54 protein-coding genes, 2 tRNA genes, 1 rRNA gene and 4 pseudogenes (1 of these 61 running past the window's edge) are annotated in these 57,671 nt (G+C 43.0%); 35 read left to right on the top strand and 26 right to left on the bottom strand.

Annotated features, from left to right (window positions below):
• Window positions 1-810 carry the end of an NAD-dependent malic enzyme gene (locus tag FTV30_RS07660; RefSeq protein ID WP_180001350.1) on the top strand. Its footprint begins 891 nt before the window's first position, so the window shows 810 of its 1,701 coding nt (coding positions 892-1,701); its start codon lies off the left edge, out of view; the stop codon is at window positions 808-810.
• A gap of 269 nt (window positions 811-1,079) precedes the next feature.
• Here the strand turns inward: FTV30_RS07660 and FTV30_RS07655 are convergent, their stop codons facing one another.
• Both FTV30_RS07655 and FTV30_RS16295 read right to left on the bottom strand, forming a co-directional pair.
• A complete protein-coding gene (locus FTV30_RS07655) occupies window positions 1,080-1,316 on the bottom strand; it encodes a VF530 family DNA-binding protein (RefSeq protein WP_005173763.1) in 237 nt (78 codons plus the stop codon).
• A gap of 166 nt (window positions 1,317-1,482) precedes the next feature.
• Window positions 1,483-1,620: pseudogene (locus FTV30_RS16295) on the bottom strand (type II toxin-antitoxin system HipA family toxin); the annotation flags it as partial.
• A gap of 336 nt (window positions 1,621-1,956) precedes the next feature.
• On the opposite strand from FTV30_RS16295, the pseudogene FTV30_RS16440 reads away from it, so the two are divergent.
• A pseudogene (locus FTV30_RS16440) lies at window positions 1,957-3,079 on the top strand (hypothetical protein).
• Window positions 3,080-3,127: 48 nt separating this feature from the next.
• On the opposite strand, the gene FTV30_RS07645 reads toward FTV30_RS16440, so the two are convergent.
• Window positions 3,128-3,436 carry a helix-turn-helix transcriptional regulator gene (locus FTV30_RS07645; RefSeq protein WP_005173768.1) on the bottom strand — a complete coding sequence of 103 codons (309 nt, stop codon included), beginning with the start codon at window positions 3,434-3,436 and terminating at the stop codon, window positions 3,128-3,130.
• A 354-nt stretch (window positions 3,437-3,790) separates the two neighbouring features.
• Between FTV30_RS07645 and acnA the strand changes: the two genes are divergently transcribed.
• Window positions 3,791-6,547 (top strand): aconitate hydratase AcnA, encoded by a 2,757-nt coding sequence (gene acnA, locus FTV30_RS07640; RefSeq protein ID WP_180001349.1) that lies wholly within the window; start codon window positions 3,791-3,793, stop codon window positions 6,545-6,547.
• 267 nt (window positions 6,548-6,814) lie between these two features.
• Here the strand turns inward: acnA and FTV30_RS07635 are convergent.
• From FTV30_RS07635 to FTV30_RS07610, 5 genes and pseudogenes are all read right to left on the bottom strand, one after another.
• Window positions 6,815-7,077: pseudogene (locus tag FTV30_RS07635) on the bottom strand (helix-turn-helix domain-containing protein).
• Window positions 7,037-7,399, bottom strand: coding sequence for an MbcA/ParS/Xre antitoxin family protein (locus FTV30_RS07630; RefSeq protein ID WP_180001348.1), 363 nt, complete (start codon window positions 7,397-7,399; stop codon window positions 7,037-7,039). Before FTV30_RS07630 ends, FTV30_RS07635 begins: the two are co-directional and overlap by 41 nt.
• Window positions 7,400-7,527: 128 nt before the next feature.
• A pseudogene (locus FTV30_RS07625) lies at window positions 7,528-8,568 on the bottom strand (site-specific integrase); the annotation flags it as partial.
• Window positions 8,569-8,723: 155 nt separating this feature from the next.
• Window positions 8,724-8,799, bottom strand: a tRNA-Gly gene (locus tag FTV30_RS07615).
• Window positions 8,800-8,847: 48 nt separating this feature from the next.
• Window positions 8,848-8,920: transfer RNA gene (locus FTV30_RS07610), tRNA-Gly, on the bottom strand.
• A 233-nt stretch (window positions 8,921-9,153) separates the two neighbouring features.
• Here FTV30_RS07610 and FTV30_RS07605 point away from each other — a divergent pair.
• The 5 genes from FTV30_RS07605 to FTV30_RS07585 all read left to right on the top strand — a co-directional run bounded on the left by FTV30_RS07605 (window position 9,154) and on the right by FTV30_RS07585 (window position 11,989).
• Entirely contained in the window at window positions 9,154-9,462 is a 309-nt protein-coding gene (locus FTV30_RS07605; RefSeq protein ID WP_005094610.1) for a BolA family transcriptional regulator, read from the top strand.
• A gap of 9 nt (window positions 9,463-9,471) precedes the next feature.
• Complete coding sequence (locus tag FTV30_RS07600) at window positions 9,472-9,864, top strand: SirB2 family protein (protein ID WP_100329694.1); 393 nt, start codon at window positions 9,472-9,474, stop codon at window positions 9,862-9,864.
• Window positions 9,865-9,958: 94 nt separating this feature from the next.
• On the top strand, window positions 9,959-10,795 hold the full coding sequence (locus tag FTV30_RS07595; RefSeq protein ID WP_100329695.1) for a ParA family protein: 837 nt from the start codon (window positions 9,959-9,961) through the stop codon (window positions 10,793-10,795).
• 13 nt (window positions 10,796-10,808) lie between these two features.
• Window positions 10,809-11,201, top strand: a complete 393-nt coding sequence (locus tag FTV30_RS07590; protein ID WP_005094604.1) for a hypothetical protein — start codon at window positions 10,809-10,811, stop codon at window positions 11,199-11,201.
• Window positions 11,202-11,395: 194 nt separating this feature from the next.
• Window positions 11,396-11,989: a threonine transporter RhtB gene (locus tag FTV30_RS07585; protein ID WP_180001347.1), complete on the top strand. Its 594-nt coding sequence runs from the start codon at window positions 11,396-11,398 to the stop codon at window positions 11,987-11,989.
• Window positions 11,990-12,010: 21 nt separating this feature from the next.
• Here the strand turns inward: FTV30_RS07585 and FTV30_RS07580 are convergent, their stop codons facing one another.
• Window positions 12,011-12,649 (bottom strand): DedA family protein, encoded by a 639-nt coding sequence (locus FTV30_RS07580; protein WP_074383709.1) that lies wholly within the window; start codon window positions 12,647-12,649, stop codon window positions 12,011-12,013.
• 271 nt (window positions 12,650-12,920) lie between these two features.
• Here FTV30_RS07580 and FTV30_RS07575 point away from each other — a divergent pair, with 271 nt between their 5' ends.
• Together FTV30_RS07575 and guaA are read left to right on the top strand one after the other, a co-directional pair.
• Window positions 12,921-13,283 carry a NirD/YgiW/YdeI family stress tolerance protein gene (locus FTV30_RS07575; RefSeq protein ID WP_005173783.1) on the top strand — a complete coding sequence of 121 codons (363 nt, stop codon included), beginning with the start codon at window positions 12,921-12,923 and terminating at the stop codon, window positions 13,281-13,283.
• A gap of 191 nt (window positions 13,284-13,474) precedes the next feature.
• Window positions 13,475-15,043, top strand: coding sequence for a glutamine-hydrolyzing GMP synthase (gene guaA, locus FTV30_RS07570; protein ID WP_005094597.1), 1,569 nt, complete (start codon window positions 13,475-13,477; stop codon window positions 15,041-15,043).
• A 358-nt stretch (window positions 15,044-15,401) separates the two neighbouring features.
• Here guaA and FTV30_RS07565 read toward each other — a convergent pair whose 3' ends face one another.
• A complete protein-coding gene (locus tag FTV30_RS07565) occupies window positions 15,402-16,739 on the bottom strand; it encodes a GGDEF domain-containing protein (RefSeq protein WP_180001346.1) in 1,338 nt (445 codons plus the stop codon).
• A 511-nt stretch (window positions 16,740-17,250) separates the two neighbouring features.
• Here FTV30_RS07565 and FTV30_RS07560 point away from each other — a divergent pair.
• Both FTV30_RS07560 and FTV30_RS07555 read left to right on the top strand, forming a co-directional pair.
• Window positions 17,251-18,198, top strand: a complete 948-nt coding sequence (locus FTV30_RS07560; RefSeq protein WP_100535334.1) for a pirin family protein — start codon at window positions 17,251-17,253, stop codon at window positions 18,196-18,198.
• 163 nt (window positions 18,199-18,361) lie between these two features.
• On the top strand, window positions 18,362-19,000 hold the full coding sequence (locus FTV30_RS07555; RefSeq protein ID WP_180001345.1) for a glutathione S-transferase family protein: 639 nt from the start codon (window positions 18,362-18,364) through the stop codon (window positions 18,998-19,000).
• Window positions 19,001-19,051: 51 nt separating this feature from the next.
• Here the strand turns inward: FTV30_RS07555 and phoR are convergent, their stop codons facing one another.
• From phoR to FTV30_RS07540, 3 genes are all read right to left on the bottom strand, one after another.
• Window positions 19,052-20,410, bottom strand: coding sequence for a phosphate regulon sensor histidine kinase PhoR (gene phoR, locus FTV30_RS07550; protein WP_180001344.1), 1,359 nt, complete (start codon window positions 20,408-20,410; stop codon window positions 19,052-19,054).
• Between the two features lie 25 nt (window positions 20,411-20,435).
• On the bottom strand, window positions 20,436-21,146 hold the full coding sequence (gene phoB, locus FTV30_RS07545) for a phosphate regulon transcriptional regulator PhoB (protein WP_005094589.1): 711 nt from the start codon (window positions 21,144-21,146) through the stop codon (window positions 20,436-20,438).
• A gap of 249 nt (window positions 21,147-21,395) precedes the next feature.
• Window positions 21,396-22,073, bottom strand: a complete 678-nt coding sequence (locus tag FTV30_RS07540; protein WP_005173788.1) for a TetR/AcrR family transcriptional regulator — start codon at window positions 22,071-22,073, stop codon at window positions 21,396-21,398.
• 224 nt (window positions 22,074-22,297) lie between these two features.
• Between FTV30_RS07540 and FTV30_RS07535 the strand changes: the two genes are divergently transcribed.
• Window positions 22,298-23,146 (top strand): SDR family oxidoreductase, encoded by an 849-nt coding sequence (locus FTV30_RS07535; protein ID WP_074383703.1) that lies wholly within the window; start codon window positions 22,298-22,300, stop codon window positions 23,144-23,146.
• A 97-nt stretch (window positions 23,147-23,243) separates the two neighbouring features.
• Here the strand turns inward: FTV30_RS07535 and FTV30_RS07530 are convergent, their stop codons facing one another.
• Together FTV30_RS07530 and FTV30_RS07525 are read right to left on the bottom strand one after the other, a co-directional pair.
• A complete protein-coding gene (locus FTV30_RS07530; RefSeq protein WP_180001343.1) occupies window positions 23,244-24,608 on the bottom strand; it encodes an MATE family efflux transporter in 1,365 nt (454 codons plus the stop codon).
• A 128-nt stretch (window positions 24,609-24,736) separates the two neighbouring features.
• Window positions 24,737-25,891: a methionine aminotransferase gene (locus FTV30_RS07525; RefSeq protein WP_005094579.1), complete on the bottom strand. Its 1,155-nt coding sequence runs from the start codon at window positions 25,889-25,891 to the stop codon at window positions 24,737-24,739.
• Window positions 25,892-26,136: 245 nt separating this feature from the next.
• Here FTV30_RS07525 and FTV30_RS07520 point away from each other — a divergent pair, with 245 nt between their 5' ends.
• Genes FTV30_RS07520 through FTV30_RS07510 form a run of 3 tightly spaced genes read left to right on the top strand, consistent with a single transcriptional unit; the run spans window position 26,137 to window position 30,797 of the window.
• The gene (locus FTV30_RS07520) at window positions 26,137-28,980 is read left to right on the top strand and encodes a type VI secretion system Vgr family protein (RefSeq protein WP_180001342.1); all 2,844 of its coding nucleotides are present in this window, start codon (window positions 26,137-26,139) and stop codon (window positions 28,978-28,980) included.
• A gap of 2 nt (window positions 28,981-28,982) precedes the next feature.
• The gene (locus tag FTV30_RS07515; protein WP_180001341.1) at window positions 28,983-30,317 is read left to right on the top strand and encodes a LysM peptidoglycan-binding domain-containing protein; all 1,335 of its coding nucleotides are present in this window, start codon (window positions 28,983-28,985) and stop codon (window positions 30,315-30,317) included.
• 18 nt (window positions 30,318-30,335) lie between these two features.
• Window positions 30,336-30,797: a hypothetical protein gene (locus tag FTV30_RS07510; RefSeq protein WP_100329702.1), complete on the top strand. Its 462-nt coding sequence runs from the start codon at window positions 30,336-30,338 to the stop codon at window positions 30,795-30,797.
• A gap of 87 nt (window positions 30,798-30,884) precedes the next feature.
• Here FTV30_RS07510 and FTV30_RS07505 read toward each other — a convergent pair whose 3' ends face one another.
• Window positions 30,885-31,805, bottom strand: a complete 921-nt coding sequence (locus FTV30_RS07505) for a Dyp-type peroxidase (protein WP_180001340.1) — start codon at window positions 31,803-31,805, stop codon at window positions 30,885-30,887.
• A 161-nt stretch (window positions 31,806-31,966) separates the two neighbouring features.
• Between FTV30_RS07505 and FTV30_RS07500 the strand changes: the two genes are divergently transcribed.
• Entirely contained in the window at window positions 31,967-32,587 is a 621-nt protein-coding gene (locus tag FTV30_RS07500) for a LysE family transporter (protein WP_180000265.1), read from the top strand.
• Window positions 32,588-32,678: 91 nt separating this feature from the next.
• Window positions 32,679-32,933: a hypothetical protein gene (locus tag FTV30_RS07495; protein WP_180000267.1), complete on the top strand. Its 255-nt coding sequence runs from the start codon at window positions 32,679-32,681 to the stop codon at window positions 32,931-32,933.
• Here the strand turns inward: FTV30_RS07495 and FTV30_RS07490 are convergent.
• Genes FTV30_RS07490 through FTV30_RS07475 form a run of 4 tightly spaced genes read right to left on the bottom strand, consistent with a single transcriptional unit; the run spans window position 32,916 to window position 35,467 of the window.
• Window positions 32,916-33,398 (bottom strand): DUF523 domain-containing protein, encoded by a 483-nt coding sequence (locus FTV30_RS07490; protein WP_180001339.1) that lies wholly within the window; start codon window positions 33,396-33,398, stop codon window positions 32,916-32,918. The genes FTV30_RS07495 and FTV30_RS07490 overlap by 18 nt on opposite strands.
• Before the next feature lie 3 nt (window positions 33,399-33,401).
• Window positions 33,402-34,202, bottom strand: coding sequence for a zinc ABC transporter permease subunit ZnuB (gene znuB / locus FTV30_RS07485; RefSeq protein ID WP_100329705.1), 801 nt, complete (start codon window positions 34,200-34,202; stop codon window positions 33,402-33,404).
• Window positions 34,203-34,205: 3 nt separating this feature from the next.
• Complete coding sequence (gene znuC, locus FTV30_RS07480; protein WP_100329706.1) at window positions 34,206-34,988, bottom strand: zinc ABC transporter ATP-binding protein ZnuC; 783 nt, start codon at window positions 34,986-34,988, stop codon at window positions 34,206-34,208.
• Window positions 34,970-35,467 (bottom strand): transcriptional repressor, encoded by a 498-nt coding sequence (locus FTV30_RS07475; protein WP_005173814.1) that lies wholly within the window; start codon window positions 35,465-35,467, stop codon window positions 34,970-34,972. Before FTV30_RS07475 ends, znuC begins: the two co-directional genes overlap by 19 nt.
• A gap of 146 nt (window positions 35,468-35,613) precedes the next feature.
• Between FTV30_RS07475 and FTV30_RS07470 the strand changes: the two genes are divergently transcribed.
• The 12 genes from FTV30_RS07470 to FTV30_RS07415 all read left to right on the top strand — a co-directional run bounded on the left by FTV30_RS07470 (window position 35,614) and on the right by FTV30_RS07415 (window position 46,253).
• On the top strand, window positions 35,614-36,450 hold the full coding sequence (locus tag FTV30_RS07470) for a metal ABC transporter solute-binding protein, Zn/Mn family (protein ID WP_100329707.1): 837 nt from the start codon (window positions 35,614-35,616) through the stop codon (window positions 36,448-36,450).
• 174 nt (window positions 36,451-36,624) lie between these two features.
• Entirely contained in the window at window positions 36,625-37,017 is a 393-nt protein-coding gene (locus tag FTV30_RS07465) for an ATP synthase subunit I (protein ID WP_005173819.1), read from the top strand.
• A gap of 110 nt (window positions 37,018-37,127) precedes the next feature.
• Window positions 37,128-38,003: a F0F1 ATP synthase subunit A gene (gene atpB, locus FTV30_RS07460; protein ID WP_005094552.1), complete on the top strand. Its 876-nt coding sequence runs from the start codon at window positions 37,128-37,130 to the stop codon at window positions 38,001-38,003.
• Between the two features lie 85 nt (window positions 38,004-38,088).
• Window positions 38,089-38,334, top strand: coding sequence for a F0F1 ATP synthase subunit C (gene atpE / locus FTV30_RS07455; protein WP_000424060.1), 246 nt, complete (start codon window positions 38,089-38,091; stop codon window positions 38,332-38,334).
• A gap of 39 nt (window positions 38,335-38,373) precedes the next feature.
• Entirely contained in the window at window positions 38,374-38,844 is a 471-nt protein-coding gene (locus FTV30_RS07450) for a F0F1 ATP synthase subunit B (protein WP_005173825.1), read from the top strand.
• A gap of 12 nt (window positions 38,845-38,856) precedes the next feature.
• Window positions 38,857-39,393, top strand: coding sequence for a F0F1 ATP synthase subunit delta (locus tag FTV30_RS07445; protein ID WP_005173826.1), 537 nt, complete (start codon window positions 38,857-38,859; stop codon window positions 39,391-39,393).
• Between the two features lie 43 nt (window positions 39,394-39,436).
• Window positions 39,437-40,981, top strand: coding sequence for a F0F1 ATP synthase subunit alpha (atpA, locus tag FTV30_RS07440; protein WP_074383695.1), 1,545 nt, complete (start codon window positions 39,437-39,439; stop codon window positions 40,979-40,981).
• 88 nt (window positions 40,982-41,069) lie between these two features.
• The gene (atpG, locus tag FTV30_RS07435) at window positions 41,070-41,939 is read left to right on the top strand and encodes a F0F1 ATP synthase subunit gamma (protein ID WP_004280996.1); all 870 of its coding nucleotides are present in this window, start codon (window positions 41,070-41,072) and stop codon (window positions 41,937-41,939) included.
• A gap of 26 nt (window positions 41,940-41,965) precedes the next feature.
• Window positions 41,966-43,360: a F0F1 ATP synthase subunit beta gene (atpD, locus tag FTV30_RS07430; protein WP_004280997.1), complete on the top strand. Its 1,395-nt coding sequence runs from the start codon at window positions 41,966-41,968 to the stop codon at window positions 43,358-43,360.
• Window positions 43,361-43,386: 26 nt separating this feature from the next.
• Window positions 43,387-43,806, top strand: coding sequence for a F0F1 ATP synthase subunit epsilon (locus tag FTV30_RS07425; RefSeq protein ID WP_004814254.1), 420 nt, complete (start codon window positions 43,387-43,389; stop codon window positions 43,804-43,806).
• A gap of 77 nt (window positions 43,807-43,883) precedes the next feature.
• Window positions 43,884-44,675, top strand: a complete 792-nt coding sequence (locus FTV30_RS07420) for a DUF4145 domain-containing protein (RefSeq protein ID WP_180001338.1) — start codon at window positions 43,884-43,886, stop codon at window positions 44,673-44,675.
• A gap of 201 nt (window positions 44,676-44,876) precedes the next feature.
• The gene (locus tag FTV30_RS07415; RefSeq protein ID WP_180001337.1) at window positions 44,877-46,253 is read left to right on the top strand and encodes an NAD-dependent succinate-semialdehyde dehydrogenase; all 1,377 of its coding nucleotides are present in this window, start codon (window positions 44,877-44,879) and stop codon (window positions 46,251-46,253) included.
• Window positions 46,254-46,281: 28 nt separating this feature from the next.
• On the opposite strand, the gene FTV30_RS07410 is transcribed toward FTV30_RS07415, so the two are convergent.
• The 3 genes from FTV30_RS07410 to FTV30_RS07400 all read right to left on the bottom strand — a co-directional run bounded on the left by FTV30_RS07410 (window position 46,282) and on the right by FTV30_RS07400 (window position 49,092).
• Complete coding sequence (locus FTV30_RS07410) at window positions 46,282-47,286, bottom strand: pirin family protein (protein ID WP_180001336.1); 1,005 nt, start codon at window positions 47,284-47,286, stop codon at window positions 46,282-46,284.
• A gap of 129 nt (window positions 47,287-47,415) precedes the next feature.
• The gene (locus FTV30_RS07405) at window positions 47,416-48,018 is read right to left on the bottom strand and encodes a hypothetical protein (RefSeq protein WP_005173841.1); all 603 of its coding nucleotides are present in this window, start codon (window positions 48,016-48,018) and stop codon (window positions 47,416-47,418) included.
• Between the two features lie 528 nt (window positions 48,019-48,546).
• Entirely contained in the window at window positions 48,547-49,092 is a 546-nt protein-coding gene (locus tag FTV30_RS07400) for a glutathione peroxidase (RefSeq protein ID WP_005173845.1), read from the bottom strand.
• 191 nt (window positions 49,093-49,283) lie between these two features.
• Between FTV30_RS07400 and FTV30_RS07395 the strand changes: the two genes are divergently transcribed.
• Window positions 49,284-50,180, top strand: a complete 897-nt coding sequence (locus FTV30_RS07395) for a DMT family transporter (protein WP_005173847.1) — start codon at window positions 49,284-49,286, stop codon at window positions 50,178-50,180.
• Window positions 50,181-50,621: 441 nt separating this feature from the next.
• On the opposite strand, the gene FTV30_RS07390 is transcribed toward FTV30_RS07395, so the two are convergent.
• The 3 genes from FTV30_RS07390 to FTV30_RS07380 all read right to left on the bottom strand — a co-directional run bounded on the left by FTV30_RS07390 (window position 50,622) and on the right by FTV30_RS07380 (window position 53,619).
• Window positions 50,622-51,191 (bottom strand): L-threonylcarbamoyladenylate synthase, encoded by a 570-nt coding sequence (locus FTV30_RS07390; protein WP_159516705.1) that lies wholly within the window; start codon window positions 51,189-51,191, stop codon window positions 50,622-50,624.
• Window positions 51,192-51,232: 41 nt separating this feature from the next.
• Window positions 51,233-52,372, bottom strand: coding sequence for a DNA-processing protein DprA (gene dprA, locus FTV30_RS07385; protein ID WP_100329712.1), 1,140 nt, complete (start codon window positions 52,370-52,372; stop codon window positions 51,233-51,235).
• 92 nt (window positions 52,373-52,464) lie between these two features.
• On the bottom strand, window positions 52,465-53,619 hold the full coding sequence (locus FTV30_RS07380) for a LysM peptidoglycan-binding domain-containing protein (protein WP_180001335.1): 1,155 nt from the start codon (window positions 53,617-53,619) through the stop codon (window positions 52,465-52,467).
• A 120-nt stretch (window positions 53,620-53,739) separates the two neighbouring features.
• On the opposite strand from FTV30_RS07380, the gene def reads away from it, so the two are divergent.
• From def to FTV30_RS07360, 4 genes are all read left to right on the top strand, one after another.
• The gene (gene def, locus FTV30_RS07375) at window positions 53,740-54,270 is read left to right on the top strand and encodes a peptide deformylase (protein WP_044112406.1); all 531 of its coding nucleotides are present in this window, start codon (window positions 53,740-53,742) and stop codon (window positions 54,268-54,270) included.
• Window positions 54,271-54,362: 92 nt separating this feature from the next.
• A complete protein-coding gene (locus tag FTV30_RS07370; RefSeq protein ID WP_180001334.1) occupies window positions 54,363-54,776 on the top strand; it encodes a DUF2946 family protein in 414 nt (137 codons plus the stop codon).
• Between the two features lie 72 nt (window positions 54,777-54,848).
• Window positions 54,849-56,870, top strand: a complete 2,022-nt coding sequence (locus FTV30_RS07365; RefSeq protein ID WP_180001333.1) for a TonB-dependent copper receptor — start codon at window positions 54,849-54,851, stop codon at window positions 56,868-56,870.
• A 584-nt stretch (window positions 56,871-57,454) separates the two neighbouring features.
• Window positions 57,455-57,671: ribosomal RNA gene (locus FTV30_RS07360) — 16S ribosomal RNA — on the top strand; the annotation flags it as partial.

Raw genomic sequence — 57,671 nt, 5'->3', positions numbered from 1 at the left:
GTGGTGGCATTTCTGGGGGCCGGTTCAGCTGGTTGCGGGATTGCGGAACAGATCATTAAACAAATGATTGCGGAAGGCTTGAGCGATAGCGAAGCACGTGCACGAATCTTTATGGTCGACCGCTTTGGTCTGATCACTGAAAATCAGCCGAATTTACTAAATTTTCAGCGTAAATTGGCACAGCCTCTTGAACATGTAGAAAGCTGGGCAGATGCTGAAGCCATGATTTCATTAACAGATGTCGTGAAGCATGCTAAGCCAACAGTACTGATTGGGGTTTCGGGGCAACCGGGATTATTCACGCAGGAAGTGGTTGAAGCTATGGCTGAGAATAGCGTGCAGCCAATTATTTTCCCTTTATCCAATCCGACTTCACAGGTAGAAGCAGTACCGGCAGATATTTTGCAATGGACTAAGGGTAGAGCGCTGATTGCCACAGGTAGCCCCTTTGCACCGGTGAATTATCAGGAAAAAATCCATCATATTTCACAATGCAATAATTCTTATATTTTCCCCGGAATTGGGTTGGGGGTGATTGCTTCGGGTGCGAAGCGTGTTACAGATAATATGCTGATGGCTTCTAGTAATGCTCTGGCGGATTGTTCGCCTAAGTTGCAAGACCCACAAGCGGATTTATTGCCAAGTCTCGATCATTTGCAGTCTATTTCAAAGCAGATTGCATTAAAGGTAGCCCTTGCTGCCATTGAGGATGGGGTGGCGCCTAAAGTAAGTATTGAGGACTTGCAGTTAGCGATTGAGCATAATTTCTGGACACCGCAATATCGTGATTATCAGCGGGTCACTTTCTAATTTTAAATGAAGACAAACTCTGACTAAGCACTCGTTTTGGGCTGGTCAGCGTTTATTGGTTAAAATAGGCAATGCCTAAAAAAAGCCCCGATCTTTCGATCAGGGCTTTTTTGAATCTGGAGCGGGAAAGGAGACTCGAGCTCTCTGATTCCAATCTCGATAAAGTCGCTGAGATTTATTTTATTAAATAATATTAATTTTAAATATATGATTTAATGTAAAATATTTTACTGACTGGTATAATTTGATGATAAGAGAGGAGCCTGGGTCTACGGTTTCTGTTTTGCCTTTTGGCGTAAGACGTACAAATATAAGCTTTCTACTTTTTCACGTGCCCATGGTGTGGTACGCAAGAATCGTAATGATGATTTAACACTTGGGTCTATGCAAAAACATCTAATTTCAATTTTACGACTTAAACCTTCAAAGCCACCGTAGTAATCCAATAATTCATCCAAAATGTCAGCAAGTTTTTTGCCGTGTAAAGGGTCATTGGGGGTGTTCATAATAGATCAATCGTATTTTGGGTGGCCATTATTATAACCTGAGCTAATTGGAAAACTAGAGCGTTTGAATGTAGGTAATGATGGACTGAATAGCCACCAAAATTCTGGAGCACGCCTAGCAATCGGATGAGGCATCATATATATGACTTGGTAATCCCATGTGCTATGTAGGAAAGTTTTTTCTTAATGGGTCACCTTTTAATGGGGGTAGGTACGAGGAGAGTTCTAAACCTTTACGGATCGCTTCAGCACTGTATTCAAAGGCAATTAATGGTCGACCTGTGATTGCTGTTGAGGAGACCAGTGTACCCCAAAGCCAATATTCACCCCATCAATTATAGTAAGCATTAAGTTTTTTGAGCGTGGATTTATTTCCAGATAAAGTCGTTCTTTACGAAGCCTCTCACATAAAACGCAACAACTTCTTCAGGTCTTTCTGAATCTTAAATCCATAATATTGGGTCTTATGTTCAGATATGGCTATTAAGCCACAAAATAATGGAGTTATAAAATGTGTCGGTTGATCGGTGAAAAGGTGCTTTATTGGGTGATTAGATCCTATTAGATTAAAGAAGTCTAATTAGACATTTACAATCTAATACAATCTATAGCAATAAAGAATCATTGTTGAGTAATTAAAATGAGTAGCATCTCCAATGATCCTTGGCATTTTCCACGTACAGAACTAGCTAAACAAATTTTAGGCATGTTTGAGACTGGACTAGCTAGTTCTCTGACTTTTTTTGCCCCACGCCGGATGGGAAAAACTGAATTTTTACGAAAAGATATTACGCCCTTAGCAGAACAGCTTGGATGGCGCGTTTTTTATTTCAGTTTTTTAGATGCAGGCCTGCATAGTGAAGGACAGTTTGTAAAAGCTCTTGATGAGTTTTCACAGCAAAATGGCTTGATTGGTAAAGCCAATCATTGGATTAAAAATATTGGCTCTTTAAGTACAGAGGTGGCAGGTGTAAAAGCCGAAGTGACTCTTGCACAAGGGCAAGTGAATTCCAGTATTTTATCTAGTATTACAAAACTGGCTCAGCAGGGTAAACCTATTTTATTGCTACTTGATGAGATTCAGGCTTTTTTTATTGCTACTTGATGAGATTCAGGCTTTAGCTAGTTCAAAATATAAAACAACTATTGCCAGTTTGCGTACTGCTTTAGATATGCATAAAGAAACGATAAAGGTAATTTTTACTGGTTCAAGTCGAGAGGGCTTGAGACAAATGTTTTCTGTGAGTAGTGCTCCATTTTTTCATTATGGGCAGAATTTACCTTTTCCAAATCTAACAAAAGCATTTACAGATCATCTGGCAGATGTATTTAATCAAACAACAGGACGTAGTTTGGATAAAGAAATTTTATGGTGTGCTTTTTTAGATATGAAGCAAAGTCCTCAACTGGTGAGGTCATTGGTTGAGCGTTTAGCATTAAACCCAATGCTGGCTATAGATTTTGCAAAGGAACAGCTTATAGCCGATACAATGGGGCACCGTGACTTTTCAGGATTATGGGGAGAGTTTAAGTTATTAGAACAGCTGCTCTTAAAAGCCATAGCTGAATCACAAGTTGAACTTTATAGTATTCAATTTAGACAGCATCTTGCTGACTCCATCGGTGTAGACAGCATTGCAGTATCAAGTATTCAATCTGCCCTACGTTCTTTATCAAAAAAACAAATTATTTTTAAACCAGAAAATGGTACTTATGAAATCGAGGATGCTCTTTTTAAAGAATGGATTATGGATGAAGCATAAATTTTTTAATAATGGTCAGTACCCGGTAAAATACCTCGTTAAGAGGATTCATGATTCCTCATCTCCGAGAAGACCCTTCCATGGGTTGGTCATTAAGTCATCCTGATCTTCGATCGTGATTTTAATTTCATCATTCAATAATTGTCTGATTAAATGAACTTTATCATCTGGAATGAGCATCAGTTGAGCATTTAATCCTGCCGCGATAATTTCTAAGGTCTCTAATCGTGGATTGCCCTGACTTTCCAGTTTTTGGTACTGCTGTCTTGAAATGCCTGTACGGGATTGCATATTAACTTGCTTTAAGCCCAATAGGGTTCGTCTTTTTTTGATTTGCTGAAGTAAAGATTCATTTATTGTAGACACATTTATTTCTTTTAGGTTCTATAAGAAATATATTAGTTTCTTTTTTAAAGCAATTTATCATTTCGATCTGTAAAACAGCCCTAGCTACGTAGTGATCTGAAATCACTCTGAAAATACGCGGTTCAATTTAACTTATCTCCTTACGGAATTGGCAGAAAGATTGTCGATGCCGGATCTGAACTGTCGACAACTCTCTGGCAAAAATTCCTGGCAGCCCTGCATTTAACTGCCTAGCACAATCCGATAATAAATAATAACAAACCCGCCGCGCAGTTGGCATACAGTAAGTAAAGAAGTGGTGGACTGTGATCATAAAAATAACATCTCAAGCCGGAGGTAAACTAGATGGCCAAGTATAGTGATATCAATAGTTTTAATACCTTAGAAACATTGACCGTCGGTTCAGAACACTATCAGATTTTCAACCTGTCCAAATTGCAAGCGCAATTGGGCGACCTGTCCCGGCTGCCAAAATCTTTAAAAGTCTTGCTGGAAAATTTACTACGTTTTGAAGATCAGCTCACGGTGAAAACCGAGCATATTCATGCGCTGGCAGGGTGGTTAAACAACCAAACCTCAGAACAGGAAATCCAGTATCGTCCGGCACGGGTGCTGATGCAGGATTTTACCGGTGTTCCCGCAGTGGTTGATCTTGCCGCGATGCGTGCAGCGGTGGCCAAAGCCGGTGGTGACCCGGAAAAAATTAATCCGTTGTCACCGGTGGATTTGGTCATCGATCACTCGGTGATGGTCGATTACTTTGCCAGCCCGCAAGCTTTTGAGCAGAATGTCGCCATTGAGATGCAACGCAATGGCGAGCGCTACCAGTTTCTACGTTGGGGGCAGGCTGCGCTCAATCAGTTTCGCGTGGTGCCGCCAGGAACCGGGATTTGCCATCAGGTTAATCTGGAACATCTGGCACAAGTAGTTTGGAGCAATGAGGTCGATGGGCAGCGCTTTGCCTTTCCTGATACCTTAGTCGGTACCGATTCACATACCACCATGATCAATGGCTTAGGCGTGTTAGGTTGGGGAGTGGGCGGCATCGAAGCGGAAGCGGCCATGCTGGGCCAACCGATCTCCATGCTGATTCCAGAAGTGATCGGCTTTAAGCTCATAGGTAAACTCAAAGAAGGTATTACAGCAACTGATCTGGTGCTGACCATTACCCAGATGCTGCGCCAAAAAGGCGTAGTTGGAAAATTTGTCGAATTTTATGGCGATGGTCTGGCCGATTTACCCTTGGCTGACCGTGCCACTATTGCCAATATGGCACCCGAATATGGCGCTACCTGTGGCTTTTTCCCGGTTGATGAGGTGACGCTTTCCTATTTACGTTTAACTGGACGTCAGCCCGAAAGAATTGCCTTGGTAGAGGCCTATAGCAAGTTGCAAGGATTGTGGCGCAATCCGGGGGATGAACCCGTCTTTACAGATACGCTGGCTTTAGATATGTCGACGGTAGAAGCCAGTCTGGCGGGTCCGAAACGTCCGCAGGATCGTGTGCTATTGTCGCAAGTGCCAAAAACCTTTGCTGCCTTCATGGATCTGACCTTGAAACCGGTCAAAGAAGAAAAAGAGCGTCTGGAAAATGAAGGAGGTGGAGGTACGGCTGTTGAAGCGAAACAGGCCAACCTGCCACATGAGAATCCTTTTTGTATGATTGAGGGTAAAAAATATCCGTTGCAGCATGGCGATGTGGTGATTTCAGCCATTACCTCCTGTACCAATACTTCGAATCCCAGTGTCATGTTGGCAGCAGGCCTATTGGCCAAAAAAGCAATCGAAAAAGGTTTGCAGCGAAAACCTTGGGTGAAAAGTTCACTGGCTCCAGGTTCCAAAGTGGTCAGCGATTATCTTGATGCAGCAGGGTTGACGCCTTATTTGAATCAACTAGGTTATAACCTGGTGGGTTATGGTTGCACTACCTGTATTGGTAATTCGGGACCTTTACCTGAAGTGATTGAAGAAGCTGTGCAATGTTTTGATTTGAATGTAGCCTCAGTGCTTTCCGGAAACCGTAACTTTGAAGGACGGGTGCATCCTTTGGTGAAAACCAACTGGCTCGCCTCGCCACCCTTAGTAGTTGCCTATGGTCTGGTCGGGAATATTCGAACTGATCTCACTGCTGAGCCGATAGGTGAAGGCTTTGATGGCCAAGCAGTTTATTTAAAAGATATCTGGCCAACACAAACGGAAATTGATGCAGCACTGCAGTATGTGAATACCGAGATGTTCCAGAAAGAATATGCGGAAGTGTTTGAAGGCGATGCCAAGTGGAAAGCGATCCAGATTCCACAAAGTCAAACCTATGCTTGGGATGAACAATCAACCTATATCCGGCATCCTCCCTTTTTTTCAGAAATTGATCAGCCGGTGCGACCAATTCAGCCGATCAAACAGGCACGGATTTTGGCTATATTAGGCGATTCAGTCACGACGGACCATATTTCCCCGGCGGGTAATATCAAAAAAGATAGTCCGGCCGGCCGATATTTGCAGCAACAGGGGGTTGAGGTAAAAGACTTTAACTCTTATGGTTCCCGCCGTGGCAACCATGAAGTGATGATGCGAGGTACCTTTGCCAATATCCGAATCAAAAACGAAATGCTGGGTGGCGAGGAGGGTGGCAATACCCTGCATATTCCAAGTGCAGAAAAACTCTCGATTTATGATGCGGCAATGCGCTATCAGGCAGAACAAACCCCACTCGTAATGATTGCTGGGAAAGAATATGGTACCGGTTCTTCACGTGACTGGGCGGCCAAAGGCACCAACCTGTTGGGGGTGAAAGCGGTGATTGCTGAAAGTTTTGAGCGGATTCACCGTTCCAATCTGGTTGGCATGGGGGTGTTACCTTTACAGTTTGTAGAGGGTCAAAACCGGCAGATCTTGAACCTAACGGGCCATGAAACACTGTCAATTTTAGGCTTGTCGGATGATATTCATCCGCATCAAATGCTGAAAGTAGATGTGCAACATACCGATGGTACGTGTAGCCATTTTCAAGTGTTGTGTCGTATTGATACCTTGAATGAGGTGGAATACTTTAAGGCCGGTGGTATCTTGCACTATGTCTTGCGCAATTTGCTCGCTTCCTAAATTGAATTATGAAAGCCCGATACCTACCACAATGCCGGTCAGTTAAGAATTGAAAAACTAAAATTATGCTCAATTAAGACATAAATTTAGATCAATTTAAATTCAAATATAAGGAAATTTAGATTTTTTTTCATCCAAATTTCCTTAACTGACTGGTATTAATCTTTTGATGGGCCTTTTCATAATCTAATGGAGAGCGCTGACCATTGGAACTATGCCTACATTATTAGGTGTAGATATCAAATGTGAACATAGATCTAATCTAATTTATTCATCATATTCCGCAAATGTTTCTTCAATTTCATCCCATTGGGGCAAGTTAAACTTTTTTTATTCACTTCGAATTGTAAACCCATGCCATCAAGTACACGTTCAAATATGTCAAATGAACCTGTAAAATGGCCATTCTCTATCTCTGAAATTGTTGTTTTATTCACTTTAGTTTTTTCTGAAAGACTTTTCTGTGTATAGCCTAATACTTTGCTTATCTTAAAGTTTAGCCCGAAGACCTTCCACCAATTGTAAAACAGAGGCCAATCCCTGAGGGTTCTGAATCTGTTCTATTGGAATGCCATTCATCAATTTATTGGGTGATTTCATAAAATGCTGCATCCAGGCTGTATCCCCACCTGTCAGAGCATCTAGTGATGTGGTAATACGGATTAAAGTGAGGGCGATTTCTCCCTGTTTTGAAGTGGGATCTAATTCAAGAGAGGTTAAATTTTTCACCGAATCTATACTGAGTATTAAGGCTAGTTGATCGTGTGCAAGACCAAGTCGTTCAGCAGCAGCTAAAACTGCCTTAGCTAATATCATTTTCTGTTTTGCAATTTTTTCTGATGTTGTACGCATGACCGATCCCTGTTTCAGACGCTGCTAATTCATAGAGTTTATACTATTTAATTATCATTGATCAGACACTCAATTTTTACTAAATATATTAAATTTGGCTTTACATAAAGAAGCAACGGTTAAATTATTTAACAGCATGTAGTTATTTTTAGACCTTCAGCTTTAAGTTCAAGAGATCGTGGTCTACCGATACAGGCTAAATGTAAACAGAATTTAAATGCGGCCAGTGCTTTGGCATCTTTTGTTGAGTAAAGCTGGAGACGAACATAATCTTCTTGAGTCTTAGGATGCTCTGTTGTGCTCGATTTAGCCAGCTTTAGTAATAAAGGTTGTTTCTTTTTATCTAGCAATTGTACCAAGTCTTGTCCAAGCAAATGCCAAAATTGATGGGGAAACAGGTCTTTTACCTTGGAATAAAATGATTCCAATTGATCGATTTTATTCCATCGATAATGAATGCCAGTATGCGAAACCGTAACACGACTTAAAAATGTCTCAAGCACCGCTTTTATTTGATCTGGCTTTTTTTCAAAGATATTTTGAATATTTTCAAAGAAATAGTTCCTTGCTGTGCACTCTTCAATGGTATCAATCATGGCGGGTTTTAAAGGTTTATCAAGATGATTCGTGTTGTTGAGATCAAATAACCTTGGGTTGTTTTTTGAGACTTGAGTTGGCCCAGTTGTTTGGCATTTTTATACCAGTACTCAACCAGTTCTATAGGTAAGCTCATTTCCTGTGAGACCTGATCTGGATCATGATGAATTTCCAGTAAATTTAGGCACTTAAAAAACCATGCAAATGAGATTTTGGATTCCTTTATTCCTGCGAAATATTTAGAAAAATCATGAGGCTGTGAGTTAAATGAAACCTCATCCAGAATGTCTTCTATGTTACTTTTTAACCAGTCAGTTTGGTCGTTGAGTATCTATGTCTGGATGATATTGCAGTATTTTATGCCCAGCGATCAGGTAGCTCAGATGAATATAGCTTTTAAAGGTTTCTGTAGGGTCAATGTGACCCAGTAAATGGGCAATCATAAACCAATGATTTTGACCATGCGTATTACGGAGTAACTCTGTCCGAATGGGCTGATATTCTTCTTCGGTATAATCCGTCACATTCTTGACCAGTGGAGCGTAATTACAGTTCAGAACAACGGATAAGGTCGTGGGCACGCCATGGTCACATCTTGGTCACAAAATATAAATTACATTAAGAATATTTTTTATTAAATTGAATAACAAAGGAAGGGGGATTTTTAAAAATATAATAAAATCAACAATAAAAAAGCCCCCATCTTTCGATGAGGGCTTTTTGAATCTGGAGCGGGAAAGGAGACTCGAACTCCCGACCCCAACCTTGGCAAGGTTATGCTCTACCAACTGAGCTATTCCCGCGGAGTCTATAAAGTTTTTTAAATGAAAAAACTAAATGAAAAAATTTTGAGCGGGAAAGGAGACTCGAACTCCCGACCCCAACCTTGGCAAGGTTATGCTCTACCAACTGAGCTATTCCCGCATGCCGTGTATAATACAGCATGAAAAAATGTGGTCAACACCTTTGTTAAAAATCTTGTATCAATTGCATAAAATAAAAGCAAAATATTTTAGACCAGACAATAAATCACCAATATTCATGTGGGAATTCATGAAACTTCGCCACAATCAACAGATTGCGCTGTAACAGATTACCAAAATACTCAGCAGAACAAGGTATACTGACTTTATATTTTCAAAGATTGGAGTCAGGCCATGAGCTTAGAACAACAACTGAAAGATCGTTTAGCACAATTATCTCCGACCCATTTAGACGTGGTGAATGAATCTTCGGGTCATGGCGGTTATTTCCCTGGAAAAGAGTCTCATTTTAAAACTGTGATTGTCAGTCAGGCCTTTGCCGGTTTACGTCCAGTCCAGCGTCATCAGAAAGTCTATGCTGCTGCTGGTGATTTACTGGCCAAAGACAAGATTCATGCGCTGGCAATCCACGCATTTTTGCCTGAAGAATGGGCAGGGCAGGACACGACCAGTCCAGCTTGTGCACATGCACCAAAAAACTAAGAGGAAATGATGGAAACTCAACTTTTAGTCAAAATTATTCATATGTCAGCAGCAGGATTAGCGATTGTCGCCATTCTCGCCCGTGCCTTGACTTTGTTTATTGGTACACAAGGCAATCTACCGAATCCAAAGGCACGAATTGCGCTGGTGGCTTTACAGCATCTGGCCATTACGGTGATCGCGTTTACAGGTATTGTGTCATTGGTGATCAAGGATTTTGATGTGCAACCCTGGTTTTATGCCAAGGTTATTTTATTTTTTGTGCTGGTATCCTCTTTAGCTAAAGCCTATAAAAAAGATGATTCAATCTTGCTGGCACAACGCCGGGCTGGCTTATTTATTGCGGTAGTTTCATTGGTTTCTATTTTGACCTTGGTGATGATCAAGCCGAATTTTGGCTAAAAGCAAGCAGGCTGTGACTTCAAGCGCAGTCTGCCTATGTGAATAATTAAAAATACAAGTGTGATAAAAGTAGTTAAAAATAACAGGAGGGGACATGCATACACGTGTGGTATTTAATCAAAAAGGTGGGGTGGGTAAGTCCAGTATTACCGTTAATCTGGCCGCGATCAGCGCACATCAGGGTTTAAAAACTTTACTCATTGATCTGGATCCACAAGCCAATTCCAGTCAATACGTATTAGGTGAGGATGCGACCTATTCAAGTGACAAGCCGGCATTAGAACCGAATATTGAAAACTATTTTGAAAATGTGCTGGGCAATCAGCAAAGTAAAGGCTTGCTCGGCAATGCAATTGGCTCGATTTTGAAAAGCCGTAGCAAAGGTCTGGAAAGTTATGTGCATCAGTCTCCCTTTAAGTATCTGGATGTGATTCCAGCCAGCCCGACACTGGGCGCCTTGGCACATGCACTGGAGTCCAAGCATAAAATCTACAAACTGCGAGATGCTTTACAACAATTGTCCGGGCAATATGATCGGGTGTTTATTGATACCCCGCCGGCATTTAATTTCTTTACACTGTCGGCTTTGATTGCTGCAGACCGCGTGCTGATTCCATTTGACTGTGATGTGTTTTCTAAACGCGCCTTACAGACCCTGATTGAAAATGTCATTGAAACCCAAGATGACCATAATGAAAGACTGGAAATTGAAGGTATTGTGGTGAATCAGTTTCAGGCACAGGCCAGATTACCGCGTGAAGTGGTGCAGCAACTGAAAGATGAAGGATTGCCCGTACTCAATAGTATGTTACCGCCCTCCATCTTAATGAAAGAATCTCATCATAAAAATCAGCCCCTGATTCATTTGGCTACTGATCATAAATTGACTCAGGCCTATCAATCGTTGTTCAATGAGATAGAGCAGAACTAAGATCGAGTTAACTATGAAACTTGTGAAATTAAGCCTGAGTATTGCAGCACTTGCATTGCTGAGTGCTTGTGCAACAACGGTGAAACCCACCTATGTGTCCCCGACCCAGTATCAGACCTTGGGTTGTCAGCAGCTGCAAGGCGAATATAACCGTATTCAGCAATATATCGACAATGGTGTGGAAGCGCCAAAACGCACGGGTGTAGGTGTGGGCGTCGGTCTGGGTGGTGGCTGGGGCAGTCGCGGTGGTTGGGGAATTGGTCCGAGTGTTTCCGTCAATATGGGACAGTCATCCAATACCAAGCGAACCGAACTGGCACGGCTGTTAGGTGAACAGGAAGCGATTGTTCAGGCCGCCCGTTACAAAAATTGTCCGATTGTGGTTCGTCAGAATATTGCTAAATAACAAATTCCTGATCTCCTCATAAATGCTGATCTTGGGTCAGCATTTTTTATGCTTTTTTCAAAATAGCCGAGCTGATATTCCGCTTAATATCACTTGAAATGGCGCGTATCGTCTCAGCATTCTAGATTTATAGAGCTGTTCTGGCGTAAGAATATTGATTAAGCTATAAGCTAGGCCCGGAATAGTTCATCACGATGATTGAAAATTGGTTATTTGTATTGGGGCTAATCGCCGTTCTGATGATTCCAGGGCCGGCGAATGCCTTGGTGGCCAGCTCTGCCCATCAGCAGGGGCAGGCCAAAACCAGCCTTTATATTCCTGCCATTCTGATGGGCTATTTTTATGCGATTAATGTCTGGGCTTTGTTGATTCATCTGGCTTTACCGATCTGGCCAAACTTCAAAAGCTTGCTGTATGTCCTGAGTACCATCTGTGTGGGCTGGATGACGCTGCATTTATATAAGGCCCAGCAGTTAGAACGCTATAGCAAAAATCATCCGCAGATTCGTCCCTGGCAAATGTTTACTGTCACCTTAAGCAATCCTAAAGCAGCATTGTTGGCCTCCGGGATCTTACCCATGGAAACTTGGCAAAGTCCGACCAACTTTGTTCTGGTGTTTGCTGCCTTTTGCTTGAGTACCGTTCCAGTAGGGATTTTCTGGATGGTCTTTGGTCAGGCAATTTTGAGCAGTCACTCTGAAAAAATAAAAGCCGGCCTTATTTATAAAGGCTCGGCTCTGTTTGTACTGCTTTGTCTGATCCCATTACTGATCAAGCTCTGGGATTAAATGCACAGGCTATAAAAAATCTTAAGCTGTTTTACTTTTTTTGAGTCTTTGTTGAATAAAGCCGATCACACCTGGCAAGACACTTAAAATAATAATACCGAAAATCAAATAGGTGAAGTTATCTTTGACGATCGGCATATTACCGAACATATAGCCCAGAATGACAAATGAGCTGATCCAGATAAATCCACCTACTACATTATAGCTCAGGAAATATTTGTAATTCATGCTGCCAGCACCAGCGACAAAAGGTGCAAAGGTACGAGCAAAAGGCACAAAACGCGCAAAAATAATGGTTTTACCACCATGTCTGGCAAAGAATTGCTGAGTTGCCAATAAATGTTTTTTATTGATAAAGCGCGATTCAATCTCGAAAACCCGCGGCCCGATATATTTGCCAATATGGTAATTCAGGGTGTCGCCCAATACTGCCGCAACAAATAAAAGCGGAATCAGTACCCAGGGATCCATCACACCTGTAGACGCTGCCAAAGCACCTGCTGCAAATAGCAAGCTGTCGCCGGGCAGGAACGGCATCACCACCAAACCTGTTTCCACAAAGATAATCAGGAAAAGAATGGCATAAATCCAGATCCCGTAATTGGTGATAAATTCAAGCAAGTGATCATCAACATGCAAGATAAAATCAATCAGTTCCATGAGCCCAGTACAAGCAAAAGTGTGCTCAAATCCTAACAGCGATCACCTATAAAGTCAGTAATAAAAGTCGACTATTTTGCGGCTTATTTTTCTGCTGTCGGGCGAATCCCTTCACTTTTAAAATGGATGTATCAGGGTATGAGCATATTTTTATTGGGGCTTTTTGAGCAGACAACACAAGTTCATCATGGCGTTACACAACGTCTGCGGCATCTATTTCGGCTTTCTGTTTAGATCATAGAATCATCATAAAAATGGCAGGTCAAAACACATGAAAAAATATATTCTGGCGACACTGGTTCTGGCAGCTGCCAGTCCGGCACTTTGGGCTAAATCAGATCAGGCTATTCTGGAGGAAGCAAAACAGAATGTAGTCAGTATTGCTCAGGCACATAAAATGAAAGATGAAACCGGCGTGACCTTAAGGGGGCAGATCGTCAAACAGCGTGCAGCACAAAGTGACGAATTTGAATTAAGAGATAAAACCGGCAGCATCATGATTGATGTAGATGACGACCACTGGAAAAGATTAAAACTCAAAGCAGGCGATCGGGTAGAAGTTTGGGGCGAGGTCGATACGCACCGCAACAAACCCACCGATATTGAAGTGATTCAGATTGAACGCGTGAAATAAACCATTCATTTGGCTGGAACAGGAAAGCAGCGAAACTCTGCTCTCCTGTGAACCAGTCAAAAATGAGGGCATTATTTTCTGAAATTTCTTAACTGTTTAATATTTAAACCAATTGGAATAGTGTGCTTAAACACAAGAAAAATGCTAGAATACGGCGCTTATCTTTCGTTTGCCTTTCATAGTTGTTCGTCATGACTACCAATACTCAAATTACTGAAGATCGTATCCTGATTCTGGATTTCGGTTCTCAATATAGTCAGCTCATTGCACGCCGTGTCCGTGAAGCTGGTGTATATTCTGAAATGTATGCCTATGATATGTCTGAAGAAGACATTCGTGCATTTAATCCAAACGGTATCATCTTGTCTGGTGGACCTGAGAGCGTTCACCTTGAAGGCAGCCCGCGTGCGCCACAAGTGGTATTCGAGCTCGGTGTACCGGTATTGGGTATTTGTTATGGCCTGCAAACCATGTGCGAACAGCTTGGCGGTAAAGTCGAGCCAGGTACTGTGCATGAGTTCGGTTATGCAGAAGTTGATATCGTGGTACGTGACAAGCTGATCGGTAATTTACAGGACCGTGAAAACCAGTTGCATGTCTGGATGAGTCATGGTGACAAGGTTGCCCGTATTCCAGAAGGCTTCCAGATCACTGCACAAACTCCAAGCTGTCCAATTGCGATGGTGTCTGACGAAACTCGTGGTTTCTATGGTATTCAGTTCCATCCTGAAGTGACACATACCTCTAAAGGGGCAGAATTACTGTCGAACTTCGTTCATCAAATTTGTGGTTGCCGCGGTCTATGGACGCCAGAACACATTATTGATCTACGTGTAGAACAGCTTCGCCAACAGATCGGTGATGAAAAAGTATTACTTGGTCTTTCAGGTGGTGTGGATTCATCTGTCGTTGCAGCGCTGTTGCATAAAGCGATTGGTGATCAGCTGACATGTGTGTTTGTCGACAATGGTCTGCTTCGTTTGAACGAAGGTGATCAAGTGATGCAAATGTTTGCTGACAATATGGGGATTCGTGTCATCCGTGCTGCTGCAGAAGAGCGTTTCTTGACTGCACTTGCAGGCGAAGTTGATCCTGAAGCAAAACGTAAAATTATTGGCCGTGAGTTTATTGCAGTCTTTGCTGAAGAAGCACGTAAATTAGATGGGGTAAAATTCCTGGCTCAAGGTACGATTTATCCAGACGTGATTGAATCTGCTGCAAGCAAACAGGGCAAGGCACATGTGATTAAATCGCACCACAACGTGGGTGGTTTACCAGCAGACTTGGCTTTTGAACTGGTTGAACCATTACGTGACTTGTTTAAAGATGAAGTACGTAAATTGGGTACCACTTTGGGCTTGCCACACAGCATGATTTACCGTCATCCATTCCCAGGCCCAGGTCTAGGTGTGCGTATCTTGGGTGAAGTGAAAAAAGAATATGCAGACATTTTACGTCTTGCTGATGACATTTTTATGCAGGAACTTCGTGCCAGCGGTTGGTATGACAAGACTGCTCAAGCATTTGCGGTATTCCAGCCGGTGAAATCTGTCGGTGTTGTCGGTGATGGTCGCCGTTATGCATGGGTAATTGCACTGCGTGCAGTAGAAACTGTGGACTTTATGACTGCTCGTTTCGCGCATCTTCCTTATGATCTAGTCGATAAAATCTCGACTCGTATCATGAATGAAATTAAAGATGTGTCTCGTGTTGTGTATGACGTATCGTCTAAGCCACCTGCAACTATTGAATGGGAGTAAAATCGGGATTTCTAAAAGCGATAGCTTTTAGCCGATTTTACGCCAAGAGCTATGCTCGCGGCAGTGAGGGATTTCACGAAGCACGGCTTCTTGCCTGAATTACTGCCAAGGCTATGGCTGCGCCAGTCAGTGTTTCAAGGAGCACGGCTTCTTGCCTGAATGATGCCAAGCGCTATGCACGTAGTAAATATCTGGTTGATCGGAGATATCCCGATAAAAAAAGAGCGCTTCGGTGCTCTTTTTTATGAGTTTTTATGAGGATTTTTTCTTCGTGATAGAATATGCAACTTTTCCATGTAAAGTTTATAAAAATTTAAGTTTTCACTAATATTCCTGATTTCATTATTTAAAGGGCAGATCAGAATTGCTTGGTTTGATTGGCCTTTGAATGACCTTGCTGGGTCACGGGCTTAAAGGCATTCCAGGAATTGGCTGGAGCAGGTTTGGGCTTTTCCAGCATTTTGGAATGATAAACTTCAATCCGATTTCGGCCTGATTTTTTCGCCTGATATAAAGCGATATCGGCTTGCTTGATCAGCTCCTCCAGCTTTTGCGTAGGCGACTCCAGTTCTGCTATACCAATCGAAATGGTAAAACGAATGGGCTGGTTCGGTTTGGCATAAACAAATTGTTTCTGAATTGCACAACGAATTCGCTCTGCAATCACCAGACTGTCTGGCAGCTGGGTATCTTCCAAGAGAGCAATAAACTCTTCACCACCAAAACGTGCCAGTACATCGCTATGGCGCATTTCTTTACGGGTGACTTCAGCAATCAGTTGTAGTACGCGATCGCCGATGTCATGCCCATAGTTGTCATTGATATTTTTAAAATGATCGACATCAAACATCAGCAGGCAGGTGCTGGCATGTTTGGGCCATTGATGAATAGAACGTTCAGCCATATCGACAAAATGGCGGCGGTTGTATAACTGGGTCAAATCATCCGTATGTGCCAGATTTTTTAAGGTTTGATAGTTCCATTCGTCCAGCAAAGAGCGCAGGAAGGAACGCCGTACGTTCAGAATATTATTCCAGTTAATATAAATGCTAAAAAACCAGAGTGGACTAAACACGACAGTAAAAATAAAGGCTTGAGATGCATTCATTAACTGGGTCACTCCAATCATGATAAACAGGGCAATCAAGATGGAACAATAGACCGCAACTTTAAATTGGGTCTGTATACACAGATTGGCGATGAGAATAAAGATCGCAGAGGCATAAATATAGGTAGCAACATGGGGGCTGCTTGAAAGCACCAGCAAGCCAATCCATGCAGCTGCAGCCACAGTGGTGGCGATCGGCAGGATTCTATCTAGAATCTGAATATTTTTATATGTGTTAAACAAGTAATAACAGCAAAGCATAGCGCCTAGAACCAAGATGACGCGCATCAGACCAGAAATAAAAAACATGTCTGGAATAATCAGAATATCGGCAAAGAAATACAGCAAAAAGGCAATTTGTGCCAGATAGTTGATTTGACGTAAATTAGTATGACTATGCGTATAGACATAATCGTGAAAATATTGCTGAAACGGGGCAGGAATACGGGCATGAGAGTCTGTCAGCGCCTGTTCGATTAGCTGACGGTTTTGCAGATCACATTCAGATAATTTCAGTGATTTATCGGTCATCGAGTTTTGAAAAGATATATTCGCCGTTGAATATATATTTTCATGCTGAGCAGACATGTCCTGGTCCAGGATTATTTTTATAGGTGCCTATTATGCCGTGATTGGATGAAAAATAACCTCCCTAAAATTGGGTATCTGACTTAAATTTGACTTTAAAACGTAACAAAAATTATATTTTTTAGCTGCGAAAGTGATTGAAATCCATAAAAATAATTTTTAATTGCTTTAATTTTTAAATTAAAATCATTCGTTTCACGTGAAACATTGGGTAATTGGGCCAGCAATGTCGAAATGGCTTCTAGCGCAGGCTTGAGAGCACCCTAATCAGCATTGAGCCACTTCCACTCAGGCTGTTACACTGCGAAATTCAGGTTTGATCGCTTGAACAGGAGTTAGATCGATCAAGCGATGTTAAGGGTTTTATACGTATCTAAATATTTCCAAAGATAGATTTTGCAAATAGACCCTGTACATTGTCCTGAATAGGGAGACATCTTGCAGCAGTCCAAGGGAAGCATGTCTTAAATAAGCCAAGATCTGGAATGAAAATGTCGAGGTGAGCTCAGCCATGTCGAATAATAGTGATATTGAACTGTCCAATTCGGATGATTGTGAAAAATATGTCAATCAGTTTATTCAGGAATTCCCTTTACGCCGTGCCGAAATCGGACAGGGTACCGTAATCAAACGTGCCTTGCCCAGCCGACATAAACGCATGATTGGTGCCTGGTGTTTTCTGGATCATGCCGGTCCGGCCAGCTTTCCACAAGGCGATGGCCTGGATGTTGGGCCACATCCCCATATTGGTCTGCAGACCTTTACCTGGATGCTGCAAGGCACTATGATGCACAATGACAGTTTAGGTACTCAGCAGCTAATTCGTCCCAAACAGGTCAATCTGATGACCTCGGGCTATGGTATTTCACATACGGAAGTTTCTCCAGAAAGCGAAACGCATATGCATGCGGCGCAGTTATGGATTGCCTTACCGGATGACAAGATCAATATGGCACCGGCTTTTGAGCATTATCCTGAATTGCCTGTGGTTAATGATCAGGGCATCGAATTTACCGTCTTAGTCGGTGAATATTTAAAAACCGTTTCACCGGTAAAAGTGCATAGTGAACTGCTCGGGGTAGACCTGTATGCAGCAGAAAGTACCAGTGCGCGCTTAGCCCTGAATCCAAAATTTGAATATGGTTTTATGGTACTTGAGGGCACGGCCAGCATTAATGGACATGAACTGACGGAAGATAACATGCTGATCCTTGAACCGGGATTAGAGCAGGTTAATGCTGATATTCATGCCGGGAGCCGTGTGCTACTCATTGGTGGTGAACCATTTGAAAGCCCGATTTTACTGTGGTGGAATTTGGTCGGACGTACCACCGAGGAACTTAAAATTGCGCGGCAACAATGGATTGAAGGCCATGAACGCTTCGGTTCGATTCCGGCCTATGATGGACCACGTTTAGAAGCTCCCGCATTTCCAGACCGGATGCGTGCTTCCAGATAAATGATCAGAATTGCAGGGGTGGATGGAACCCTGTCGGATTTGAACTGAAAATGGCAAATCTGCAACCTATGGAACAGATCATTACAGTCATCAAAAATTGCGCTACATTCCGCTGCTTTTTGCTATGCTCAGCAAGCAAGAACAATAAAATCATGAGACTAATATGCGTGTTTTACATCATCTCGAACAATCACGATCGTTTCGTATTCTCTGGGCCATGGAAGAGTTAGGACTGGATTATGAAGTGCAATATTATCAGCGCCAGCCTAATCTTTCCGCGCCACCCGCTTTAAAACAGATCCATCCCTTGGGTAAGGCACCAATTCTGACCGATCAGGAGCAGGTACTGGCGGAATCTGCGGCGATCCTGGAGTATTTACAGGAAAGCTATGATGAACAGCAGCAGTTTCGCCCAAAAGATCCTGCCGATAAGGCCCAGTACCGTTACTGGATGCATTATGCAGAAGGTTCATTAATGCCACTGCTGGTGATGCAACTGGTGATGACCACTGTACCGAAACATACCCCTTTGCTGATTCGACCAGTAGCCAAGAAAATTTGTGAGGGGGTGAAGAAACAGTTTGTACAAAGCCGCTTAAAAGATCATATCCAGTTTCTGGAACGCTATTTGAGCGAACATGATTATTTTGCCGGACATTTCAGTTTTGCCGATATTCAGATGAGTTTTCCTTTGGAGGCCATGCAAAGTCGTACCGGTCAAAGTTATCCTGCGATTCAGGCCTATCTGAAACGGGTATCACAACGTGCTGCCTATGCGCGGGCCCTGGCGAAAGAGAAATAGATCGCATCCTGAATAAAAAAGCTGCCGATGGCAGCTTTTTTAATGGGAATATTAGTCTGGAAAACTCAGGCGTTCTTTGGGGAAAATCACCTTGAAGGTAGAGCCCTGGTTTTCTTTAGATTCGATTTCCAGATGTGCCTGATGCTGCATTAATACATGTTTCACAATCGCCAGTCCCAGACCGGTACCACCAGTACGCCGGCTCCGGTCTGAATCAATGCGGTAAAAACGTTCGGTCAGACGTGGCAGATGTTTGGGGTCAATCCCGATGCCGTTATCCTGCACTACAAAATATGCCGATTCACCGTCATCATGCCAGCCCATGGTGATGGTGCCACCTTTGGGAGTGTATTTGATCGCATTGGTGATCAGGTTGCTAAAGGCACTGGCCAGTTCCATGTCGGAGCCAATCAGATCACAGTGGCTGTCAATGTCCAGATTCAGGGTATGCCCATAATCGATATTATAGGCCTGTGCATCATCAAATAGCTGATTCATCAGACTTGGCATTTCGATGATCTGGTTTTTGGCAATATTCTTGTCATTTTCCAGACGTGACAGCAGTAGCAGGTCATTCACCAGCGCGTTCATGCGTCGGGTCTGCGACTGCATCTGATCAAAGGCGCGTTTCCAGCGCGGATTGATATCTTCCTGGTCGGTAAAGGTTTCAATATAGCCACTGAGTACGGTTAAAGGCGTGCGCAGCTCATGCGAAATATTATCGACAAAATCTTTACGCATCTGTTCCAGATTGTGCATCCGGGTCACATCATAGGCGACCAGTACCCGGCTTTCTCCACCAAAGCGGGTCATTTTGACCTGGACATAATGATCTTCGAACAGCGAAGATCTCATTTTCAGGCCATCCGGTGACTCATCAATATGATGATAATATTCAATAAAACTCGGCTGGCGCAGCAAAGTTAAAATATTACGGCGACGGTCATCACTGGAGATCCCGAGTAGACGTTCGGCGGCTGGATTCCACCATTCAATCTGCTGGTTTTCATCAATTAAAACCACTGCTTCTTGCAAGGCCACCAGTGAAGACTGCGCTCGATCGATCAGTTCCACCATTTCTGCCTGCACAATCCGTTCCTGCCGCTGAGCGCGATAAACATTGAATAACAGTGCGCCCCAAATCCCGCCGATATTCGGCGGAACATCATAAGGGCGATTAGAAATCCATTCATTGACCAGATATAAAGAGCGCATCTGGGTGCTAAAGAACGCCACAAAGGCAATGACGATACAAATCCAGAAATACCCAATCCCAAAACCGATAAGGCTGGCGATGATCAGGAAAAAAGCCAGTAAGCGTAAATCCTGTTTGGCAAAATCCCATAAACTGCTGTAACGGATTCTTTTGTGCTCACGTGCCAGTTCGGGGACAGGGTAGGGTTCATACATAAAACAAGATTTACCTTAAAAGACGTTAACCTAAAGCCACATCTGCACGGGTTGAAAAACGGTAACCGGTTCCACGTACGGTTTGTACATAGCGGTTTGCGCCATAAGGTTCCAGCACTTTGCGCAAACGGCGTATATGGACGTCAATAGTGCGGTCTTCAATATAGACGTTGCCGCCCCAAACCTGATCCAGCAATTGCGCACGGGTATAGGCACGTTCCGGATGGGTCATAAAGAACGCCAATAGACGGTATTCAGTTGGCCCCATTTCCAGAATTTTATCACCAAAATTAACCCGCTGACTGACCGGATCCAGAATCAGGCCATTGGCATCAATGGTTTTTTCACCGCTGAGTGCATTGGCACGGCGCAGGACAGCTTTAATGCGTGACACCAGTTCCCGGGTCGAGAACGGCTTGGTCATGTAATCATCGGCACCGGCATCCAGACCTTGTACTTTGTGGTCTTCTTCACCGCGTGCGGTCAGCATGATCACCGGAATTTCTGACAGGCTTTCATCACGTTTCAGACGACGACATAGATCTACACCGCTGATCCCGCCCGGCATCATCCAGTCCAGCAAAATCAGTGCCGGACGCTGATCCACAATCATCTGATGCGCCTGCTTGGCATCTTCGGCCTGTAAGCATTGAAAACCGGCCATATCCAGAGAGGTATGGATCATTTCCCGAATCGGGAGTTCGTCATCGACGATTAATATGTAGTCATCTTTCACAACGCAATACCCTATTTCATGTAAACGGTGAACCGTTTTATATTTATGACAGGCTTATTACAAAGACTAATTATGACAGTATCATTGCAGAAAGGGAAAAACTGCTGAAATTCGCAAAGATTTGTGACAATTTTAGTAAAGAAACTTGTTAAAAAATCATAAATTAATTTTACTTTTATCGGTGCTTCAGCAGAAATTAGCAACCTGTTTTAGAATGCAGAAAATCTGATTAAACCTTCGATTTAACAGCTATTTTTTGTCGGAAAATGACTCCAATAATGCCAAAAATACCACACTGCATGATGATAAAACTTCCTCAAGTGACTGCTTGAATCCACTCATGACCCAGCGAATGGCAATTTGGGTGACATAGCCATTTAAACCGGTCGACACCAGTGAAATTTCCTGCTCACTACGATTTAACTGCGGCATCATTAACATGACAAAGGCATGAATCATGCGGTCGAAGCGCGACATGGTTTCATGAATGGTGGCCTGATTATGCAACTCCTGCACCAGCATGGCATCAATATAAATGATCCGTGCCATACGCGGATTGTCACGCAAGGTGCTAAGCAAGGCGGTTAGCCCCGCTTCAATCATTTTTTTCGGATCAGTGGATGCCTGCATCATGGCCTGCATGACATTCTGTTGCAGTTCATCAATCAGTTTTAAAAAGATGGTCTGAAACAGGTGCTCACTTTTTTTAAAAGATTCATAAAAATAACGTTCAGTCAATTTGGCTTCATTGCAGATATCTTTCACGGTTACTGAAAAAAAGCCATGGCTGCCATAAGCTTCAATGCCGGCTTCAATCAGCTTTTCACGACGTACCTGCTGTCGCTCAGCCATCGACAGGCCTTTAAACTGACGTTCCTTGCTTTTGGGTGGTCGTGATGGTGCTGCTGCATTGATTGAATCGGTCATAAGGCCTGGCTACTCATCTGCATGAAGATTTTGAATATCTTAGCAATAAATCACGCTTTGACCTATGTCGAAATTCAGCAGAGAAATTTGGCCGCTAAGGACATCGGATAATTATTGACAATATATATTGTCAATAATTATATTGAGGGTCTGTGCTAACTCCTGAAACAACAGAACAAGATCCTGCTGTCATGGAAGAGCAGTTATTTACATAAGGAAATTCAATGAAAAATTTTAAGAATAAAGTCGCTGCCATTACCGGTGCCGGTTCAGGGATCGGTCAGCAGCTGGCAGTTTTGCTGGCACAGCAAGGCTGTCATCTGGCACTGAGTGATATTAATGAACAGGGACTGGCACAAACGGTTGAATTGTTGCAGGGCAGTGATGTTCGGGTGACGATTCAAAAAGTCAACGTGGCCAAGCTACAAGAGGTACGCAGCTGGGCAGCACAGGTGGAGCAGGATCATGGCAGTGTCAATATGATCTTTAACAATGCCGGCGTGGCACTTGGCTGTACCGTAGAAGGTGCGAGCTATGAAGATCTGGAATGGATCGTCGACATTAATTTCTGGGGCGTGGTGTATGGCACCAAAGAATTTTTGCCTTTAATCAAGAAAACCGGCGATGGTCATGTGATTAATATTTCCAGTCTGTTTGGTTTAACCGCGCAGCCGACCCAGTCGGCATATAACGCGACCAAGTTTGCAGTGCGTGGTTTTACCGAATCCTTGCGTCAGGAACTTGATCTGCAAAATTGCGGTGTGAGTGCACTTTGTGTACATCCGGGGGGAATCCGTACCAATATTGCCAATGCTGCGAAAATGAATGACAGTATGCTGACCTTGGGCATGAATCCGGAAAAAGCCGCCCGTAATTTTAATAAACTGCTGCGTTGCCCGCCAGTAGAAGCCGCTCGTCAGATTCTGGAGGCGGTACAGAAAGACAAACGCCGTTTATTAATTGGTAACGATGCCAAAGCTGTTGATTTGATTCAACGGATCTTGCCAAGCGGCTATCAGCATGTCACTGCACTGGCAAGCCAATTCGGCAAAAAGAAGAAAAAATCTGCTTAAATCATTGGATATTAAACCCGCGAAAGCGGGTTTTTAATCTTTTATTGCAGATCAGGAGTGAGTTGCTGTAAGGCTGTAGGCATGTAAAATAATGAAGCTAAACCAATATTTTAATGGTTTTTTTCTTCCAGACCAACTGATAATACAGTCCCTGCAAAATACACATGCTGACAAAGGCCAATGCATAGGCATACCAGATCCCTTCCAGCCCCCACCACTGGCTAAACAGATAAGCGGCAGGAACTTCAATACAAAGAATTGCAAAAATATTGATCAGCATCGGTGCAGTTACCGTGCCACTTGAACGCATAATTGACGCAAAAATGGCGCTGGCACCAAAGAATAAAATGGACCAAAGCACAATGAATAAAAGTTGCTGACCCAGCACCACGACCTGAGGATCAGTAATAAACAGTGCCATTAAATATTTTGAGAACAGGTAGGCCAAAACTACCAAACTGCCAGTAAACAGAATATTCATACTGAGTGCAGTCCGTGTGACTTTATTCAGCAAATCGGATTTTCCTGCACCAATCGCTTGTGCACCAAATACAGAAGCTGCAATCGCAATCGACAGAGCAGGAAACTGGATATAATTTAACACCTGGTTGACCGCACCATAGGCAGCCGTTGCTTCTGCGCCATAGCGGTTGACCAAGCCGACAATCACCAGACCGGCGACAGAAGTCGTGATCATCTGTATTCCAGTCGGAACGCCCAGACTTAAAATAATTTTGCTTAATTTAGGCTGATGGCGGATATGTTTTAATAATGCCCAGTCGAGCCTGAGCGGATGTTGTTTATAATTTAAATACAGGACTAGAAACAACAATACGGCCAGATTACCCAAAATGGTGGCAATTGCCGGCGAGATAATGCCCATTTGGGGAAAGCCAAAATATCCGGCAATTAATATCGGGGTGACTACCAAGCCCACGCCAATGGTGAGTGCGGAAGCAAACAGCGGTGTGGTGCTGTCGCCTACACCGCGCAAGATAGAGGTATAAATAATATAAATAAAAATTAGGGGACTACCTGCCAGCATCCATTGCACATAGGGCAAGGATAAATGCATCACCTCCGGATCTGTACCGAGCGCCAAGAGGATATTTTCGGCAAAAATCACACCAAACAGCGCGATCAAGCTTCCGCCAATCAAGGTCATAAATAAAGTTGAACCGACCACACAGCGCACTTTTTCGATATTTTTTGCGCCCCAGGCCTGTCCAATAAGTACAGTAGAACCGGCAGATAAGCCAATGACAAAAGCCATCAAACAAAACAGGATCGGGAAAAATACCGCAACCGCAGCAATGGCATTGACTCCCAGCATTTGCCCGACAAAAACCGTATTAATCGTGCCTGAAAGGCTTTGCAGGATATTGGTTGCAATTAATGGCAACAGAAATACCAGAAAGGCCTTCCATAAATTCTGTTGTTGGATCAGTGATTGCTGTACCATGCCCTATCCTGTTATTGATTTTTCATCTATTTAATTATATTGCTATTATTGAATAAAGCAGGAATAAAGGCCTTAGCTTTTAAGTAACTAAGGCATTTATTTTATAAGAATTTTAGTTAAAATTTGAATTAAACCTTTGAAAGAATTTGACCTGCCTGAATCAGGGTCTGTTCTTTTTTTGCAAAACAGAACCTGAGCAGGCGTAAATCGGCAGGCGCTTGCTGGTAGAACACAGAGACTGGAATTGCCACGATCCCGTGTTGCTCTGCCAGAAAATGACACATCTCTACATCATTTAAATCAGGCCGGATAGCCGAATAATCGAGATTCTGGAAATAAGTTCCTTGAGAGGGCGTCCATTTAAAACGTGATGTTTCTATTGATGAATTAAATAGATCACGTTTGTTTTGATAGAACCGGGAAAGTTCGCGTATATGTTCAGGATGCTGTTGCATGTATTCCGCCAAAGCCACCTGAATCGGAGTCACGCCACAGAAGCTGGCAAACTGATAAATCTGTCTGAACATTTTCATGAGTGGCGGTGCCGCAATACAAAAACCGGTTTTCCAGCCGGTGACATGAAAGGTTTTACCAAAAGAACCAATCACGAAGCTACGCTCGCGCAGTTCAGGAAATGACCAGGCTGAATGGTGCTGAACGCCGTCGAAAACCAGATGTTCATAGACTTCATCGGATAACACCACAATATTGCGCTCACGGATCAGCTCAATCAGATGTTGCCAGTCTGCTCTGGACCAGACACTACCGCTGGGGTTGTGAGGAGTGTTGACCACAATCATGCGGGTACGCTTATTGATGGCATCTTTCACCTGATTCCAGTCCACAGAAAACTCTGGATGCTGTAATGCAATATGTACAGGCGTTGCACCAGCCAGCTGTACTGCAGGTGCATAACTGTCATAGCTCGGATCGAAAATAATCACTTCATCACCCGCACGAACTGTGGCCTGAATCGCACAAAAAATCGCAATTGTGGCGCCGGAAGTAATCGTGATCTCTTCTAGCGGGTCAATGCTCAGCTGATCGCGCTGTCGATACAGATCGGCCACCAGCCCACGCAATATCGGCAAGCCATCTCCAGGTGCATACTGGTTAAATCCGTTATGACTGGCCCGGCTCAAAGCCTCAATCAATGCCGGTGGCGCAGGAAAGTCTGGAAATCCCTGTGAAAGGTTCAATGCGCCGAGTTTTTGTGCCAGGGCCGACATGGTGCTAAAAATCGTGATGCCTAGATCAGGCAGTTTAGAGGGGAATTCCAGCATGTCCTTGGCCTTGAAAATAAGATTGAATCCAGTGTAGCAGCAAGTTCTACTCTGGATAATCAGAAAATTCTGAAATATTTGGCATTATTTTTACTTCTATTTTTCAGAGATTTATTGAATAGGTGCAATTGAATTACTGAAAATCAAATGCCTAATTATGTGAAATGCACACTGAGCTGGACGAAATGGACAACTTTTCCTAGAATTTGCTCCACAAGAATAATGCTTAAAACTATAACTATAAAATGCCAAAACATATTCATCTGCTGCTGGAGCAACTTGGGCTGAACCGGCAGCATCGTGCGCTGCATCTGCAGTTTTCACATCTGCCCTTAAATCATCAGGTCCTGATTCAGCGGGTTGATGGCCAGCATCAGATTAATCAGGGTCTGCAGGCAGAACTGATCTGCCTTTCTACGCAGGCCAATCTTGCTTTAAAGCAATTTATAGGCTGTCAGGTGGCAGTAGATCAGGTAACAGATCGTGGCGAACTTTTTCGAACCAGTGGCATTATTACCGCAGCCAGTCAGGGACACAGCGACGGTGCCTTGAGCTTGTATAAATTAACTATGCAGGATGCTACTGCACTCTGGCACAAACGCCGTAATAGTCGGGTGTTTATGAATAAGAGCGTACGCGAAATCAGTGAAATATTATTTAGTGAATGGCAAAGCAGAAGTGCATTATTTGCAGCCAGTCTTAGTCTGGACTTGACCGGATTAAATCGGGATTACGATGTACGCCCTTTTGTGATGCAGTCCAATGAGTCGGATTATGATTTTTTAACACGTTTATGGCGTAGTGAAGGAATAAACTGGCTGATTGATGAAAAGCACTCCATTGTTCCGGTGTCTGCTACTGAGATTCAGCCGCAGAACCTGCGTTTAATCGATCATTCTCAAGCCTTTTCAGCTTTAAAACGCCGTTCAATCCGCTTCCATCGCAGTCATGCCACCGAGCAGTTTGATACGCTGACCAGTCTGATTGCCGTACGTCAGCTTAATTCCAACAGTACCCATACCCAGCGCTGGCAAGCGCAGCACCTTGCGCAGGATCAAAGCCAGTCCTTATTAAATACTCATCAGCAAAGTAGCGTGCAGGATACGGCCAGTCTGAATCTTGAAGATGCCTGGAGCATTAGTCCGGCCTGGACAGGTGATTTGAATGCCGAGGATCAGGTGACGGCATCTGGTACGGCACAACTGGAACGACTGAATCAGCAGCTCAATCATTATCATGCGCTGCAATCCAAATATTTTAAAGCCAGCAGCAGTGTACGTGATGCTCAGGTCGGGTATTGGTTTGAATTAAAACAGCATGCTGAAATTGATCAGCATCCCGTGCATGAGCGTGAATTTTTGATTTTGGGTAAACGCTTCTATAATCAGAATAATTTACCTAAAGATATTTTATTGCAGCTAGACAGCTTGCTCGGCCAAAGTGATTGGCAAATTTCGGAGGAAGAACGGCAGGCCAATGAGTTGTATATCGTCCGCCGTGACATTCCGGTCGTACCTGAATATCAGCCTTTTGCGCATCGCCCCGCTGCATATCCGCAGCGGGCTCGAGTGGTCGGGCCTGAAGGTGAAACAATCCATGTCGATGCTTGGGGAAGAGTGAAAGTTCGCTTTCTATTTACCCGAAGTGATGACCATCAACATGATGCTGGTGCAGGCAGCAATGACAATGATAGCGATTCGGCCTGGATTGATGTATTAACCCCTTGGGCTGGTGAAGGTTATGGAGTCAGATTGCATCCACGAGTTGGTGAAATGGTGGTGATTGATTTTTTTGAAGGCGATATCGATCGGCCCTTTGTTATGGGACGGATTCACGAAGCAGAACGACATCCAGTGATGTTTGATGCGAAGGGACAGTTACCAGCCACCAGAAAACTCAGTGGGATCCGTTCCCAAGAAGTAGAGGGTGAGGGTTTCAACCAGCTGCGTTTTGATGATACGACGGATCAGATTAGTGCGCAGTTACACAGTAGTCATGGTGCTAGCCAATTGAATTTAGGAAATCTCAGTCATCCTAAAGAAACCGAATCGAGTGAAGGTCGTGGGGAAGGGTTTGAACTAAGGACAGATCAGTGGGGGGTGGTACGAGCAGGGCAAGGCTTACTGATTTCGACCTATTCGCAAGATACAGCAGCAGGTAATCACCTGGATGCTAAGCCTGCCAAGAACCAGATGGAATCAAATCTGAATAACACCAAAGTTCTGAGTGACATGGCAGAAGCTCAGCAGACTGATCCGCTTGAGCTTTTTAATAGCTTAAAACAATTTCTGAATCAACTTGAGACTGAAGATGCGAGCAAAGCCACTGCATTTAAACAGGCTGTTATGGTATTAACGGCACCACATTCGATTGCGCTGAGTACAAATGAAAATATTCATTTATCTGCAGACCAGCAGATAAATTACAGTGCAGGGGAAAGTATCCATCTATCGACTCAACAGTCTCTGATTGCACATGCGCAGCACAAGATCAGCCTATTTGCTGCTCAGAACGGAGCACGCTTATATGCAGGCAAAGGTAAAATTGAAATACAGGCCCAAGATGATGCCATCGAAGCAATTGCACGGAAGGTGATTAAGCTGATTTCAACTGAAGACAAGATTGAGATCACCAGTCCGAAAGAGATCCTGCTAACCGCGGGAGGGTCTCAAATAAAGATTAATAGCAGTGGAGTATGTATCACAACTGGTGGAAAGTTTGAATGTAAAGCGGGGCAGCATTTGTTTGAAGGTGGAGCGACCGCTAAAGCTGAAATACCCAATTTACCTATAATTCAAGATATTAAGACTTTCACAAATAAATGGGATTTTTATAATCTTTTCTATGAGGCTGATTTTAAGGATGTTAAATATAAATTAATCAATAATAGAAATAATACCTATGTATTAGGCACACTTGATCAACATGGTCGAACTCAACGTATGAGTAATTATAATAACGAAGGTTACGACATTCTCATTGGTACAGAAGATAAATGGACTGTGCTTGTCGATGATGAAAATTTAGAAGAAATAGATCATATTTGTAGTTCTTGTGGGCAAGATCAAGATGAGGAAAATGAGGAATAATTATGAACTGTCTTGCAAATATTAAATTTTTAGATGCTCTTGACCAACCCATCAATGGTTTAGTTCATCAACTCTGGGTAGGTTCAACGCTAATTTCTGATTATGTTACACCTGCAAGCGGCGAATCTGTATGGATTAGGCGGCCAGTTGGCACTACTATTGATGTAAAAATAAAAAGTATTACATCGGGCCAATATAAATCTAAGGTTAAAATAGAACTTATTGGTGAAAAGGTAGTCTTTATTGTTCGTAGCCCTAAAGTACTTCTGAAAGGTTTAAACCTCTCAGCCAGGGATGTAGCAACAGGTACATATTTAAGATCAACATATATAGTCGCTGAAGGTGATTATTTATCCCGGATTGCAGCTGATAACCATACAACTACAGCGGAGTTGAGTAGGATAAATAATCTAAAAAGTGATACAGATATCCATCCAGGACAAGTACTTAAGATTCCTCTTAAAAAAACTGAAGTAACTGTTTTAGCATCTGAAAGTAAATCTAAGCTAGAAGTACCAGCATCAAGGAAGCAAGAAAAAACGAAGGTTATAGTTGTTCAGAAGAGTGATACTTTATCATTGATTGCTAAGCTTACAAGAAACTCTCCAGATGAAATTAGAAAGCTTAATAATTTAAGTAGTGATAAAATCAGTCCAAATCAAAAACTAAAAGTTTATGATCGTAAAGTTACTTCTATTTCAACTAAACCTCAAGCAGAGAAGAAAGGAGAAGATAGTTCTTTAACTCCCCCCATAGTTAAACAAAATGCCTCTGAAAATAAAGAAAAAACGCCTGTAGCTAAGGTTGAATCGCCGCTACCTGTCAATAAAAATGGTTTATTGCCACAAGCATGTGGAAGAGAAAAATATTATAAGAGAACATTAGCTCGAATAGCTGAGCTTCATTCGGTTTATCAACCTTATATTATTAAATTAATTAATACAGGGTATCAAAAACTAGGTATATGCTGGGTGATTACAGATGGTTATAGAAGTCCCTCTGCGCAAGATGCGTTATCAAGCGCTAATACAAAGGCTAAAGGATTGAGCAGTTATCATCAATATGGTCTTGCAATAGATCTATACTCTGTCCGAGATGGCGAAATCGTTCTTTTTAATAAAGAATTAAGTATAGAAGACAGAACAAAACAAACAGAGAGTGATCACAAAAAATTAGGGCCTATAGGGGAGGAGTTGGGGTTGGTTTGGGGAGGGAGGTGGAAGACTATAATAGACAATCCCCATTATGAATTACATCCTAATGGAAAAACTTGGCGTGATTTAAAACCAAAGTTATTAGAAATTGGTGTAAGTAATTATAAAAAATTGGAATTTTAATAATCAGGATATCTGTGTATGAAGCCCATTTTTTTATTAGTGTGTATTTTTTTTCTGTCTAGTAGTTGTACTGCTAAAAATTATTTATATTATAAGCATACAGGCTATGAAATTAATAATAAATTTAAAAAACTACAAGGATTTAATATTGATTATGAAGTAGAGAATGGAGGGCCTATCTTTAATAATGAGATAAGTATTTATAAAGTTAGCAAGGCTAAATGTATAATTGTATCTAAAATAGATGGTGATTCAGGGGTGTATGGTACGGAAACTATTTTATATTTTTCTAATGCTAAAATATTAGAAGGTTACAGAATAAATTATAGTTATAATTTCTTAGATGGAGAGGGTTCTAAAAAAATAAATAGATTGAACTATGAAAAAAATAGAAAAAATGAAAATTTAGATCAACTAAATAAAGAGTTAAATGGATATTTAAAGTATATTAATAAAAAAACTTTAAAAGAGTGTAGTTAAACTATTATGAAATAGCCTGATTTTTTTCTTTAATTAAATAAAACACTTTAGTTCATAAAAAAAGCCGACTTCCGTCGGCTTCTTAAATCACCCTTCCAAAACTTCTTCCAACAACTCTTCACTCGGTGCAAAGTAATATGCTCCATCTAGTGGAGTGACGAAGTGTAGCAAGCGATCATGGATCCCATCGCCAGACGTACCAAACATACGCTCTAACATTGCATCAATAATAGTTAAATCTTTGGTATAGGCAATGAAGAATAGACCTTGGTCACCACGGCCATCACCATAAGGCAAAGAATGACGGAGAATCTCCATTTCTTCGCCTTCTTCATCTTCCACTACAGTACGTGCAACGTGAGCATTTGCCGGTTTAACCTCATCCTCCAGTTCAATCGATTCCAGTTTGGTACGACCCATCACTTGCTCTTGAGTATCGACTTTCAGCTTTTTCCACTTTTCCAGATCATGCGCATAACGCTGGGCAAAAATAAATGAACTATCTTGGAAAATGCCCGTATCTTCACCGAGTAATGCCACCTCAGCACGATCATCTGGGAATTGCGGATTTTCAGTGCCATCAATAAAGCCTGTCACATCACGGCCATCAAAATAGCGAAAGCAGACACGTTCATCCAGAACTTCAACCTGATCCTGAATCCCTTCAAAAAAAGCCTGACTCAGCGCAAAACAGATATCCGCCCGTGCACTGGCAATATGAATCAGAATATCTGCCGGAACAACCGGCATTGCAAATGAACCCTGAATCGGTTCAAGCTGTTTGAAACCCGCAGGGCTTTGTGAATAAAGTCTTGACCAAAGCTCAGGACCAAAAGCGACCGCTGTTTTAATTTGTGCTTGAGGATGTTGCGTAATCAGACGATCACGAGAAGTAAAAAGATGTTCTAATTTTTCTTTGAGTGCTTCAATATTTAAGTCTTTAAGACGCAATACAATAAAGCGAGCATGATCTGAGGGGAGGGGCAAGATTACCGATTGGGCTGTCATTCATGGCTCCTGTAATGATAAATCCTGTTTTTTAATGCACATATTGTGCCTGAAGCTCTGCAGAGTGAACAGTGCAGCGCCTTATATTTAAGCAATTTTTTAGCCTGAACCTATTGGATAAGTCCTATAATATTGTGCAAGTTTTCCAGAGTTGAATGTTCATGTCCTACCAAATGTGGTTTGCCTATATGCTGGCCTGTTGGGTGATTAGTGTTTCACCCGGTGCAGGAGCAATTGCCTCGATGTCGAGTGGGCTGAATTATGGTTTTCGACATGGCTACTGGAATGCACTGGGTCTGCAACTGGCATTACTGGTGCAGATTGCAGTGGTGGCAGCCGGAGTGGGGGTGCTGTTTGCGACCACGCCATGGGCATTTTTGGTGGTAAAATGGTTTGGTGTGGGCTATTTATTATATTTGGCTATTTTACAGTGGAAAGCGCCACTACAATCCATCGAAATTAAACATGAATTGGCACGTAAATCTGCGGGAAAACTGATTTTATATGGTTTTTTGGTGAATATGAGTAATCCCAAAGCCATTGTGTTTTTACTGGCTGTATTGCCACAATTTCTGGATTTATCCAAACCACAATGGATTCAGTATGTGATTATGGCGCTGACCATGATCACGATTGATCTGATTGTGATGGCGGGCTACACGGGGCTTGCTGCAAAAGTTTTACGATTGCTCAAGTCACCAAAACAACAGAAAATTATGAACCGTAGTTTTGCAGTGCTGTTTGCTTGTGCTGCGAGCTTATTAAGCTTGGTACATCAATAACAGTATGGAATACATTTTTAAGTCTATTAATTGATTTTTAAGCATATTTCATCTGGTTTGATCGTATGAAAACAACAATAGGCGAAGCAGCATGTCAACGCCATTATGGATTTTGATCTATGTCTTACACTGCATTTTAACCAAGTGGATTATTTCGTGGGGCGGGGCAGCATATATTAGAGGCTGGAAAACATGGTTTGTGTTTAACACATCTCAATCTGAAGAATGGACGAAAGATCAGGTAATTATGATGGCGTGGTTCTTTTGGATTGCATTCACGATTTTATTTTTGATTGGGCTGTTTAATCCTGAATTTCGCTTTTATAAATTAAAGAATAGTCTGTGATAATTGCGCCAAGAATTCATGTTCAGTCATCACAACAATGCTATGCTGTTTAAAGAGTGCAGCGGTAACACCATCACCCTGAATTTTATGTCCTGAAAATGATCCGTTATAAATCAAATCACTACCACAAGAGGGACTGTGGGCTTTAAGAATTGCATGTGTGGCGTGAAAGTCTTGCGCAACTTTTAAAGCGAGATATGCACCTTGTATAAAAGCTTGAGAAACATCATTGCCTAGAATATCTATAACTAAAGATTTTTGCGCAAGTACATCTAAGCCTGAACCATTTTGAATTTCGGCAGGTGGACGTGGAATCGGTAGTCCACCTGAGATTTCAGGACACAGACTGATATATTGATTTGGAACTAAAGATTCGAGCACTTCTTTGACAAGGCAATCCTTGCCATCGTAACGAACTTTTTGACCGAGCAAACAGGCACTCACAAAGTAGCGTTTAGTCCCCATGTCCTAGCTCAGCTTTTTAAATTTTTGAAAGATAAACATCATTGCAAATAACACTGCCATGGTCAGCACAATGGTCAGCCCAGTTGAAGTATTAAGGCCTGCGCTCGACCAGAGGCCTACTGTCACACCAATCTGTGCAATCACGAATGCCCAGATCACCATTTGGCGTGGAGAGTTTGCCAAAAGGCGAGCAGTCAGAGCAGGAATAACCAACAATGCACCCATCAATAGGGAACCGACTGCACGTAAAGCCAGTACGGTAAACAGTGCCAATAGCAACATAAAGATCAGGCGTTGCCATTTGGCATTTACCCCTTCACTGACCGCCATATCCGGATCAATCGCGATCTGAATCTGGGCTTGCCAGCTTTTATATAAAACACCTAAGGCCAGAATGATCACAATGGCAAACGTGGGCAAGTCCGTCCAGGAAATGGTCAGTAGATCACCGAATAAATAGCTGAGCAGTTCAGGTCTTAAACTTGGTAAATGTTGAATAAACAATAAACCCGAGCAAAGTAAGGTCGCTGAACACAGTGCAAGCAGGGCATCATTGGGGAGGCGGGGATCATGTAGCACCCACAGAATGGCAACCAGCAATAATGCCAAGAAGGTCACGCCCATCCACAGCGGTAGACTTAAGGCGCCTGCAATCGCAACACCTAGTAAAGTACCATGTGCCATAGTATCAGCAAAAAACGACATACGACGCCACAGCATCAAGCAGCCTAGCGGTGCCGTCAGAAACACCAGTAGCGTGCCCATAATCCATGCAGGTAAAAGGAGTTGTAACCAATCCATCATGGTTTAAGCTTCCGGCTCGGGGTGAATATGAGGGCGCGTATCATGCTGACACGGCGTAGCAGAATCGCCATGCGCACAATGATCATGATGATGTTGATAGAACACCCGATTGGTGCCAAAAATCGCTTGATATTCCGGATGTTGCTGTACGCTTTCTGGCAGGCCACTGCAACAGATATGTTTGTTTAAGCACACCACACGAGTCGTCCCTTGCATCACCCATTGCAGGTCATGTGACACCATTAATACGGCACAGCCATATTTTCCCGGCAAGTTACGCACATATTCATACAGTTCAGCTTCGGATTGAATGTCCAGACCTTGCATCGGTTCATCCAGTACCAGAATATCCGGCTGGCGTAATAAGGCCCGTGCCAAGAGCACCCGCTGCCGCTCACCGCCTGAAAGTTGCTGAACTTTGGAATCTTGCAGTTTACTAATGCCAGTATCGCGAATAATTTCAGTTTTGATTTTGGATGGACATTTTTCCAGCGCCAGTAAATCTTTGACCCGCAGCGGCAAGCTATGCGATGGATTGAATTTTTGCGGCACATAAGAGAATTTCAGTTTACGTGCAGTTTTGATCTCACCGGATTGCGGTTTTAAAATGCCAAGCATGACTTTAATTAAAGTCGACTTGCCTGCACCATTCGGGCCAATCAGCGTCACAATCTCTTTTTCTTGCAATGAAAAATCAATGGCTTTTAAAATATCACGCTCATCAATCTTGACCCAGATCTGGGAGAGCTGAATCAGGGGGGAGGCACTTAAGCTTTGTTGCGACACTGCTGACAGATTCCTGAAATTTCAATAATGCTGTGATGTGCGCTAAAGTCATCCGAGCTTGCAAGTGCATCAAGTTGGTCAAGCAGACCTTGCGCTGATGCTTCTGTCACCGCTTTACATTCAGTACAGATTAAAAAAGCCGCCTGATGTCCTTCACGTGGATGGCAACAAGGAATATAGGCATTGATCGAGGTCAGGCGGTGAATCAGCCCTTTACCCAATAAAAAATCCAAGGTTCGGTATACCGTAGGTGGCGCTGCAGGACGATCACTGGCATTTTTCATTTGTGCCAGTAAATCATAAGCCCCCATCGGGCCAGTCGCATTTAAAATGAGTTCCAGCACTTCTTTACGCAAAGGGGTAAGGCGTGCGCCTGTTGCTGCACAAAGACTTTCCGCTTCAGCAAGACGTTGTGCGACATTGGGATGGTCGTGCACGCCGTGCAATGCGTTGTGGTGTTCGTGCGAACAAGAACCCATAGTTCACCTCAAGTGCGAAACTGAAAATTAATAGATTTCAAATCTTAACATGAAGCGTTCAGAGTTTCGATTGGGCATAGGTATTTTTGTATTTTTGTTATATTATAACACTTACTAATTTTCTCGTTTTTAAGTGATTTCTACTCATGTTCCGTCTCCTTGCAATGGGTCTTTTGGCTTTGTTCAGCACACTCAGTTGGTCACAAAGTCTGGTGGTCTCGACTCAGCCGATCTATCTGATTGCCAAGAAAATTACCCAGGGCGTGGAACAGCCGACTTTATTACTGGCCAATCAGAGCGGACATGATGTCAGTCTGACCCCGGCACATCGTAAAATCATTCAGGATGCCGGTCTGGTGATCTGGTTGGGTCAGGCGCATGAAGCACCGCTGGCCAAAGTGCTGAATGACAGTCATAAAGGTATCGCTATTTTGGAATCCGGTATTTTGACCACATTGCCGATGCGTAACCCGCGTGGTGAGGCCTTAAAAAATACGGTAGATACGCATGTCTGGCTCGATCCAAACAATGCCGTAAGGATTGGCTTCTTTATTGCGGCGCTGCGTTCGCAACAATTGCCGGAGAACCGTGAACTGTACTGGAAAAATGCACGCGACTTTGCGCAAAGCATGTTTGCGACGGCCCAGCGTTATAGTTCCAGCACTAAAGCCAAAGCTTACTGGTCGTATCATGATGCCTATCAATATCTGGAACGTCCCTTGAATCTGAAGTTCATGGGCGCACTGACCGATGATCCACATGTCTCGCCAACTGTGGCACAAATCAAGTTCTTACAGGATCATCGCCCACAGCCTAAAATGTGCCTTCTGGCCGAAGGTCATGCCAGTGAAAATCAGTACCGAAAACTGAAACCGGTGGTGTTTCAGCATGTCGATGAAAGCATGAGCGGGGCAGGGGACTTTGTGCAAGCCTGGCAGCAATTAGCAGCAGAAACCCAGAAGTGCGTATTAAATGCACGCTAATGATTTAAAAAATAGACAGATTTTGATTAGTTTAACAGCATTGCCCCGATTTAAAAAAACACGACTAAGGTCGGGAAAAGATTGCATGTTCAGGGGTGTAACTCTATAATGCCTGCGATTAAAAATAATCACCTGTTAAACTTGTCAAGCATGATTGCTGTGAGTGAATAAATAATGAGCCGAACTAGTCGCTTGATTGACCGACGATTAGCGAAAGCTTTGGTCCTCCTGCAAGCCTGTATGATCCCTGTTTCAGCCTTGATCGGCTGGGTCGTGAAAGACTCAACCGCAGCCTTGAGTGCAGCATTAGGTGCGCTCGTTTGTTGGCTCGCGACTTGTTATTTTTCGTGGCAATCGTTTCGAGCAGCAGGAGCCCGCGCGTCTAAACAAGTTCTTTCGAACATGTATAAAGGCTTAATGGGAAAGTTTGCAATTGTGATTGTTGGTTTCATTTTAATTTTAAGCAATGTCGAACCGTTGTCAGCGGTGGCGTTGTTTTGTGGTTTTATACTTGTTCAAGCCATGTCGTGGGTCGCTCCGTTTTGGGCGTCACGTCTACAAAAATGAGTATAGACACAACAAGAAATTGAAAAGTTTTTCAGGAGCAGGCGAGATATCAAGCAGCACGCGATATTCGTTTGTTCTATTAGTTTTTTGACATTGACCAGGTGTGATTTATGGCTGCTGAAGAACATGCCCTTACTTCGACCGAGTATATCAAGCATCACTTGACCAACATGACCTATGGCAAAATGCCAGATGGTACATGGAAATTGGCCGAGAGCGGTGCTGAAGCTCAACAGATGGGGTTCACTGCTATTCACTTGGATTCAATGGGTTGGTCTATCGGACTGGGTCTGATTTTCTGTTTGTTATTCTGGTTGGTTGCGAAAGCGGCTAATGCTGGTGTTCCTACCAAGTTCCAGTCTGCAATTGAAATGATTATCGAGTTTGTAGATTCAAGTGTACGTGATACCTTCCACGGGAAGTCTCGATTAATTGCACCCTTAGCTTTAACCATTTTCGTGTGGATTTTCCTCATGAACTTGATGGATTTGATCCCTGTTGACTTTATTCCTTATGTAGCTCAACACGCGATTGCTTCTATGCTGGGTGTAGACCCTCATCAGGTTTACTTTAAAATTGTTCCGACTACAGATCCAAACGTTACCCTCGGTATGTCTATTTCTGTATTCTTCTTGATCATTTTCTATAGTATTCGTGAGAAAGGTGTTGGCGGCTTCGTTGGTGAGTTAGCACTTAACCCATTTAACCCAAGTAACCCAGTTGCTAAAGTGCTTTTGATTCCATTCAACTTATTGTTGGAATTGACCACTTTCTTGGCGCGACCAGTTTCATTGGCTCTACGACTGTTCGGTAACATGTATGCGGGTGAGTTAATCTTCATTCTTATCGCGTTATTACCGTTCTGGATCCAGTGGGCGTTGTCTGTGCCTTGGGCGATTTTCCACATTTTGATTATTACGCTACAAGCATTCATTTTCATGATGTTGACTATCGTGTACATGAGTATGGCAAGCGAAAAGCATTAATGGTATTGCCTAACTGTCAACGGATGGTTGGGCACACAATTTTTTAACTTAATTTGGTATAAAACCTAACCTCTGAGGAATTATCATGGAACTCACTTTAGGTCTAGTTGCAATTGCATCTGCTATCTTGATCGCTTTCGGTGCTTTAGGTACTGCGATTGGTTTTGGTCTTCTAGGCGGCCGTTTCCTTGAAGCTGTTGCTCGTCAACCAGAATTGGCTCCGCAACTTCAAACTCGTATGTTCTTAATCGCAGGTCTTCTTGATGCTGTGCCTATGATCGGTGTTGGTATTGGCTTGTTCTTCATCTTCGCTAATCCATTTGTAGGTTAATCAGCTTAATTCCGAAATTCACTATTTGAGGAATTTGCAATGAATATCAACCTCACATTGTTTGGCCAAGCGATTGCGTTTGCGATTTTTGTCGCGTTCTGCATGAAGTTTGTATGGCCACCACTAATCAATGCGATTAGTGAACGTCAGCGTCGTATCGCTGATGGCTTAAATGCTGCTGAAAAAGCGAAAGCTGACCTTGCAGATGCGCAAGCACAAGTGAAAGCTGAACTGGACACGGCAAAAGCACAAGCGGCTCAATTGATCGAACAAGCGAACCGTCGTGCAGCACAGTTGGTAGAAGAAGCGCGTACTCAAGCATCTGCTGAAGGTGAGCGTATTCGTCAACAAGCGAAAGAAGCTGTTGATACCGAAATCAATTCTGCTCGCGAAGAATTGCGTCAACAAGTGGCTGCTCTTGCAGTGACTGGTGCTGAGAAAATTCTTAGCCAGCAAGTTGATGCAGAAGCTCACAATGCCATGCTGACTCAGCTGGCTGCTAAACTTTAAGAGAGGCAGATTATGGCTGAACTCTTGACGTTAGCACGCCCTTATGCAAAAGCAGCATTTGCTTACGCTTCTGAGCAGGGTGCAACTGACTCTTGGTCAACTGCACTTGAATTGCTCAGTGCTGCGGTGCAAGACGAAGCATTTTCAGCTTATCTAAATCGCCCGGAGCTTACACCTGCTGAGCAGGTGTCTCTTTTTGCCAAAGTTTTAGGTGAAGACCAAACTGCAGCAGTGTCTAACTTCCTGACATTGCTTGCTGAAAACAACCGTTTGACGCTTCTTCCTGAAATTGCTGCAGAATATGAACAGCTCAAATCACAGAATAATAATACTGTGGATGTTGTGATTGAATCAGCATTCCCATTAACTTCTGTTCAGGAACAATTACTGACGCATGCATTAGAGAAGAAATTCGAAGCTGCAGTAAGTGTTTCTGTAGAAGTGAAACCAGAGCTTATTGCTGGTGTAGTTATTCGTGCAGGCGACCAAGTGATAGATGATTCTGCGCTTAACAAGCTTGAGAAAATGCGTACTCGTCTTCTTGCTTAAGAAATAAGAAGACTGAACTTTAAAAAGATTGAGGTATAGCGCAATGCAACAACTGAATCCATCCGAGATCAGTGCGCTCATTAAACAGCGTATCGGCGATCTGGACACCAGCGCAACCGCTAAGAACGAAGGGACCATTGTTATGGTTTCCGACGGTATTGTGCGTATTCACGGCCTTGCTGATGCAATGTACGGTGAAATGATCGAATTCGACGGCGGCCTTTATGGTATGGCACTGAACCTAGAACAGGATTCAGTGGGCGTCGTTGTTTTAGGTAACTACTTAAGCCTTCAAGAAGGTCAAAAAGCGCGTTGCACAGGTCGTGTATTAGAAGTTCCGGTTGGTCCAGAACTTTTAGGCCGTGTAGTCGATGCTTTGGGTAACCCGATTGATGGTAAAGGCCCGATCGATGCTAAATTAACTGATGCTGTTGAAAAAGTAGCACCAGGCGTAATTTGGCGTCAGTCAGTGGATCAACCTGTACAAACTGGTTATAAATCAGTAGATACAATGATCCCTGTAGGCCGTGGTCAGCGTGAGTTGATCATTGGTGACCGTCAAACTGGTAAAACAGCAATGGCGATCGACGCGATCATCGCTCAGAAAAACTCTGGCATTAAATGTGTATACGTAGCAATTGGTCAAAAACAATCGACTATCGCTAACGTAGTACGCAAGCTGGAAGAAACTGGCGCTATGGCGTACACCACTGTTGTCGCAGCAGGTGCATCTGATCCAGCAGCAATGCTGTATTTGGCTCCGTACTCTGGCTGTACAATGGGTGAATACTACCGTGACCGTGGTGAAGATGCGTTAATCATTTATGATGACTTGTCTAAGCAAGCTGTTGCGTATCGTCAAATTTCATTGCTTTTACGCCGTCCACCAGGTCGTGAAGCTTATCCAGGTGACGTGTTCTATCTACACTCGCGTCTACTTGAACGTGCTTCTCGTGTATCTGCTGACTACGTTGAGAAATTCACTAACGGTGAAGTTAAAGGCCAAACTGGTTCATTAACTGCATTGCCGATTATTGAAACTCAAGCGGGTGACGTATCTGCATTCGTACCAACCAACGTAATTTCGATTACTGATGGTCAGATCTTCCTTGAAACATCATTATTCAACGCAGGTATTCGTCCTGCTGTGAACGCGGGTATCTCTGTATCTCGTGTTGGTGGTTCAGCGCAAACCAAGATCATCAAGAAATTGTCTGGTGGTATCCGTACTGCTTTGGCGCAATACCGTGAATTGGCAGCATTTGCTCAGTTCGCTTCTGATCTTGACGAAGCAACTCGTAAGCAACTTGAACATGGTCAACGTGTAACTGAGTTAATGAAGCAAAAACAATATGCTCCATACTCAATTGCTGACCAGGCTGTTTCAATTTATGCATCTAACGAAGGCTACATGGCTGACGTAGACGTTAAGAAAATCGTAGACTTTGATGCTGCGTTAATTTCTTACTTCCGTTCAGAACATGCTGCGTTAATGCAACAAATCGATGCCTCTGGTGATTACAACAAAGACATCGAAGCTGCAATCAAAGCAGGTATTGAAAGCTTTAAAGCGACTCAAACTTACTAATTTAGCAACTTGCTAGATTAGTGTTGGTTTGGTTCACGGAATCAACCTTCGGAAGCTCGCAAGGGCTTTCGAATACTAGGTTAAGCGTATGGCAAATTTAAAAGAAATTCGCGCCAAAGTAGCTAGTATCAAGAGCACGCAAAAGATTACTCGAGCGATGCAAATGGTAGCAGCTTCTAAGATGCGTCGTGCGCAAGAGCGCATGGCTCAAGGCCGTCCGTATGCCGAAAATATGCACCGTGTAATTGCTCATTTGGTCCAAGCGAACCCTGAATACAAACACCGTTATATGGTTGAACGCCCGGTTAAGCGCGTTGGCTATATCATTGTGTCTTCAGATCGCGGCCTTGCTGGTGGTTTGAACATTAACCTGTTCAAGAAAGTGGTAAAACACGTTCAACAGCAACAAGAGCAGTCAATTGAAGTTCAATTTGCTTTAATTGGTCAAAAAGCGGTTTCGTTTTTTAAAAACTACGGCGGTAAAGTGCTTGGGGCGACGACGCAAGTCGGTGATACTCCGAGTCTTGAGCAGTTATCTGGTTCTGTACAGGTGATGTTGGATGCTTATGATAAAGGCGAGTTAGATCGTATTTATCTAGTGTCAAACGGCTTTGTCAATGCCATGACTCAAAATCAAAAGATCGAACAACTTGTTCCTTTGGCTGCTGCTGAAGAAGACAAGACTCTTAACCGTCAATACGGTTGGGATTATATCTACGAGCCTGAAGCTGAAGAGCTTTTAAATGGCTTGTTGGTTCGCTATATCGAGTCTGTGGTGTATCAAGGTGTGATTGAAAACATCGCATGTGAGCAGTCTGCACGTATGGTCGCTATGAAAGCAGCGACAGACAACGCAGGTGAGATCATTAAGAGCCTGCAACTTATTTATAACAAGCTGCGTCAAGCCGCGATTACTCAGGAAATTTCTGAGATCGTTGGTGGTGCCGCTGCCGTTTAACATTATTTTGAATTGAGGAGACAGCAATGAATAGCGGTCGTATCATTCAGATCATCGGCGCGGTTATCGACGTCGAGTTTGAACGCAACAGCGTTCCTAAGATCTATGACGCTCTCCAAGTAGATGGTACTGAAACTACTTTAGAAGTTCAGCAACAGCTTGGTGATGGCGTAGTTCGTACTATTGCAATGGGTTCTACTGAAGGCCTTAAGCGTGGTTTGAACGTAGTTAACACTGGTGCGCCGATTTCTGTACCTGTAGGTACAGCGACTCTAGGCCGTATCATGGACGTGCTTGGTCGCCCGATCGACGAAGCTGGTCCTGTTGCGACTGAAGCGCGTTTACCAATTCACCGCTCTGCACCTTCTTATGCAGAACAAGCAGCTTCTACTGACCTTTTAGAAACTGGTATTAAAGTCATCGACTTGCTATGCCCGTTCGCTAAAGGTGGTAAAGTTGGTCTGTTCGGTGGTGCCGGTGTTGGTAAAACTGTAAACATGATGGAATTGATCAACAACATCGCGAAAGCTCACTCAGGTTTATCTGTGTTTGCTGGTGTTGGTGAGCGTACTCGTGAAGGTAATGACTTCTATCACGAAATGAAAGATTCTAACGTTCTAGACAAAGTAGCAATGGTCTACGGTCAGATGAACGAGCCACCGGGTAACCGTTTACGCGTAGCGTTGACTGGTTTGACCATGGCTGAATATTTCCGTGACGAGAAAGACGAAAACGGTAAAGGCCGTGACGTACTATTGTTCGTAGATAACATCTATCGTTATACACTAGCGGGTACTGAAGTATCAGCACTTCTAGGTCGTATGCCATCTGCAGTAGGTTACCAGCCTACACTTGCAGAAGAGATGGGTGTTCTTCAAGAACGTATTACATCGACTAAGTCTGGTTCTATTACGTCAATCCAAGCGGTATACGTACCTGCCGATGACTTGACAGATCCATCGCCTGCTACAACGTTTGCTCACTTGGACGCAACTGTTGTATTGAGCCGTGACATCGCATCTTCTGGTATTTACCCAGCGATCGATCCACTAGACTCAACTTCACGCCAGTTAGATCCGTTAGTTGTTGGTCAAGAGCATTATGAAATTGCACGTTCTGTACAGAACGTATTGCAACGTTATAAAGAGCTTAAAGACATCATCGCGATTCTTGGTATGGACGAGCTTGCTGAAGAAGATAAACTGGTTGTTTACCGTGCGCGTAAAATCCAGCGTTTCTTCTCTCAACCGTTCCACGTAGCTGAAGTATTTACTGGTGCTCCTGGTAAATTAGTATCTCTTAAAGAAACGATTCGTGGCTTTAAAGGTCTTCTAGCTGGTGAATACGATCACATCCCAGAACAAGCGTTCTACATGGTTGGTGGTATTGACGAAGTGATTGCTAAAGCTGAGAAACTTTAATTAGTTCCCTAATTTAGGAGATTCTCATGGCGACTATGCAATGTGACGTTGTAAGTGTTCAAGAGTCTTTGTACTCAGGCACTGTAACTATGCTAATTGCTAAAGGTGCTGGCGGTGAGTTAGGTATTATGCCTGGTCACGCTCCGCTGGTAACTTTGCTCCAACCTGGCGCGATCCGCGTTATTTTGGAAAACGGTACAGAAGAATTAATCTATGTATCTGGTGGTGTTCTAGAAGTTCAACCGCATGTTGTTACGGTTCTTGCAGATACTGCAGTCCGTGCAGAAAACTTAGATGAAGCTGCAATTATTGAAGCGCGTAAACACGCTGAACAATTGCTAGCAAATCAAAAGGGCGATTTGGACGCTGCTGCTGCTTTGGCTGCTCTTGCAGAAACTGCTGCTCAGCTGGAAACGATCCGCAAAATCAAAAACCGCGCAATGTAATTGCAGGTTTAAGATTGAAGAAACCACCCGAAAGGGTGGTTTTTTTATATACTTAATTTTTTAATACCTAAAAAATAATGAAATTAAATACCTTAAATCCTATTTTTCAGGATTCAGAATTTAAAAATACAATAGCTCATAAGAAAGTACTCTGTATAAAATGTAAGACTCTTATCAAACATGAAGTATTAGTTGATATATCTGATTCTGATTTTAATCATAGTCCTATTGATTTCTACTTCAATTATAGAATTTTAAAATGTATTAATTGCGGTACTATTAGTTATCAAACCAAAACTTTATATTCTGAAGATGTTTATCAAATAGGATATGAGTTGAATGGTGATCCTATTTACGATGAGGCTGCAACTTATAGTGTTTTTCCAATGAGAGATGAGGAAACTGCTTTTTCAATCGAATTTGAAAAAATTTTACCTATAGAAATTTATAATATATATGAGGAAGTAATTGTTGCATTAAATAATAAAATGCCTTTATTGACTGGTTTAGGTCTAAGAACTCTTTTAGAACAGATCATTAAGTACTTTGGTAATTCTAACGATTTGGGTCTGATTTTAAATCAGTTTGAGCAAGATGGATTTATTTCGACCAAACAACGAGCTTTACTTGATGATATTAGATATTTAGGAAATGATGCAGCACACCGTGCGGATACTAAATCTAGAAAAGAATTAATTTTGCATTTAAAGGTTTTAGAAAATTTAATTCAGCAACTTTTTGTATACTACAATCTAGATCAAGCAGAAATAAAGCAAACTAAAAGTATAAAGTTGAAACCCTCACCTAAATATGCCATTCCAGTAGTAAGAGAAACTACTCAAAAAAGAAAGCCCAAGAAAAAGTTATAAAGCTCCTGCATGTATTGTGCTTTGTACCGCTCGATATAACTTTTACCCTTTCTCAGTAATGTTTTGAACCAATCTGTAAGCAGGCACACGCCATAAAAGAATCAATGATAAGTTAAATAATTCGAACAGATACTTGCTTGTTATAACTTCATTTGACTGGGTTCAGAACAGGCGAAACTTATAATTGAAAAAGGGAAAATCATGGCTTATCAATCTATTAATCCATTTACCAATCAAAAATTGAAAGACTACCCCTCCCATAGCGATCAAGATATTCAAAATGCCCTCGATACCGCAGAAAAAATCCTGAAATCGGAATGGGCTCAAAAGGCCGATACCCGTATTGAGGTACTGCGCAAGCTGGCTAGCAGTATGCGTGAGCGAAAGTCGGAACTGGCCAAGCTCATGACGCTGGATATGGGTAAACTGATCAAGCAGAGTGAAGGTGAAATCGAAACCTGCGCCAAAATTGCTGAATACTATGCTGATCATGCCAAAGAATTTTTAGCGCCTGTGTCCTACGAAACGGAACTGGGAGAATCCTGGGTTGAGCATCATCCATTGGGCATTGTTATGGCAGTTGAACCGTGGAATTTTCCGTTTTATCAATTAATGCGGGTTTTTGCACCGAACTGTGCCATCGGTAATCCGGTTCTGGCAAAACATGCCGGAATTGTACCGCAATGTGCCGAAGCTTTTGAACAACTGATCTTGGATGCAGGCGCACCCAAAGGTGTCTGGACCAACCTGTTTATTAGCAGTGATCAGGTTGCTGAGGTGATTGCAGATAAACGTGTACGTGGTGTGGCACTCACAGGTTCAGAAGGTGCGGGCAGTGCTGTCGCTGAGCAGGCCGGAAAACATCTTAAAAAATCAACGCTGGAACTGGGCGGTAATGATGTCTTTATTGTGCTGGATGATGCTGATCTGGAAAAGGCCATCAAGATAGGCTGCCAAGCTCGGGTGAACAATACCGGTCAAGTCTGTACAGCAGCCAAGCGCTTTATCCTACATGAAAAAATTGCCGAACAATTCAAGGCTGGCATGATCAAGGTATTTGAAGGGTTAAAAATTGGCGATCCGCTTGATCCTGAAACCACATTGGGTCCACTGTCTTCCGCTGACGCTTTGGAAAAGCTGACTGAACAGGTCGATAAGGCGGTAGAACATGGTGCGAAAGTGGTCACTGGTGGTAAGCCGTATGAGCATGCAGGCAATTTCTATCAGCCGACGATTTTGGAAAATATCAGCCGAGATAATCCGGCCTGGTATGAAGAATTCTTTGGTCCGGTTGCCCAGATTTATGTGGCCAAGGATGAGGATGAGATTGTTTCGATTGCCAATGATTCCAATTATGGTCTGGGTGGCGTGATTCATTCACAAGATATCGAGCGGGCGAAAAAGCTGGCTTCACGTGTCGAAACGGGCATGATCTGGATTAACTGGTTTACCGATACCACGCCGGAATTACCATTTGGCGGGATGAAGAACTCCGGTTATGGCCATGAACTGTCGATTGATGGTTTCAAAGAATTTGTGCAAAAGAAACTGGTCGTGGTCAAAAGCCCGAAGAAATAAGAGATTGATTGAACAAAGAAGCCACTATTCAGTGGCTTCTTTGTTCTGGATATTCTTCGCGTTGACCACCGTCATAACTGGCAAAACGCGGTTGTTCTCGTGGAAATGATGGTTCAGTGTTTGGCCAAGGCCAAGTACCAAACTGGGTGTCACGATAACGGCGAAAAGCAGCATCCAGTTCCTGCTGAGTATTTAACACAAAGGGCCCACGCATTGCCACAGGCGCACCAATCGGTTCACCTTCTAGCCATAAAATATGTGATTCCAGTAAACCACCTTTGAGATGAATATCCTGATCTGGTTTGAGTTCTATCAGATGCTTGACCTGTATTTTCTGTCCTTCCAGCTCCAGACTTTTGCCTTGGTAGAAATAACAAAAACGCGTCGCGCTCGCAGTACTTGCCGGAATAATCAGCTCTGCCTCAGGCGCAAGTGTGATCAGGTAAATATTGACCCTGTTTTCAGCAGGTGCTGCCCAAGAATGGGGTGGACGATCCAGTGCTTCGGTATCTTTAAACTGCCCTGAAATGACCCGAATATCCGCTTTAGGTCCGGCTGCATTGGCTGAAAATACATGCGGAATCTGTTCACGCCACAACATTTTATAATCGGCCGGCTGCTTTTTCTGTTCCGGTGAGGAATTCAGCCAGATTTGAAACAGCTCCAGAGGATTATCCTGATCTTGATGAACTAAGGGAAACATTTCGCAGTGCTGTACCCCATTGCCGGTGGTCAGCCATTGCACATCACCTGCGGCATAACGTCCCGAGTTTCCGAGCGAGTCAAAATGGTCGACATAACCGCGCTCGACAATGGTAATGGTTTCAAAACCGGTATGCGGATGCTCCGGAAAGCCGGGAATTTGCTCGCCATAATACATGTCATATTCATGCTGATACGGCGGTGTAACTGGCCCTAATTGGGCATTGCCTTGTGGATAATGATCCTGATGGTGAACAGTAAAAATAAAGGGATCTTTCAGGTCAAGTCGGGATTCGACCGGAACAACAGAATACAGCACTGAATTCGACATGATTGAACTCCTGATTATTTTATTAGATATAAGCTTTTAATTTAAATTAGTTTTTATAATAAATCACAGTGTAAAGCAGATAAGGCGATTGAGGAAGATGCTTTCCGATCTATCGCCTTAGATGAAGGTTTAGGTATTTTCCTGTTCAGTCGTACTGTCTGATTTTTGCTCTGGATTCTGGATCAGCAGCCCCGCCAGTTTGATCATTTCAGCTTGCACATTGACCATCTGCGATTCAATTTTTTTCAGGTCGATCTGGCTTAAATCCATGTCACCATTCAACAGCGGTGAGGCCAAGACTTGCTGATTGGCACTCATGATATTGCTGCGGATCTGGTCAATTTCCTGACTTTTTAAGTTCAGGTTGCCGAGTACCTGATTAAAGCTGTTGAGTTGCTGTTGTAACTGGGTTGCGGTGGACTGCAGTTGCTGAGTATCCTTGGCTTCTACTGCACTTTGTAGCTCAGTCTGAGTCTGCTTCAACTGTTCCACATAACTGCCTGCTTTCAGCTGTAAGTCAGCCACATCACGAACCATATAAAACATATTGCCCGATCTAAGCTCAGTTGGTGCGGTAGCGCCAGTTTGCGGCTGGCTGGCAGTGTCAAGATCGGAACTACGAGTTTCCGCTTGCTCAGTGGGTGCTTCAACTGCCTGTTCACATCCCATCAGTAAAATCCCTGAGCTAAATAATGCAAAAGGAAGAACGGCATTGGCAAGAATCTTGGACATGGAATCAGGGTCTCGGTGCAGGTGGAAATATTTCATGATTTAATATAGGGACAAACTATGGAGATAAAAAAGATTGTTGCAAAGTTATAACAAATTTACTGAAGCGCAGACCGTCTTCGATTAAAAATGCTTAAAAAATAAAGATAAAACTCACGTTTTCAACTCAATAAATTGTTTGGGCTGTAATGATGTTAAGAAACGGAGAATTCTGGATATGCATGCTTACATTCTCCCTATTCACTTGATCCAGTACGGGTTTCTCATACGCGTAGAATGCATTTGATATAGAAAATACGCTTGCTTTTACTCAATGGTTTATTGCTTCAAGTGTATTGTTAATCTAACCGAGGATCATTGCAGATTAGGCCTGTTAGATTGATGAACAGGCGACGAACTATAGCCAAAAATAAAAGTTGAGGGCGAATTATAGATAGGATTTATATGAATTATTATGTATTTAGCTCGCTGTGTTTAAATTACAAAGTAAGTATCTATTGGGTAAATACATACTTACTTTGCGATGAGCAATTATTTGGCCAGTTCGGCATTTACCGCATCCACAATTCGCGGATCATCTGCAGTAATGTCAGGCGCAAAACGTGCAACCACTTCGCCATTTTTATTGATCAGAAATTTCTCAAAGTTCCATAACACTTCAGGCGGTTGGTTTGGAGTCAGGCCATAATCGACCAGATCTTTCCACCACGGGCCTTCACCGATCCGCTCTGGTACAGCTTGAGTCAGCGTGGTATAGAGCGGATGCTTGTCTTCGCCCGCCACAGAAATTTTAGCAAAGAGCGGGAAGTCGACCTGATAATTGACAGAGCAGAATTCCTGAATCTCTGCTTCGCTACCCGGTTCCTGCTCCAGAAAGTTATTGGCAGGGAAGCCCAGAATTTCCAGACCTTGCATTTTTTTGTCTTTATACAGCTTTTGCAAACCTTCATATTGCGGAGTCAGACCACATTTCGATGCCACGTTCACCACAAGCAATACCTTGCCCTGATACTGGTTTAAGGTGGTTTCCGGGCCTTGAATGGTTTTGACTGGAATGTCATATACAGAGCGAGTCATTAGATTTCCTGTTTATTCAGACTGAATCGATCTTTGTTTTAACGGGTATTTAGATTCAATACAAGTAACAGCTGCTGAGGCAGGAGGCTTAAATCGGTAAATTGCCTGAATATCATGTGAAAAATCTATTATGCTAGGGTGCGCAAATAGCAATCGCTAAATAACAAGACAAGCGACACATGGATGAGGGTATGACACAGCAGCACAAAGCAGTCTGGTGGGCAATGGTATTGCCATTGGCTGCAGTTTTTATTTGGTCCTTAAACATGACGGTGACACGTTATGTGGCGGATTATATTTCTCCCATCAGTATCAGTTTTTACCGCTGGGTACTGGCACTGCTAATTTTAAGCCCATTTCTGTTGCCCAAGGTCAAAGCAGCCTGGCCAGAGATTCGCCCACATCTTGGACACTTTGCAGTTTTGAGTGCCTTGGGGATGGTGCTGTATCAAGGATTGGCCTATAGCTCTGCACACTTTACCACTGCGACCAATATGGGGCTGATCAATGCCTTTATTCCTATTTTTACCATTATTGTGGGTATTTTCGTCTTAAAAATTCGCCCGACACAGGCTGCGGTACTGGGGAGTCTGCTGTCTTTTATTGGGCTGATGTATGTCATGGCCCAAGGGCAGGGGTTGCATTTCTTGACGGTGGGCGACAGTTATATCGGTGATTTGCTGATGCTGATCGCAGTATTTTTCTATGCCTGCTATGGCGTCTTGCTGAAAAAATGGCAGATTCAGATTCCATTGTTGCTGAGTCTGTATATCCAGATTTTTATGGCCTGTCTCTATCATATTCCGTTGGTACTTTACTTCGGTCTGGACAGTATCAATAGCCATAATGCAGCCAGTATTGTTTATGCCGGAATTTTTCCTTCTATTTTAGCTCCGTTCTTTTGGATGATGGCGGTACAGCAACTCGGTCCAAATCGTAGCAGTATTTTTATGAATCTGATGCCGGTTTTTACCGCGATAGTCGCCTATCTCTGGTTAGGTGAAGCCTGGACCATGTATCACAGTATTGGAGGTGGTATCATTTTACTGGGAATTATATGGGCACAATATCCGGGAAGAGCAAAGTGATAAGCTAAGGAACAGTTTATCAAGATATTAATTGTTTGAATATTAAGCAAGCAATCAAGGTTTTTTAATTGAAATAGCCTGTTAAATCCCAATTTTTAAATGTGAAAATAAATATAAAAATCTTAATTTATTTTAAAACTGGAATAGAAAGAGCAAGATAGTTTGAATTTTGGTTAAAAGTTGCCTAGTATTAATAGAAAATATGTATTAATTGAGTTTTTTATTGTACTTGTCGTTGCACTAATTTTCTCTCATAATGCATCCATCGAGAATGATTAAACATATTTTTCCTTGTTTTATCAAACTCCCAGAGATTTCTGAACCCTCTGGATGTGATTTATGCACATCCTTTTTTATGCTCAACCATCCCTATATGGTTGAGCTTTTTTTTGTCTTAAAACTTTAGTCGAGCTTGAATATCTGAGTCGACTGAGAACCAACTTAGTCGCGAATAATCGCCCCACTGACGGCGTCAATAATCCGGCTCGGTTGCTGGCTTAACCCTAAGTCACCATTCAGATAATTCAGATTCTGATCAAAGTAGCGAATCGCATCTTGCAGTGAACGTGCCGGTTCCAATCCTGAAGGATTGGCACTGGTAGACACAATAAAACCGCCAAAGGCCTGACACAGTGCCATACAGAGTGGATGGTTGGTAACGCGAACCGCCACTTTGGGATGATCGCCCTTAATCCAGGCCGGAATCTCCTGATGCGCGGGAAGCAGCCAGGTAATGGCGCGTTCAGCGGGTCTGTCATTGCTCCAGGATTCAATCACTTGTTCACGCATTTCTGTAGTTAAATCTTGCAGCAGATGTTCCACCTGTGAAATATGCGCTGCCAATAGAATCACCCCTTTTTCAATCGGGCGCTGTTTCAATTTTAAAATCTGATGAAATGCCTGTTCATTATAAGGGTCGCAACCCAAGCCCCAAACAGCCTCTGTAGGATATGCCAAGACTTGTCCGTCTTTAAGACATGCTGCTGCTTCAGCAACAGAGGTAGTAATCATGTGAATACCTTATACAAAACAACAAAGCCCTATTGTGAACTTTATTTCAGTGGACGACAACGCTGATACATGCCCGCTTGTTGAGTACTCAAGCCGAGCAGCTCAAGTTCCATCAATTGACTGGTCAAGGAAGATACTTCCTGTTGTAAATGAAAACTGAGCTGATCCAGACTCTGTCCGACCCAATCGAGTTGATTATAAAGATGAATTAAATGGGGCGGGATAGTGCGCTCTTGCTCAGGATAAGTATCTTTTTTGAAGTGATTTGCATTCGCTTGCCACTGTGTTGCTAGGGCTAAATCCTCAATCACTTGCTGTGGATGGTCAATTAAAATTGCACCTTCACGAATCAGTTGATGACAACCTTGATGATGTTCACTGTAAATATGCCCCGGAATTGCAAATATGTTCTTGCCTTGTTCCGCTGCCCATTGTGCCGTAAGCAATGAACCACTTTTTAACGCGGCTTCTGCCACAATCACCCCAAGACTTAAGCCGCTGACAATTCGGTTGCGCCGTGGAAAATGCTGCTGCAAGGGTGGGGTAAAAGGTAAAAACTCAGTAATAACTGTACCACCGTGGTTAATCATTTGCTGACGTAGTGCTTGATGTACAGCAGGATAGGTCTGTTCGATCCCTGTACCCATCACTGCAATCGTTCGTCGATGTTGTAGCGCAGCCCGATGTGCTGCTTCATCAATCCCTTGTGCCAAGCCACTATTAATATAAAAACCTTGCTCACTCAGATAAAAGGCAAAGTCATAGGCGACTTGCTGTCCGTGCGGACTTGGCTTGCGACTACCAACAATTGCAATTTGTGGCTGGAGTAACTGATCTGCATGTCCCTGCCCGAACAGAATTGGCGGCTTATGCTCATAATGACTCAGTTGTTGTGGATATTCAGCATCTGTATGCAAAAGCACAAAATCACTGTGCAACTGAATCTGTTCTAGACTGTGCTGAAAATGGGTTTGAGATTCGCTGCTTTGAAAGTCTTTCAGGCGTTGAATATGATTTTTATGAAGGCCGAGCTTTTGCCAGGTCTCGATTTGAGAACAATGGACTGCATCCGCAAGATCTGCATAATGCCGACTGATTTTATAAAAGCTGGTGAGGGAATGTTGCACCAAATACCACAGCGTGATGGCATTGATTTGTGATGTCGACAATCTGTTCAACATAGTGAGACCTATTTTTGCGTCTTCTTATTATTGGTATGAATGAAAATAATTGAGATGATGCTGATCTATCAACATCATCCCACTTTGCAACCTTAGTCTTCTAACAAAGGAGGCCGAATGCCGGCACCCACTTTAATTGGAAGCTCGCTATCCAGCACATAGGCATAGCTCAATTGATCGAAGGCTTTAAAGACCATGACCTGACCAATACGCTCACCTGGCAATTGCACCCGTTCTTTAGTCTTCGGATCAGTCACCACTTCACCTTTCTGGTTTACGCTAAAGACATGACCTGTCTGAACGCCATGTGCCGTACCACGGTCAAGGGTGACGACACTATGACGTGCTGCAGTACCAATCGACCCCAATACACGCACAATCTGACCACCAGGCACAATACTTTCTGCATTGGTTGGGTAGAACAGCGTCGGTAACATCGGGTCGTATTCAGCGAGTACGCGGTCACCGCGACGCACCTCCGCGTTATAACTGTCAGTCAGCTCCAGTGTGGTTACCTCACCTTCACTACGTACCGCAATACCAGATGCCACCTGTTGCAGCTCGAGTGCAGCAGTATATTTCTTGCCATTGGCATCGGTAAATACATAAGGCTCAGCTTCACGATAAACGGCATAGCGTTGACCAACGACCAGACCGTTACCACGTACATAGACTTTCTGGCCTTTGCCCGCCAGTACGCGCTGATCTGCAGTTCCAAGAATGTATGGGGTGCCTTGAACTGAATCAGGCGCCATCAGGGTATAGCGCTCTAGCCACTGTTTGATATGTTCTAGTGGAATCACTGGAATGGTATTGTTTAAAGATTCAACCCGAATCTGAGGTTGCAGAGAGGTGCTGCCCAGATAGCGGCTGATAATACCGTCACAACCATCACCTTCATCTTTGCCAATAATCGGACGGCCCTGGTAATCACACATCAACAGGCGATCGCCCGGGAAAATCCAATGTGGATTTTTCACATGCTTGTTGCTGGCCCAGATTTCAGGCCAACGTACCGGATTTTTCAGGAAGCGTTTCGAGATATCCCAAAGCGTATCGCCTTTTTTCACCACATAAACGTTCGGTGCATTGGCTTTTAATGCCGGTGGATTGACGTTGCGTGCAGGTGCTGCCTCGGCAGAATGAATGGTCCCCATACTGACACCGACACAAACGGCAAGTGCCAGCATCTGATTTTTAAACCCCAAGGCACTAAAAAATGGCATGCCCTTCAAAACCTTTTTCATTATCATAATTCCTAAAATTATGTGCGTAGTTGCGTTATAATAACGATCTTACACACATTTTTTTGATGAAGCATTCCCTTCATTTGGTTTTTTGATCAATGGCATAATTGAGGACGCAGTATGGCCTTATTACCTATTTTAAGTTTCCCGGATCCCCGTCTTCGTACCATTGCACAACCTGTCGAAGAAGTGACTGATGAAATTCGTCAGCTCGCTGCAGATATGTTTGAAACCATGTATGAAGCACCAGGTATCGGACTCGCCGCGACTCAGGTGGATCGTCATATTCAGCTGATTGTTATGGATCTGTCTGAAGATAAAGATCAACCGATGGTTTTTATTAACCCCAAAATTACACCATTGACTGAAGAAACGCAGCCCTACGAAGAAGGCTGTCTATCAGTTCCTCAAATATACGATAAAGTTGACCGTCCGTCACGTGTAAAAATCGAGGCAATTAATCTGCAAGGTCAAGCATTTGAGCTTGATGCTGACGGACTTCTCGCTGTGTGTATCCAACATGAAATGGATCACTTAAATGGTAAATTATTTGTTGATTATTTATCACCATTAAAACGTCAACGGGCACGTGAAAAAGTGGAAAAACTGGTCCGCCAGCGTAATAAAGACAAGGTCGCAGTCAAGCGCTAAGTCCATTATTTCCGTTAAATTTAATCTCAAACAAAGCCCAATTTCAATTGGGCTTTGTTATACTGGGCATCAGCATATTTTAGGGTTGATCTGTGTTGTTACGAGGTGGGCTGCTACTGGCATGTGCAGCTGTGTTTCTACAGATTGCTGTATTTCTACAGCCGTTGTTACCGAAGCAATATCAGGTTGCGCCGGTCTGTGAAACCATCACGCGTGCACTTTTTGTAGCAACAGACCCGCATGCGCAGCATAGTATAAGCGAACATACCCATTTCAAAGCTCAATCCGACCATGCTGAGCATGACCATCATGATGCCAATCACCAATGCCAGTACTGTACCGTCTATGCCAATCTGATCTTGCCGCCTAACCTGGAGATCCAGCAGGTACTTGACCGGATTCATGTACGTTTGATTGCTTATCAGAAAACCTTTAAGCATGTCTGGTTTGTCCTTCAGCAGCTCTTCTTAATTCCTCAGGGACGGGCACCACCACTGCCTGCATAAATCTGCATTTTTCCGCTTGGGTTGTTATTGACTCAAGCCATGCTTTATTTATGTATTCAGTGAGATAAAAAAATGGCTCAGCCTAAATTCTTTTTACAGCCACTTGCGGCTGCGATCTGTGTTGCCTGTTATTCACAAGTCAGCATGGCAAATGAAAGCCTTCCTGTGCACACTATGGCGCCGATTGTGGTGACCTCTGCTGCGGGTAATGATGCCAATGGCCTGATTGTGCGTGCTGATCCGAAACAGCCAATTCAGCCGATTCCTGCCAGCGATGGTGCCGATTATTTACAAAGCATTGTCGGTTTTAGTGCGGTGAATAGCGGTGCCGGTACCAATGGTGATGTAACCTTCCGTGGCATGTTTGGTTCAAGAATTAAAATCCTGACCGATGGCACCGAAAATCTCGGAGCCTGTCCAAGCCGTATGGATTCACCGACCTCTTATATTTCTCCAGAAAGCTATGACCAGATTTCAGTGATTAAAGGGCCACAAACGGTTCAATATGCCAATACTGGATCTGCCGCAACCGTAATTTTTGAACGTAGTCCGGAACAGTTTGATCAAGATCAAAACTATCGCGGTCAGGCCAGTGTCTTGATGGGATCTTTCGGACGTCTTGATCATAATGTGGAAGTTGCAGCAGGCGATGAACAGAAATATGTCCGACTCAATACCAATCGTTCGGTATCGAATAGCTATCAAGATGGTGATGGAACCACTGTGCCTTCAGATTGGGAGCGCTGGAATGCAGATCTGGCTTTGGGATGGACTCCAGATGCAGATACCTGGGTAGAACTAGCGGGTGGTAAGGCGGATGGTGAAGCTGTTTATGCTGGTCGTGATATGGATGGATCACAGTTTGCCCGTGAAAGCTTAGGTCTACGTGTAGAAAAGAAAAATGTGACAGATGTAATCAAAAAAATTGAAGCACAGGTCAACTACAATTTTAATGACCACGTGATGGATAATTTTAGTTTACGTGATGTTGCTGAACCCGATAAAGCAATGACGGTTACACGCCGTACTTTAAATGGGCGCTTAGCGGTAACAAATGAATGGGAAAACATCCAGCTTATTACAGGGGTAGATTCACAACTTAATAAGCATGCCGGAGGTATGTATCATTCGACTATGCCAATGATGAACTCACCTGTTACGACAGACATGGAGTTTCAGTCGATTGGTGGTTTTGGTGAGTTGAGCTATGACTTGGGTGGAGATAATAAGTTAGTCAGTGGTCTGCGTATCGATCAGGTTAGCATTGATGCTGTTAAACGTGGCCTTGAGCGTACAGAAACCTTACCGAGTGCTTTTATTCGTTTTGAAAATACCCATCCTGATCATGATGACGGCAAAACGTATATCGGATTAGGTTATGTAGAACGTGTACCTGATTATTGGGAATTATTCAAAACAGACCTCAACGGGCAAGCATCATCGACCTTTAAGGACTTAAAAAATGAAAAAACTTTACAGCTTGATCTCGGCTATCAACATCATCATGGTGCATTGAACTCTTGGGTGTCTGCATATACAGGTCTAATTCAGGATTATATTTTAATTAATTATGATGCTGACAAAAAAACAGGACATGGGATCAATGCAGCTGATTCTAAAAATATTGATGCTGTCATTGCCGGTGCAGAAGCAGGAATTGGCTATCAGTTTACCGATGCCATTCAAGCCGATGTGAGCGCCATGTATGCGTGGGGTGAAAACACCACCAACAATATGCCGTTGCCACAAATTGCACCTTTAGAAGGGCGCGTTAATCTTCGTTATATCCAAGATCGTTATACTTTAGGTGCTTACTGGCGCATTGTTGATGGTCAAAATCGCATTAGTGAACGTGAAGGCAATATTGTTGGCTATGACAACAAGAAAAGTACAGGTTTCGGTACGTTGTCTTTAAACGGTACCTATAACTTGTCCGAGGGTGTCGATCTATCAGTTGGCATCGATAATGTATTGGACCGTACATATACCGAACACTTAAATAAAATGGGGGCATCTGGTACAGGCTTATCAACTGATGAACAATTTAATAATATTGGACGTAATTACTGGGCGCGTGTCAGTATGAAGTTCTAATCTGATTAGATTAAGTACAAAAAGCAGGGCAGAAGTCCTGCTTTTTGTTTTTGTAATTTAATAAAATTTATAAAAATCATATATTTAAGCATTTTAGCCATTTCCAAATAAAATAATGAACATTTTTATGAAAATATTTTTTATATATAAAACAGTTATTTATAATTCTTGTGGTTTATAAAATAGACACACGTTTCAAATGTTTTAAAAAAGGTGTTGCAAGCCCTCTGAAATGCTGTAGAATGCACATCCATCGGCGGTGATGAAGATTAAAACTTCTGATAAAACAGTAACTTAGCACGAGATGTTAAGATTGGGTTTTGTTGGATAAGTTTAAATTAATTTGAATTACGGATTGACACTTTAGAAATTCAGTGTAATATAGCCGACCTAGCTTGCTGGTGACGAATCAGCAAGAAGATCATTAAGAGATTATGAAGAACAACTTGTGTGGATTTTTACTGGTTGATCAATCGAAATTATTTTCATTGATTGATGGTAGAAATTACTCGAAGTTTATTTGAGAAATATTTGTCAGAAAATTGATGAGCCAAGATTGGTGTCCTTTAGGCACTACTGATTTTAAACTGAAGAGTTTGATCATGGCTCAGATTGAACGCTGGCGGCAGGCTTAACACATGCAAGTCGAGCGGGGAAGAGTAGCTTGCTACTTTACCTAGCGGCGGACGGGTGAGTAATGCTTAGGAATCTGCCTATTAGTGGGGGACAACATCTCGAAAGGGATGCTAATACCGCATACGTCCTACGGGAGAAAGCAGGGGATCTTCGGACCTTGCGCTA

It is taken from the genome of Acinetobacter sp. YH12255, assembly GCF_013417355.1.
In the GTDB taxonomy this organism is placed as follows: domain Bacteria; phylum Pseudomonadota; class Gammaproteobacteria; order Pseudomonadales; family Moraxellaceae; genus Acinetobacter; species Acinetobacter pseudolwoffii.
This window is presented reverse-complemented; position numbering and strand designations above follow the sequence as displayed.

Bases quoted from the DNA above. Each gene is read 5' to 3' on its own strand.
- def (WP_044112406.1), top strand. From the start codon at position 53,740: ATGGCCTTATTACCTATTTTAAGTTTCCCGGATCCCCGTCTTCGTACC.
- atpB (WP_005094552.1), top strand. From the start codon at position 37,128: ATGGCTGCTGAAGAACATGCCCTTACTTCGACCGAGTATATCAAGCAT.
- FTV30_RS07600 (WP_100329694.1), top strand. From the start codon at position 9,472: ATGGAAACTCAACTTTTAGTCAAAATTATTCATATGTCAGCAGCAGGA.
- FTV30_RS07510 (WP_100329702.1), top strand. From the start codon at position 30,336: ATGAAGCCCATTTTTTTATTAGTGTGTATTTTTTTTCTGTCTAGTAGT.
- FTV30_RS07465 (WP_005173819.1), top strand. From the start codon at position 36,625: ATGAGCCGAACTAGTCGCTTGATTGACCGACGATTAGCGAAAGCTTTG.
- FTV30_RS07655 (WP_005173763.1), bottom strand. From the start codon at position 1,316: ATGAACACCCCCAATGACCCTTTACACGGCAAAAAACTTGCTGACATT.
- FTV30_RS07575 (WP_005173783.1), top strand. From the start codon at position 12,921: ATGAAAAAATATATTCTGGCGACACTGGTTCTGGCAGCTGCCAGTCCG.
- FTV30_RS07450 (WP_005173825.1), top strand. From the start codon at position 38,374: ATGAATATCAACCTCACATTGTTTGGCCAAGCGATTGCGTTTGCGATT.
- FTV30_RS07400 (WP_005173845.1), bottom strand. From the start codon at position 49,092: ATGACTCGCTCTGTATATGACATTCCAGTCAAAACCATTCAAGGCCCG.
- FTV30_RS07410 (WP_180001336.1), bottom strand. From the start codon at position 47,286: ATGTCGAATTCAGTGCTGTATTCTGTTGTTCCGGTCGAATCCCGACTT.
- guaA (WP_005094597.1), top strand. From the start codon at position 13,475: ATGACTACCAATACTCAAATTACTGAAGATCGTATCCTGATTCTGGAT.
- atpE (WP_000424060.1), top strand. From the start codon at position 38,089: ATGGAACTCACTTTAGGTCTAGTTGCAATTGCATCTGCTATCTTGATC.
- FTV30_RS07500 (WP_180000265.1), top strand. From the start codon at position 31,967: ATGTCCTACCAAATGTGGTTTGCCTATATGCTGGCCTGTTGGGTGATT.
- FTV30_RS07445 (WP_005173826.1), top strand. From the start codon at position 38,857: ATGGCTGAACTCTTGACGTTAGCACGCCCTTATGCAAAAGCAGCATTT.
- FTV30_RS07390 (WP_159516705.1), bottom strand. From the start codon at position 51,191: ATGATTACTACCTCTGTTGCTGAAGCAGCAGCATGTCTTAAAGACGGA.
- phoR (WP_180001344.1), bottom strand. From the start codon at position 20,410: ATGTATGAACCCTACCCTGTCCCCGAACTGGCACGTGAGCACAAAAGA.
- FTV30_RS07560 (WP_100535334.1), top strand. From the start codon at position 17,251: ATGTCGAATAATAGTGATATTGAACTGTCCAATTCGGATGATTGTGAA.
- atpG (WP_004280996.1), top strand. From the start codon at position 41,070: ATGGCAAATTTAAAAGAAATTCGCGCCAAAGTAGCTAGTATCAAGAGC.
- znuB (WP_100329705.1), bottom strand. From the start codon at position 34,202: ATGATGGATTGGTTACAACTCCTTTTACCTGCATGGATTATGGGCACG.
- FTV30_RS07490 (WP_180001339.1), bottom strand. From the start codon at position 33,398: ATGGGGACTAAACGCTACTTTGTGAGTGCCTGTTTGCTCGGTCAAAAA.
- FTV30_RS07415 (WP_180001337.1), top strand. From the start codon at position 44,877: ATGGCTTATCAATCTATTAATCCATTTACCAATCAAAAATTGAAAGAC.
- FTV30_RS07420 (WP_180001338.1), top strand. From the start codon at position 43,884: ATGAAATTAAATACCTTAAATCCTATTTTTCAGGATTCAGAATTTAAA.
- FTV30_RS07475 (WP_005173814.1), bottom strand. From the start codon at position 35,467: ATGGGTTCTTGTTCGCACGAACACCACAACGCATTGCACGGCGTGCAC.
- FTV30_RS07395 (WP_005173847.1), top strand. From the start codon at position 49,284: ATGACACAGCAGCACAAAGCAGTCTGGTGGGCAATGGTATTGCCATTG.
- FTV30_RS07505 (WP_180001340.1), bottom strand. From the start codon at position 31,805: ATGACAGCCCAATCGGTAATCTTGCCCCTCCCCTCAGATCATGCTCGC.
- FTV30_RS07565 (WP_180001346.1), bottom strand. From the start codon at position 16,739: ATGTCTGCTCAGCATGAAAATATATATTCAACGGCGAATATATCTTTT.
- FTV30_RS07605 (WP_005094610.1), top strand. From the start codon at position 9,154: ATGAGCTTAGAACAACAACTGAAAGATCGTTTAGCACAATTATCTCCG.
- FTV30_RS07530 (WP_180001343.1), bottom strand. From the start codon at position 24,608: ATGGTACAGCAATCACTGATCCAACAACAGAATTTATGGAAGGCCTTT.
- dprA (WP_100329712.1), bottom strand. From the start codon at position 52,372: ATGTTGAACAGATTGTCGACATCACAAATCAATGCCATCACGCTGTGG.
- FTV30_RS07365 (WP_180001333.1), top strand. From the start codon at position 54,849: ATGGCTCAGCCTAAATTCTTTTTACAGCCACTTGCGGCTGCGATCTGT.
- FTV30_RS07470 (WP_100329707.1), top strand. From the start codon at position 35,614: ATGTTCCGTCTCCTTGCAATGGGTCTTTTGGCTTTGTTCAGCACACTC.
- FTV30_RS07380 (WP_180001335.1), bottom strand. From the start codon at position 53,619: ATGAAAAAGGTTTTGAAGGGCATGCCATTTTTTAGTGCCTTGGGGTTT.
- FTV30_RS07595 (WP_100329695.1), top strand. From the start codon at position 9,959: ATGCATACACGTGTGGTATTTAATCAAAAAGGTGGGGTGGGTAAGTCC.
- FTV30_RS07590 (WP_005094604.1), top strand. From the start codon at position 10,809: ATGAAACTTGTGAAATTAAGCCTGAGTATTGCAGCACTTGCATTGCTG.
- FTV30_RS07580 (WP_074383709.1), bottom strand. From the start codon at position 12,649: ATGGAACTGATTGATTTTATCTTGCATGTTGATGATCACTTGCTTGAA.
- FTV30_RS07495 (WP_180000267.1), top strand. From the start codon at position 32,679: ATGTCAACGCCATTATGGATTTTGATCTATGTCTTACACTGCATTTTA.
- atpA (WP_074383695.1), top strand. From the start codon at position 39,437: ATGCAACAACTGAATCCATCCGAGATCAGTGCGCTCATTAAACAGCGT.
- FTV30_RS07555 (WP_180001345.1), top strand. From the start codon at position 18,362: ATGCGTGTTTTACATCATCTCGAACAATCACGATCGTTTCGTATTCTC.
- FTV30_RS07520 (WP_180001342.1), top strand. From the start codon at position 26,137: ATGCCAAAACATATTCATCTGCTGCTGGAGCAACTTGGGCTGAACCGG.
- FTV30_RS07525 (WP_005094579.1), bottom strand. From the start codon at position 25,891: ATGCTGGAATTCCCCTCTAAACTGCCTGATCTAGGCATCACGATTTTT.
- FTV30_RS07405 (WP_005173841.1), bottom strand. From the start codon at position 48,018: ATGTCCAAGATTCTTGCCAATGCCGTTCTTCCTTTTGCATTATTTAGC.
- FTV30_RS07540 (WP_005173788.1), bottom strand. From the start codon at position 22,073: ATGACCGATTCAATCAATGCAGCAGCACCATCACGACCACCCAAAAGC.
- FTV30_RS07515 (WP_180001341.1), top strand. From the start codon at position 28,983: ATGAACTGTCTTGCAAATATTAAATTTTTAGATGCTCTTGACCAACCC.
- FTV30_RS07630 (WP_180001348.1), bottom strand. From the start codon at position 7,399: ATGCGTACAACATCAGAAAAAATTGCAAAACAGAAAATGATATTAGCT.
- FTV30_RS07585 (WP_180001347.1), top strand. From the start codon at position 11,396: ATGATTGAAAATTGGTTATTTGTATTGGGGCTAATCGCCGTTCTGATG.
- FTV30_RS07535 (WP_074383703.1), top strand. From the start codon at position 22,298: ATGAAAAATTTTAAGAATAAAGTCGCTGCCATTACCGGTGCCGGTTCA.
- acnA (WP_180001349.1), top strand. From the start codon at position 3,791: ATGGCCAAGTATAGTGATATCAATAGTTTTAATACCTTAGAAACATTG.
- FTV30_RS07425 (WP_004814254.1), top strand. From the start codon at position 43,387: ATGGCGACTATGCAATGTGACGTTGTAAGTGTTCAAGAGTCTTTGTAC.
- atpD (WP_004280997.1), top strand. From the start codon at position 41,966: ATGAATAGCGGTCGTATCATTCAGATCATCGGCGCGGTTATCGACGTC.